44 protein-coding genes and 1 tRNA gene are annotated in these 43,273 nt (G+C 64.4%); 13 read left to right on the top strand and 32 right to left on the bottom strand.

Features of this window, described 5'->3' with window-relative positions; genetic code table 11:
• Nucleotides 1-210: 210 nt before the first annotated feature.
• The 3 genes from RT460_RS14730 to RT460_RS14720 are packed head-to-tail and all read right to left on the bottom strand — an operon-like array spanning nt 211 to nt 2,205.
• A complete protein-coding gene (locus RT460_RS14730) occupies nt 211-1,161 on the bottom strand; it encodes an aspartate carbamoyltransferase catalytic subunit (RefSeq protein WP_313319685.1) in 951 nt (316 codons plus the stop codon).
• A 17-nt stretch (nt 1,162-1,178) separates the two neighbouring features.
• Complete coding sequence (gene ruvX, locus RT460_RS14725; protein WP_313319683.1) at nt 1,179-1,646, bottom strand: Holliday junction resolvase RuvX; 468 nt, start codon at nt 1,644-1,646, stop codon at nt 1,179-1,181.
• A complete protein-coding gene (locus tag RT460_RS14720; RefSeq protein ID WP_313319681.1) occupies nt 1,639-2,205 on the bottom strand; it encodes a YqgE/AlgH family protein in 567 nt (188 codons plus the stop codon). Before RT460_RS14720 ends, ruvX begins: the two co-directional genes overlap by 8 nt.
• 75 nt (nt 2,206-2,280) lie before the next feature.
• Here RT460_RS14720 and RT460_RS14715 point away from each other — a divergent pair, with 75 nt between their 5' ends.
• Nucleotides 2,281-2,817 (top strand): DNA-3-methyladenine glycosylase I, encoded by a 537-nt coding sequence (locus RT460_RS14715; RefSeq protein ID WP_313319679.1) that lies wholly within the window; start codon nt 2,281-2,283, stop codon nt 2,815-2,817.
• A gap of 519 nt (nt 2,818-3,336) precedes the next feature.
• Here the strand turns inward: RT460_RS14715 and RT460_RS14710 are convergent.
• Nucleotides 3,337-4,467 (bottom strand): PilT/PilU family type 4a pilus ATPase, encoded by a 1,131-nt coding sequence (locus RT460_RS14710; RefSeq protein ID WP_313319677.1) that lies wholly within the window; start codon nt 4,465-4,467, stop codon nt 3,337-3,339.
• Between the two features lie 124 nt (nt 4,468-4,591).
• Nucleotides 4,592-5,629 (bottom strand): type IV pilus twitching motility protein PilT, encoded by a 1,038-nt coding sequence (locus tag RT460_RS14705; protein WP_293715678.1) that lies wholly within the window; start codon nt 5,627-5,629, stop codon nt 4,592-4,594.
• Between the two features lie 96 nt (nt 5,630-5,725).
• Here RT460_RS14705 and RT460_RS14700 point away from each other — a divergent pair, with 96 nt between their 5' ends.
• The 5 genes from RT460_RS14700 (at nt 5,726) to RT460_RS14680 (ending at nt 9,877) form a co-directional block, all read left to right on the top strand.
• Nucleotides 5,726-6,388 carry a YggS family pyridoxal phosphate-dependent enzyme gene (locus tag RT460_RS14700; RefSeq protein ID WP_313319690.1) on the top strand — a complete coding sequence of 221 codons (663 nt, stop codon included), beginning with the start codon at nt 5,726-5,728 and terminating at the stop codon, nt 6,386-6,388.
• A gap of 20 nt (nt 6,389-6,408) precedes the next feature.
• Entirely contained in the window at nt 6,409-7,254 is an 846-nt protein-coding gene (gene proC / locus RT460_RS14695) for a pyrroline-5-carboxylate reductase (RefSeq protein WP_313319676.1), read from the top strand.
• Nucleotides 7,255-7,284: 30 nt separating this feature from the next.
• Nucleotides 7,285-7,743 carry a DUF4426 domain-containing protein gene (locus RT460_RS14690; protein WP_313319675.1) on the top strand — a complete coding sequence of 153 codons (459 nt, stop codon included), beginning with the start codon at nt 7,285-7,287 and terminating at the stop codon, nt 7,741-7,743.
• 270 nt (nt 7,744-8,013) lie between these two features.
• Nucleotides 8,014-9,390, top strand: coding sequence for an ATP-binding cassette domain-containing protein (locus RT460_RS14685; RefSeq protein WP_313319673.1), 1,377 nt, complete (start codon nt 8,014-8,016; stop codon nt 9,388-9,390).
• Between the two features lie 79 nt (nt 9,391-9,469).
• Nucleotides 9,470-9,877, top strand: a complete 408-nt coding sequence (locus RT460_RS14680) for a hypothetical protein (RefSeq protein ID WP_313319671.1) — start codon at nt 9,470-9,472, stop codon at nt 9,875-9,877.
• A 227-nt stretch (nt 9,878-10,104) separates the two neighbouring features.
• On the opposite strand, the gene RT460_RS14675 is transcribed toward RT460_RS14680, so the two are convergent.
• From RT460_RS14675 to RT460_RS14655, 5 genes are all read right to left on the bottom strand, one after another.
• Nucleotides 10,105-12,069 carry an alpha/beta fold hydrolase gene (locus RT460_RS14675; RefSeq protein WP_313319669.1) on the bottom strand — a complete coding sequence of 655 codons (1,965 nt, stop codon included), beginning with the start codon at nt 12,067-12,069 and terminating at the stop codon, nt 10,105-10,107.
• A complete protein-coding gene (locus RT460_RS14670; protein ID WP_313319688.1) occupies nt 12,066-13,046 on the bottom strand; it encodes a DUF4105 domain-containing protein in 981 nt (326 codons plus the stop codon). Before RT460_RS14670 ends, RT460_RS14675 begins: the two co-directional genes overlap by 4 nt.
• Nucleotides 13,047-13,493: 447 nt before the next feature.
• On the bottom strand, nt 13,494-14,060 hold the full coding sequence (locus RT460_RS14665) for a nuclear transport factor 2 family protein (RefSeq protein WP_313319667.1): 567 nt from the start codon (nt 14,058-14,060) through the stop codon (nt 13,494-13,496).
• Nucleotides 14,061-15,506 (bottom strand): UdgX family uracil-DNA binding protein, encoded by a 1,446-nt coding sequence (locus tag RT460_RS14660; protein ID WP_313319665.1) that lies wholly within the window; start codon nt 15,504-15,506, stop codon nt 14,061-14,063.
• Nucleotides 15,507-15,508: 2 nt separating this feature from the next.
• Nucleotides 15,509-16,789: a putative DNA modification/repair radical SAM protein gene (locus RT460_RS14655; protein ID WP_313319663.1), complete on the bottom strand. Its 1,281-nt coding sequence runs from the start codon at nt 16,787-16,789 to the stop codon at nt 15,509-15,511.
• Between the two features lie 174 nt (nt 16,790-16,963).
• On the opposite strand from RT460_RS14655, the gene RT460_RS14650 reads away from it, so the two are divergent.
• Together RT460_RS14650 and RT460_RS14645 are read left to right on the top strand one after the other, a co-directional pair.
• Complete coding sequence (locus RT460_RS14650; protein WP_313319661.1) at nt 16,964-17,458, top strand: pyridoxamine 5'-phosphate oxidase family protein; 495 nt, start codon at nt 16,964-16,966, stop codon at nt 17,456-17,458.
• Nucleotides 17,459-17,745: 287 nt separating this feature from the next.
• Nucleotides 17,746-17,991, top strand: a complete 246-nt coding sequence (locus RT460_RS14645) for a hypothetical protein (protein WP_313319659.1) — start codon at nt 17,746-17,748, stop codon at nt 17,989-17,991.
• 346 nt (nt 17,992-18,337) lie between these two features.
• On the opposite strand, the gene RT460_RS14640 is transcribed toward RT460_RS14645, so the two are convergent.
• The 16 genes from RT460_RS14640 to RT460_RS14565 all read right to left on the bottom strand — a co-directional run bounded on the left by RT460_RS14640 (nt 18,338) and on the right by RT460_RS14565 (nt 31,294).
• Nucleotides 18,338-18,982 (bottom strand): hypothetical protein, encoded by a 645-nt coding sequence (locus RT460_RS14640; RefSeq protein WP_313319657.1) that lies wholly within the window; start codon nt 18,980-18,982, stop codon nt 18,338-18,340.
• Nucleotides 18,983-19,283: 301 nt separating this feature from the next.
• Complete coding sequence (locus RT460_RS14635) at nt 19,284-19,859, bottom strand: hypothetical protein (protein ID WP_313319655.1); 576 nt, start codon at nt 19,857-19,859, stop codon at nt 19,284-19,286.
• Nucleotides 19,783-20,355 carry a type II toxin-antitoxin system antitoxin SocA domain-containing protein gene (locus RT460_RS14630; RefSeq protein ID WP_313319653.1) on the bottom strand — a complete coding sequence of 191 codons (573 nt, stop codon included), beginning with the start codon at nt 20,353-20,355 and terminating at the stop codon, nt 19,783-19,785. Before RT460_RS14630 ends, RT460_RS14635 begins: the two co-directional genes overlap by 77 nt.
• A 400-nt stretch (nt 20,356-20,755) precedes the next feature.
• Nucleotides 20,756-20,830, bottom strand: a tRNA-Val gene (locus RT460_RS14625).
• A 62-nt stretch (nt 20,831-20,892) separates the two neighbouring features.
• Nucleotides 20,893-21,246 carry a PilZ domain-containing protein gene (locus RT460_RS14620; protein WP_313319651.1) on the bottom strand — a complete coding sequence of 118 codons (354 nt, stop codon included), beginning with the start codon at nt 21,244-21,246 and terminating at the stop codon, nt 20,893-20,895.
• Nucleotides 21,243-22,202, bottom strand: a complete 960-nt coding sequence (locus tag RT460_RS14615) for a DNA polymerase III subunit delta' (RefSeq protein WP_313319649.1) — start codon at nt 22,200-22,202, stop codon at nt 21,243-21,245. The genes RT460_RS14620 and RT460_RS14615 overlap by 4 nt, the downstream gene beginning before the upstream one ends.
• Nucleotides 22,199-22,864 (bottom strand): dTMP kinase, encoded by a 666-nt coding sequence (tmk, locus tag RT460_RS14610; protein WP_313319648.1) that lies wholly within the window; start codon nt 22,862-22,864, stop codon nt 22,199-22,201. Before tmk ends, RT460_RS14615 begins: the two co-directional genes overlap by 4 nt.
• Nucleotides 22,861-23,919: an endolytic transglycosylase MltG gene (mltG, locus tag RT460_RS14605; protein WP_313319647.1), complete on the bottom strand. Its 1,059-nt coding sequence runs from the start codon at nt 23,917-23,919 to the stop codon at nt 22,861-22,863. Before mltG ends, tmk begins: the two co-directional genes overlap by 4 nt.
• Before the next feature lie 69 nt (nt 23,920-23,988).
• Nucleotides 23,989-25,344, bottom strand: a complete 1,356-nt coding sequence (locus RT460_RS14600) for an aminodeoxychorismate synthase component I (RefSeq protein WP_313319646.1) — start codon at nt 25,342-25,344, stop codon at nt 23,989-23,991.
• Nucleotides 25,345-25,550: 206 nt separating this feature from the next.
• A complete protein-coding gene (gene fabF, locus RT460_RS14595; RefSeq protein ID WP_313319645.1) occupies nt 25,551-26,813 on the bottom strand; it encodes a beta-ketoacyl-ACP synthase II in 1,263 nt (420 codons plus the stop codon).
• 123 nt (nt 26,814-26,936) lie between these two features.
• Complete coding sequence (gene acpP / locus RT460_RS14590; RefSeq protein WP_054659808.1) at nt 26,937-27,176, bottom strand: acyl carrier protein; 240 nt, start codon at nt 27,174-27,176, stop codon at nt 26,937-26,939.
• 150 nt (nt 27,177-27,326) lie between these two features.
• Nucleotides 27,327-28,070: a 3-oxoacyl-ACP reductase FabG gene (gene fabG, locus RT460_RS14585; protein WP_313319644.1), complete on the bottom strand. Its 744-nt coding sequence runs from the start codon at nt 28,068-28,070 to the stop codon at nt 27,327-27,329.
• A gap of 84 nt (nt 28,071-28,154) precedes the next feature.
• Complete coding sequence (fabD, locus tag RT460_RS14580) at nt 28,155-29,099, bottom strand: ACP S-malonyltransferase (RefSeq protein ID WP_313319643.1); 945 nt, start codon at nt 29,097-29,099, stop codon at nt 28,155-28,157.
• A 328-nt stretch (nt 29,100-29,427) separates the two neighbouring features.
• Nucleotides 29,428-30,393, bottom strand: a complete 966-nt coding sequence (locus tag RT460_RS14575) for a beta-ketoacyl-ACP synthase III (RefSeq protein ID WP_313319642.1) — start codon at nt 30,391-30,393, stop codon at nt 29,428-29,430.
• Between the two features lie 88 nt (nt 30,394-30,481).
• Complete coding sequence (gene rpmF / locus RT460_RS14570) at nt 30,482-30,679, bottom strand: 50S ribosomal protein L32 (protein ID WP_293715587.1); 198 nt, start codon at nt 30,677-30,679, stop codon at nt 30,482-30,484.
• A gap of 105 nt (nt 30,680-30,784) precedes the next feature.
• Entirely contained in the window at nt 30,785-31,294 is a 510-nt protein-coding gene (locus RT460_RS14565) for a YceD family protein (protein WP_313319641.1), read from the bottom strand.
• 115 nt (nt 31,295-31,409) lie between these two features.
• Here RT460_RS14565 and RT460_RS14560 point away from each other — a divergent pair, with 115 nt between their 5' ends.
• The gene (locus RT460_RS14560; protein ID WP_313319640.1) at nt 31,410-31,982 is read left to right on the top strand and encodes a Maf family nucleotide pyrophosphatase; all 573 of its coding nucleotides are present in this window, start codon (nt 31,410-31,412) and stop codon (nt 31,980-31,982) included.
• An 11-nt stretch (nt 31,983-31,993) separates the two neighbouring features.
• On the opposite strand, the gene RT460_RS14555 is transcribed toward RT460_RS14560, so the two are convergent.
• Both RT460_RS14555 and RT460_RS14550 read right to left on the bottom strand, forming a co-directional pair.
• Nucleotides 31,994-33,829 (bottom strand): glycosyltransferase 87 family protein, encoded by a 1,836-nt coding sequence (locus RT460_RS14555; RefSeq protein WP_313319639.1) that lies wholly within the window; start codon nt 33,827-33,829, stop codon nt 31,994-31,996.
• 216 nt (nt 33,830-34,045) lie between these two features.
• Nucleotides 34,046-35,890: a glycosyltransferase family 39 protein gene (locus tag RT460_RS14550; RefSeq protein WP_313319687.1), complete on the bottom strand. Its 1,845-nt coding sequence runs from the start codon at nt 35,888-35,890 to the stop codon at nt 34,046-34,048.
• A gap of 62 nt (nt 35,891-35,952) precedes the next feature.
• Here RT460_RS14550 and RT460_RS14545 point away from each other — a divergent pair, with 62 nt between their 5' ends.
• The 4 genes from RT460_RS14545 to RT460_RS14530 are packed head-to-tail and all read left to right on the top strand — an operon-like array spanning nt 35,953 to nt 40,310.
• Nucleotides 35,953-36,879, top strand: a complete 927-nt coding sequence (locus RT460_RS14545) for a MoxR family ATPase (RefSeq protein ID WP_313319638.1) — start codon at nt 35,953-35,955, stop codon at nt 36,877-36,879.
• A 4-nt stretch (nt 36,880-36,883) separates the two neighbouring features.
• Complete coding sequence (locus RT460_RS14540; RefSeq protein WP_313319637.1) at nt 36,884-37,834, top strand: DUF58 domain-containing protein; 951 nt, start codon at nt 36,884-36,886, stop codon at nt 37,832-37,834.
• Nucleotides 37,831-39,789, top strand: a complete 1,959-nt coding sequence (locus RT460_RS14535) for a DUF3488 and transglutaminase-like domain-containing protein (protein WP_313319636.1) — start codon at nt 37,831-37,833, stop codon at nt 39,787-39,789. The genes RT460_RS14540 and RT460_RS14535 overlap by 4 nt, the downstream gene beginning before the upstream one ends.
• Nucleotides 39,786-40,310 carry a Slp family lipoprotein gene (locus tag RT460_RS14530; protein ID WP_313319635.1) on the top strand — a complete coding sequence of 175 codons (525 nt, stop codon included), beginning with the start codon at nt 39,786-39,788 and terminating at the stop codon, nt 40,308-40,310. The genes RT460_RS14535 and RT460_RS14530 overlap by 4 nt, the downstream gene beginning before the upstream one ends.
• Before the next feature lie 70 nt (nt 40,311-40,380).
• On the opposite strand, the gene RT460_RS14525 is transcribed toward RT460_RS14530, so the two are convergent.
• From RT460_RS14525 to RT460_RS14510, 4 genes are all read right to left on the bottom strand, one after another.
• Nucleotides 40,381-40,728: a histidine triad nucleotide-binding protein gene (locus RT460_RS14525; RefSeq protein WP_313319634.1), complete on the bottom strand. Its 348-nt coding sequence runs from the start codon at nt 40,726-40,728 to the stop codon at nt 40,381-40,383.
• A 50-nt stretch (nt 40,729-40,778) separates the two neighbouring features.
• Entirely contained in the window at nt 40,779-41,378 is a 600-nt protein-coding gene (gene recR, locus RT460_RS14520; RefSeq protein ID WP_313319633.1) for a recombination mediator RecR, read from the bottom strand.
• Between the two features lie 91 nt (nt 41,379-41,469).
• Nucleotides 41,470-41,790, bottom strand: a complete 321-nt coding sequence (locus RT460_RS14515) for a YbaB/EbfC family nucleoid-associated protein (protein ID WP_313319632.1) — start codon at nt 41,788-41,790, stop codon at nt 41,470-41,472.
• Nucleotides 41,791-41,795: 5 nt separating this feature from the next.
• Nucleotides 41,796-43,273 (bottom strand): DNA polymerase III subunit gamma/tau C-terminal domain-containing protein (locus RT460_RS14510; RefSeq protein ID WP_313319631.1); only part of this gene is annotated, 1,478 nt, incomplete at its 5' end.

The raw sequence follows: 43,273 nt of genomic DNA, 5'->3' as shown, positions 1-43,273 counted from the left end.
CGCGCACTATCGGCTCCGGGCGGTCCTTGCCGAGCATGGCTCGGCACTACAGGCAGACCGTTGTAGCCCGGGCAAGCGCAGCGCACCCGGGGCTTGTCTCGGGTGCGCGCACTATCGGCTCCGGGCGGTCCTTGCCGAGCATGGCTCGGCACTACAGGCACACCGTTGTAGCCCGGGTAAGCGAAGCGCACCCGGGGCCTTGGACACTGCTCAGCCCAGCAGGGTTTCCAGCACCGCCATGCGCACGGCAACGCCGTTGGCGACCTGGCGCAGCACCCAGGACTGCGGGCCATCGGCTACTTCGTCGGTGACTTCCACGCCGCGGTTGATCGGGCCCGGGTGCAGCACGGCCGCATCCTTGGCAGCACGTTTCAGACGCTCGCTGGTGAGGCCGTAATCGGCGTGATACTGCTCCAGCGACGGCACCAGCCCTTCTTCCATGCGCTCGCGCTGCAAGCGCAGCATCATCAGCGCATCGGCGCCTTCCAGCATGGCGTCGAAATCCTCGCCAACCACGCAGCCCTTGATGATGTCGTCGTCGGGCAGCAGTGACTGCGGGCCGCAGACGCGGATTTCGCCCACGCCCAGCGTGCGCATCGCCAGCAGGTCGGTGCGGGCGACACGCGAATGCTTCACGTCGCCAACGATCACCACCTTCAGCTTGGAAAAGTCCGGGCCCTTGGCCTGGCGCAGGGTCAGCATGTCCAGCAGGCCTTGGGTGGGGTGCGCGCTGCGGCCATCACCCGCGTTGATGAGCGCTGTGCCCTCGCCGGCCACAGCGGCCAGCTCGGCGACCGCACCATCGTCCGGGTGGCGGATCACAAAACCACGCACGCCCATCGCTTCCAGGTTCTTCAGCGTGTCGCAGGCGGTCTCGCCCTTGCGGGTGGATGAAGTGGAAGCATCGAAATTCAACACATCCGCGCCCAGCCGCTGCGCGGCCAACTGGAACGAGCTACGGGTGCGGGTGGAGGGTTCGAAGAACAAGGTGCACACCGCCGTACCGGCCAGCACGCCGCGCTTGTTGCTGATGCGGCCGACGGCGGCATCACGGATCTGCCCAGCACGGTCCAACAACTGCAGCAGACTCTCACGGGGCAACCCATCCAGGGTCAGCAGGTGGCGCAGGCGTCCTTGGTCATCGAGTTGCGAAGCAGTCATGGCGAGGTCTTCGGGAGTCAGGAAATGGGGGTGGCTTCGTGCGGTGCGGACAACCAACGCTCGATGATGACCGCAGCGGCCACGGCATCGAGATTGGCGGCATCACGACGGCGCTTGCGGCCTTCGGCGCGTTCCACGGCAAAGCGCTGTGCCGCTTCCACCGAGCTGGAGCGCTCGTCGACCAGCAACACCGGCACCTTGTAGCGCTGCTGCAACTGCCTGGCAAAGGCATGCGCGCGCTTGCGGTTGGGCTGGTCGTCGCCTTCCAGGGTGAGCGGATCGCCGACGATCATGCCTTGCGGGCGCCATTCCTTGTGCAGGCGGTCCAGCGCATTCCAGTCAGGGCCATTGCCGTGGACATCGACCACCGCGATGGCGCGTGCGCCGACACCCAGCGAACTGCCAATGGCAACGCCGATCCGGCGCGAGCCAACGTCGAAGCCGAGCACGGTGCTGTCGGTGGAAAGCGTTGCCGGTTCAGGCATGACCGCTGTACCCGGTAAGGCGGAACAGATCCACACCAATGCGCGAGGCCGCCAGCTGCCAGCGTTCATCCAATGGCGTACTGAACAGGACGGCGGCATCGGCGGGTACGGTCAGCCAGCTGTTCTCGGCCAGTTCCTGTTCCATCTGCCCCGCCCCCCAGCCGGCGCAGCCCAGCGTGACCAGGGCATTGCGCGGACCTTCGCCACGCGCCATCGCCTCAAGGATGTCGCGCGAGGTAGTCAGGAACAGGCCTTCCGCCACCTTCAGGCTGGAATCCCAGCCGCGGGCATCGTCATGGATCACGAAGCCACGTTCGGTATGCACGGGGCCACCGTTGAGCACCGGCACCGCGCGCAGGTCGGCATCATCGGTAGCGATGTCCATCTGTGCGAACACATCGCCCAGGGTGAAATCGGAAGCCTGGTTGACCACCACGCCCATTGCGCCGTTGTCATCGTGCTGGCAGATCAGCGCGACGCTGCGCGCGAACAAGGGGTCGACCAGCGATGGCAGGGCCACCAGCAGGTGATTGGCAAGAGGTGGCGACAGCGCAGACATGTCGCCATTCTAACGGCTGCGGCCGTTCACGGCTTGCCCGGTGATAATCGTCCTACTTCCCACTCGGCGGCCACCATGTCCAGCTACTGTGATTTCGCACCGGGCCACCCGGTACATGCGCACTACCACGCCAATGAATATGGGTTTCCGCAACGCGAGGAACACGAGCTGTTCGAACGCCTGCTGCTGGAGATCAACCAGGCCGGGCTGAGCTGGGAAACCATCCTGCGCAAGCGCGAGGGGTTCCGCGCCGCCTACAGCGGTTTCGACGTGGACGCGGTGGCCGCCTACGGCGATGCAGATATTGCGCGACTCATGGCCGACGCCGCCATCATCCGCAACCGGCTCAAGGTATTGGCCGCCATTCACAACGCGCAGGTGATCCAGGGCCTGCGCGCCTCGCACGGTGGGTTCGCGCAATGGCTGGATGCGCATCACCCATTATCCAAGGCCGACTGGGTAAAGCTGTTCAAGAAGACCTTTCGCTTCACCGGCGGCGAGATCACCGGCGAGTTTTTGATGAGCCTGGGTTATCTGCCGGGAGCGCACCGGGAGGATTGCCCGGTGATGGTGCGAATTGCGGCGATTGGGCCCGCGTGGATGGCGCGGTAGGGATTCCGGGTTTCGGGAAAGTCCTGGATCCGGCGCAGCTGCCTATCTGGCCAGGTACTTGGCGGTCCTGCTGCCTGAGTAAGCGGAGCACATCCGGGATGCAGGGACTTTGCAGATCTTTCAGGCCCTCCAGCCAGAAGCTGTGCGGGCGCGCGCCAACTTGTTGAGAGCCAGGGCCAGGGCCAAAACCAAAGCCAAAGCCAAAGCACCCCTCCCCGGCCCTCCCCTTCGCTGCGCGAAAGGGAGGGGGAAGAGCGGCTTCTGCTTGGGATTCCAATTGAGCTTGGGCTTGGGCTTGGGCTTGAGCTTGAGCTTGGGCTTGGGCTTGGGCTTGGGCTTGAGCGTGTGCTTGCGCAGGCTCTGCTTTTGCTCTGCTCTGGCCCCTCCCTTTCGCGCAGCGAAGGGGAGGGTTCGGGTGGGGTGCTGTTGATCTTGTTCCCGCCTTTCCCCAACCCTCACCTCCAACAAAAAAGCCGCCCCATCAAGGAGCGGCTCTTCAAACCTGCACGTTCGCCAGAATCAGCGGACCTCGGCAATCTCCACACCGTCCAAACCCTGCGACAAGGTGCGTGCATCGCCGCCCTGCGACAGCTTGATGCGCAGTCGCACTTCATTCTGCGAGTCGGCGTAACGCAGTGCGTCGTCGTAGCTGATCTCGCCAGCCTGGTACAGCTCGAACAGGCTCTGGTCGAAGGTCTTCATGCCCAGCTGCACCGAGTCCTTCATCACTTCCTTGAGCTTGTGCACTTCGCCGTCGCGGATGTAGTCCTGCACCAGCGGCGTGCCCAACAGGATTTCCATCGCCACGCGGCGGCTCTTGCCATCCGGGGTCGGTACCAGCTGCTGTGCAACCACGCCCTTCAGGTTCAACGACAAGTCCATCAGCAACTGGTTGCGACGGTCTTCCGGGAAGAAGTTGATGATGCGGTCCATCGCCTGGTTGGCGTTGTTGGCATGCAGCGTTGCCAGCACCAGGTGACCGGTCTCGGCGAAGGCGACGGCATGATCCATGCCTTCGCGGGTACGGATTTCGCCGATCATGATCACGTCCGGCGCCTGGCGCAGGGTGTTCTTCAGCGCCGCTTCCCAGCTGTCGGTATCGATGCCGACTTCACGCTGGGTGACGATGCAGCCTTCGTGCTTGTGCACGAATTCGATCGGGTCTTCGATCGTGATGATGTGGCCGGTGGAGTTCTGGTTGCGGTAGCCGATCATCGCTGCCAGCGAGGTCGACTTACCGGTACCGGTCGCACCGACAAACAGGATGATGCCGCGCTTGGTCATGGCCAGCGTCTTGATCACCGGCGGCAGGCTCAGCTCTTCAACGGTGGGAATGCGCGTCTCGATACGACGCAGCACCATGCCCACCTGGTTGCGCTGGTAGAAGCAGCTGACGCGGAACCGGCCCACGCCGGCCACGCCGATGGCGAAGTTGCATTCGTGGGTCTTTTCAAACTCTTCGCGCTGCGATGGCGTCATCACGTTGAGCACCATGTCGCGGCTTTGCTGCGCGGTCAGCGGGGTCTGCGTGATCGGCGCGATCTTGCCGTTGACCTTCATCGACGGCGCCATGCCGGCGGTGATGAACAGGTCCGACGCCTTCTGGTGCGCCATCAGTTTGAGGAACGAGGTGAAGTCGATAGTGCTCATGGGTGGCTCCCTTGGGGAGACGGGATGCGGCATCCGAGATTGGGGATTCCTCCCACTTCTCGGCCCCTGCATCCCGGCCCCTGCAAATGTCTAATCCCGAATTTCCAATCCCGAATGCCGGCACTTACTCGAACAGACGCTTGTCCTTGGCGTATTCCTTGGCCTGGTTGCGGGTGATCAGGCTGCGCTTGACCAGATCCTGCAGGTTCTGGTCCAGCGTCTGCATGCCCACCTGCTGACCGGTCTGGATGGACGAGTACATCTGCGCCACCTTGTCTTCGCGGATCAGGTTGCGGATGGCTGGCGTGGCCACCATGATCTCGTGCGATGCGATACGGCCACCGCCCACCTTCTTCAGCAGCGCCTGCGAGATGACCGCACGCAGCGACTCGGACAACATCGAGCGCACCATCGGCTTTTCGCCGGCCGGGAACACGTCGATGATACGGTCGATGGTCTTGGCCGCCGAGCTGGTATGCAGGGTGCCGAACACCAGGTGACCGGTTTCCGCCGCGGTCAGCGCCAGGCGGATGGTTTCCAGGTCACGCAATTCGCCGACCAGGATGATGTCCGGGTCTTCACGCAGTGCCGAGCGCAGTGCTTCGTTGAAGCCGTGCGTGTCACGGTGCACTTCGCGCTGGTTGATCAGGCACTTCTGCGAAGTGTGCACGAATTCGATCGGATCCTCGACGGTGAGGATGTGGCCGTATTCGTTCTTGTTGATGTGGTCGATCATCGCCGCCAGCGTGGTCGACTTGCCCGAGCCGGTCGGGCCGGTCACCAGGATCAGACCCTGCGGCTGCTCGATCAGCTGGCGGAAGATCGGTGGGCAGCCCAGGTCTTCGAGCGTCAGCACTTCCGAGGGAATGGTACGGAACACCGCACCGGCGCCGCGGTTCTGGTTGAACGCGTTGACACGGAAGCGTGCCAGCGAGGGAATCTCGAACGAGAAGTCGACCTCGAGGAACTCTTCGTAATCACGACGCTGCTTGTCCGACATGATGTCGTACACCAGCGCATGCACCTGCTTGTGGTCCAGCGCTGGAATGTTGATGCGGCGCACGTCGCCGTCCACACGGATCATCGGCGGCAAGCCGGCCGACAGGTGGAGGTCCGAGGCCTTGTTCTTGACCGAAAAGGCCAAAAGTTCTGCGATATCCATACGTCGCTGTGTCCCCTGCGTTGCGAGTATCTGGAAGGTGTTTCCCCTGCCGGGCAGTATAGCCTTCCCGTGTAGGAGGTAGATATTTTGCAAACCGTGCCTTTGGCCACACTCCAGCAGCAGATCGACGCCGCCGCCGACCCCGGCCGGGCGGTACGCCTGCTGGCCGTCTCCAAGCTGCAGCCGGCCAGTGCGGTGGCCGCCCTGGCCGCCCAGGGCCAACGCGCGTTTGGCGAGAATTACGTGCAGGAAGCCGCCGCCAAGGCCGCCGAGCTGGCCCCGCTGGGCCTGGAATGGCACCTGATCGGCCACCTGCAGTCGAACAAGGCCGATGTGGCCGCGCGCAGCTTCGACTGGGTGCAGACCGTGGACCGGGCCAAGCTGGTGGACGCCCTGGCCCGCCATCGCCCGGCCGAGCGCGGGCCGCTCAACGTGCTGATCCAGGTCAACATCGACGATGAGGACAGCAAGCACGGCTGCCAGCCCGGGGAGGTTCCGGCACTGGTCCAGGCCATCAGCGTGCAGCCCTTGCTGCGCCTGCGCGGGCTGATGGCCATCCCGGCCCCCTTCCCCGAGCCCACGCGGCGCATGGCCGCCTTTGCTCGGATGAAGGCCTTGTACGACACGCTGGCGGCCGAGCACCCGCAGGTCGATACACTCTCCATGGGCATGAGCGCAGATTTTGCCGAGGCTATTGCCGCCGGCTCCACCATGGTCCGTGTCGGCAGCGCCCTGTTCGGGCAACGCCCCACCCCCTGATCGCGATCGAGGCTTGAACAATGAGCACCACCCCGCACACCGAACTTCCCGATACCGACATCGCCTTCATCGGCGGCGGCAACATGGCCCGCAGCCTGATCGCCGGGCTGGTGCGGCGCGGCATGCCCGCCGCGCGCCTGCACGTGGCCGAGCCGGTGGCAGCATTGCGCGAGGCACTGCAGCAGGACTTCGCGGTCAACACTTACGATCAGGCTGCGCAGGCCGCCAGCAAGGCCGGGCTGTGGCTGATGGCGGTCAAGCCGCAGGTGATGCGCGAGGTCTGCGCCAGTCTGGCCAATGCCGCGGCCGCACAGCAGCCGGTGGTGGTGTCCATTGCCGCCGGCATCACCGCCGGTCAGCTGGAGCGCTGGCTGGGTGGCAACCAGGCCGTGGTCCGTGCCATGCCCAATACCCCCGCCCTGCTCGGCGCCGGTGTCACCGGCCTGTTCGCCAACGCCCGCGTCACCCCGGCGCAGCGCGCGCAGGCCGACCAGGTGCTGAGCAGCGCCGGCCGCACGGTCTGGATCGACGATGAGGCGCAGATGGATGCCGTCACTGCGGTCTCCGGCAGCGGCCCTGCCTATGTGTTCCTGCTGGCCGAAGCGATGGAAGCCGCCGCCCTGGCCCAGGGCTTGCCGGCCGACGCTGCGCGCACGCTTGTACTGGACACCGTGCTGGGTGCCGCGCGCATGCTGACCGAAGCCGGTGAAGCCCCGGCTGAGCTGCGGCGGCGGGTGACCTCGCCCAACGGCACCACCCAGGCCGCGATTGAAACCTTCCAGGCCGGTGGCCTGGAAGCGCTCACCGCGCGTGCCATCGATGCTGCAGCCCGCCGCGGTGGCGAACTGTCCGCCGCCAACGACTGATCCCACCCGCCAACGCTCCAGGAGCCCGACATGCCCCGTCTGCAGATGCTGTTGCCCGTTGCCCTGATCGCGTTGGCGGGCTGCACCGCGCAGGAAGCCCCGCGCAAGGCCGAGCTGGTGCAGGCCCAGCCGGGCTATACCGACCTGGGCGGGCTGCGGGTGCACTACAACCTGCTGCCCACCCTGGCGATGAACGACGCCGTCGCGCGCAGCTACGGCGTTGAACGACAACCGGACCGCGCACTGCTGGTGGTGGCACTGCGGCAACTGGCCGCAGGCGACGAGCTGCCATCCACCGGCACCGTGCAGGCCAGTGCCACCGACCTGTCCGGCAAACGTCAGACCGTGCAGCTAAGGCCTGTGCAAACCGGCGCCTACACCGATCTGATCGGCGAACTGGATGCGCATGCGCGTGATCAGCTGCGGATAGAACTGCAGGTGGCCAGCGCAACCGGCGCTGGCAATGTGCAATTCAAGCGGAATTTCTGAATCACCACCAAACCTGGAAACCCGATTTATCGCGTGGTTGGCGGCCCTTATCGACCGCACTCAAACGCCTGAGCGGGTGCTTGATTCCTGTTGCAAATCAATCCGCTAAGCAGCTGCTGGGATGAATTGGCACACTTCCTGCCTATTCATGAAGACGGCCATGCGCCCTTCCAAAGTCAAATTGACAGGAAAACAACGCAAACCATACTGGCGCCCTTTCAGCGTTTGCGTCCGCGTCCAAACGATGCGGTCCGTATCCGGAAAGGCCTCATGACCTCCCCTGCTCCCTCCGTAATACCTCCATTGCTGCAGCTGCAAGGCTGGGGCATGCGTCGTGGTCGCCGTACCGTATTGGCCAGCGTGGATCTGGCGCTCGACGGCGCGGGTTGCGTGGTACTGATGGGGCCGGCAGGCACCGGCAAATCCAGCCTGCTGCAGGCCATGTCTGGCCAACACAGCGCCCATGGCGAGCACTGGGGCCAGCTGCTTTATCAGGGTCAGCCGCTCGAAGCGGCGCAGCTTCCGCCTGCATTGGTGCAGCAACAGCCCCGTGACCTGGGTTTCAGCGTGCTGGAAAACCTCAGTGCGGCGCTGCGCCAACATCACGCCAGCAGCCAAGCCGTACAACGTCAGCAGATCGAGCAGCGCCTGCACGCACTGGGCGCCCATGCGCTGCTGGAGAAACTGCAGCAACGGGTGATCGACCTGCCGCGTGCATTGGCCCGACAACTGGCCATCGTGCGCGCCGCCTTCAGTGGCAGCCCGCTGTTGTTGATCGATGAGCCCACCAGTGAGCTTGAGGCGGACGATGCCGAACAGGTGTTGCAGCTGATCCAGCGCCTGGCGCAGGACCACGCCTGTCTGGTCATCCTCCATCACCAGGGGCAGGCCCGCCGCATCGCCAAGCGCGTGGTGCTGCTGGCCGGTGGCCAGGTGCAGGTGGATGCAGCGGTTGAGGACTTCTTCGCCAACCGCGACCAGCACCCGGTGCTGGCGCAGTTCCTGCGTACCGGCAGTTGCCACGTGCCGGCGCCCGATGCGCGCGCTGAAGAACTCGCCGAAGGCGTGCTTGCTCCCACGCAGGCGCCACCGCCGAACGAACCGCTGGTTGCCGAAACCGCCGTTGCCCGCCCGATGCCGGCACCGGTAAGCCTGGCCGCCACGCCCGCGCGGCGCGGCCCCAATGGCTTCCATTGGCTGGTACCCGGCAAGCTGGCCGGCTGCCCGATGCCCGGCGTCGTGTTCGCTGCCGACCATGATCTGGCCCTGCTACGCGGCATGGGGGTCACCGTGCTGGTCAACCTGACCGAGCGCGAGACACCGGCTGAACTGCTGGCACCGCACGGCCTGCGCAGCTACCACCTGGGCATTGTCGACCGTGGTGCGCCACCGCTGCTGTGGGCCAAGCTGCTGCTGGCCAAGATCGAAGTGATGTTGCGCGAAGGCGAAGTGGTCGCCGTGCACTGCCTCGCCGGGCTGGGCCGCACCGGCATGGTGCTGGCGGCCTGGCTGGTACGCGAAGGGCTCACCGCTGACGAAGCACTGCGTCGCCTGCGCACCATCGAGCCAGGCTTCGTGCAATCCAAAGAGCAGGAAGACCTGCTGCACGCGCTGGAAGAAAACCTGCTTATCCGCGCCTGCGATTGACCCCATCCAATCCCCGATGCCAGGCCGCAGCGCGGCCTGCTCGTCGTTGACTATTCCCCTCCCCCCAAGGAACCCCCTTATGTCACTGGACAGCACCCTGCAGCAATCCGTCGCCTCCATTCCCGAATGCGTGGCCGCCGGCTACGTCGATATCAGCTCCGGCATGCTGCTGGCCGTACGCACCGTGGATTCGCACCCACGCGAAGTGCTGGACCTGGTGGCCGCTGCCACCGCCGATCTGTACCAGGGCCCGAACATCCGCAGCATCGAGCAGATGTTCCGCCGCGCACGCGGTCTGGAAGAACAGGAAGGCGCGCACTACTTCCAGGAAATCATCGTCAACAGTGAAAACCTGATCCACATCTTCATGCGCGGCAAGCGCTACCCGGACTATGTGATGGTGTTCGTCTGCCGCCGCACCGCCAACCTGGGCATGGCGCTGACCAAGTCGCGCCTGGCCATGCCCGGCATCGAAGCGGAAATCTGAAACAACGAAGGCCACCGCAAGGTGGCCTTCCTGTTTCACCTGTAGTGCCGAGCCATGCTCGGCAGAGGCTCTACCCGCCCCACCTGTAGTGCCGAGCCATGCTCGGCAGAGGCTCTACCAGCCCCACCTGTAGTGCCAAGCCATGCTCGGCAGGGACGTTATCGGCAAGGCCTCTGCCGAGCATGGCTCGGCACTACATCGGCCCATCAGTGCGCTGGCCTTGCCGCTCAGTGCTTGGCTTCCACGCCTTCCACTTCATGCAGGTCCTGGCGCAGGATGCGCCGCACTTCCAGCACTGCCTCCGGCGTTTCCTGCACGCTGTGGCCGGACACGATCACCTTCTCCGACAACGCCCCCTCCAGGTGTGCGCTCCAATACGGCACCAGCCCATCATCCGATTCCGGCGTCGGCACTTCCGCTTTGCGTTTGGCGATGATGGAGTGGTATTTCAGGCCCGGCACGATCGGCAGGCCCGACGATGCCTTGATGAATGGATCGCTGGCTTTCAGGTTGTCGATGCTGTTGGTTACCACCGGTTCCTTGGGCTTCTTGCCATCGGTTTCACCAGGATCCTGCAGCGCCATGAATGCATCACCGAACGCGCCAAGAATGGTCAACGGCAAACGTACCAGCCGGCCAATCAAGCGGCCCAACCGATTGCCCGCCGCGTCAGTGCCCTTGTGCGGCGCAGCCAGGAAGATGGCCCGCTCCACATTCGGCTGCGGGGTGAAATGCAGCACCGGGCCAAGCTTGGCTTCTACGCGTGCCAACCGCTCGCCCTGCAGGTTGTAGCGCTGGCGGATGTTGTTCCACAGCACCTCGCCCGAGTCACTGAGCATCAGCCGCGCGATCACCCCGCCCATGCTGTGCCCAATGAACACCATGTCATGCGATGCCGCCGCGGTACCGTTGGGGTCGAAGTGGCGCAAGGTGCCATTGAATGCCTTGCTGACGGTGTAGCGGTTCAAGGCAATCGGTGCATTGGTCGGGTAATAGACCGACCACACCTGGTAGTGCTCGCGCATCTCCGGGTCGCCCATGATTTCGTTGGCAAGGTTCACCCAGGCTTCCGGGCTGCTGGCCAGGCCATGCAGCATGAAGATGATGCGGCGGTTGGGGTCATACGGTTGCATCAGGTAGATGTGTGGCTCGCGAATGCCCTCGCCCCGCCCGAACAGAGTGCGCAACGATTCGGTCGCAAAGCCCGACTGCGCCAGCCACAAGCCGTATGCCGCGGTGAAGTTGGCCGCCAGCGGCACTTCCTGCCCGCGCAGGTTGATGCTGCTGGTCTGGTCGGGGGAATACGCCTCCAGGCGGATATCCCGGGTGGCCAGCACCTGTTCCAGCGTGTCGCCGCTGAAGTGCAGCAAGGAGGTGGCATTGATTGCCGGCATCTCGCTATAGACCGGCAGATCAGGCGTGCCCTCTTCCAGCTCCACCGCCTGTGCCAGCACCGGCGCATCCATCACTACCACCAGCTCGGCACCGAAACCATCGCGTCGATAAGAGCTGCGCAGGCCGGCAAAACTTACTGAAGACGCGGCCACCAATTGCTTGGGAATGCCCTCCAGCTTGAGCTGGTCGAACTGGGTGCTGATGGTCCAGCGATCCACCTGCACCGGACGGGTGATGTCGGCCCCTTCCTTGGCGCGCTCCAGCGTGCGCTGGAAGACCACCGAAGAAGCCTGCTCGGCAGCGTAGTTGTAGTAATCGCGCACCTGGGTAAGCCGATCTTCCAACGCGCGCTGTGCCGGGCTGCGACCGCTGAAGAACAGGTAGGCATAGGAATAGCGCGCTGTTTCCAGCCAGGCATCCAGGGCCGCCGTCGACAGTTGCACCGGCTCGTTGCCCTTGGGCTTGGGGGTGGCCGCCAAGGCTTCCTGCATCCACAGCTCAGCCAAGGTGGACAGGCGTTGCTCGGACTGCAGGCCCTCGGTGGTGGTCACGGTCTGGCGGCAGGCCGGCAGGTCCTTGCTGCAGTCGCTTTCCGTCAGGCCAATTACCGACAGCGCTTCCTGCGACAAGGCACTGAGCTTGCCGGTGCTGAGCACGTCGCCACGCTTCTGCATGACGTAGTCGGTGTTGCTCACCGCCTTCATCTTGACCATCGCGCAGCCGCTGGAAAGCAACAGCGCCATCACCGCAATCACCGGCAGCAGCCGGCGCGTCCATGTCTGCGGATCGGATTTCATCGGGGGATTCCTTGCGGGGAAATACCGGGCACGCCTGCGCGTATCCGGGCGGAGAAGTCACTTACGTCACCGGCCTCGCGGGCACGCAGGGTGATGCGCCCGGCCTGCTGCAGCTCTGCCATCGGCACGCCCGGGGTGAGGCCACCCACATCCTGCGCGTACTCGGCCAGATAGCCGGACGCCAGCAGCCGGTAGTCCAACGGCAGCTTGGGCTGGATGCGTCGCATCAGCTCGAACACCACCGTGGTGCAGTTGCTGGTGAGCGTATTGTAGAAACGCGGCGCCCGTTCCAGCTGCTGCGCGCGGTCGACATAGAAATGCAGCAGCTCACGCATCTTGGCCGGGCTCAGCCCCTGCAGCCGGTACAGATAGACATCCTCGCCACGCGCATTGCTGCGCGTCAGCACGATGTCGCGCTCATCCGCGGCCACCAGCACCGACTCGAACTTGCGGAAGAAGCCACCGAGCGCCGAGAACGACTCGCCCTGCTCCTTGCGGATCTCCAGCGAGAACACCAGCTGGCGGCCATCGGCAAAGCCGAACGACACCAACGTGTGGGCAATGGCCGGCCCCATCCAGTAGGACAGGATCATGTCCACCGACTGCACCTGCGACAGATCGTATTCGCGTGGTTCCCAGCGCACGTCGTAGTCGGTCTCGCTACGCCAATGGAAGTTGCGCACGTTGTCGATGATCAGCCGGTCGCCTTCGATGCGCGCATGCAGCGGCTGCGCAACGTCATCGGCCCAGACCCGGTCCTGCTGCGGCCGGATCGTGGCCCACCAGATCAGCATCACGCAGAACAGGCCGGCAAACACCGCCAGCGAATGCCAGCGCCGCACCGGCCCAAAGCCCGCGCGCACCGCCCAGATGCTGGGCACGCACCACACCAGGATCGCCACGACCTTGGCCACCACGTTGCCCGGGAACTGGTACCACAGCGCGAACCCGCCCCAGATACCTATGCCAAGGCACAGCAATGCCAACAGGACCCGACCGACGCCACGCAGCACGCTGAGCAGGCGTCGCTTCCCTTCATTGACCACTTCACTCTCCTGAATTACCACACGGCCCGGCCGCCAACGGCCACCGGCACCCTCTCAAAATGAATGGGTCGCCAGCGACCCGCGGCAAAGATAGCCTGCCGGACGTGGAAAGCGGAGTGAAACGGGAAAAAACCTCGCCGGGAAGCCCCCGTGTTTACCCACTGGTGGGCCGCGCATGCCTTCACCGCGCGAACCACCGTAGCCCGGGTAAGCGCAGCGCACCCGGGGCGGTTGGCGGATGATTTGAAAAACCCACCGTTCCGTCTTCCCGGGTGCGCTGCGCTTACCCGGCTACAGCACTACGGGCGTGGGAAGATTGGCTGCCGCCCTGGCACGCCGGCAACCAGGGCGCCAGATCAAGCCCGCACGCATCAGCAGCTAGGCTGGTTTGCCTTGCTGCTCGGGTGTCTCGGTATGCGCTGCGGCCAACCACTTGCCGTCGCGCTTGACCCAGGTGGTGCTGTCGAAACAGGTCATCTCCTGCGGCTTGCCTTTCATTTCGAAACGCTGCCTGACCTTGTAAGTGGCAACCGCCACATTGTCGGCGGGGAAGATCACCTGCGCGTCGGAGAATGAAAAGCCGGTGATACGGGCATCGCCCTGCTCGGCCATCTTCATGTACTCGGCTGGACCAAAATGGTGGATTCCGTACATTGCGACCATCGCGGCCCTCTCTGGAAGCATCGCTGCGGCCTTGGCCGGCTGCTGATCCAGCATCGACTGCCAGAAGTCGGTTTCCAGTTGCATGATCTCGGCACTGGTGGTCATGGCACCCTCCGCACAGAAAACCAGCCTCAAAGCTCGCACATGCCCTGTTGGCCGCGCGTGGAGTTTGCCGGTCTTTTCCGCTAACCCGGTGCCGAGCCGCGCGTTCAGCCAGCGCCGGGGCCGTGACTGCGCTGAATCCGTCATACCTGCCTGCGACAAACGCGGAACAGCCGACATTCATACCCCTGATGCATGCAGGGAATCGGCACGTTCGCGCACCGCCTGCAGGTCCGTGAGCAGCAGTTGGTAAGCCTGTTCGCGTCGGGAGCCTTCGGCTTGCCGCAGCACCCACGCCGGATGCACGCTGATCCTCGTGCTCACACCGGTCTCTGTGCTGAGCCATTGCCCGCGCAGCGTTGAGAACGCCATCTTCTTTCCAAGCAGCGCGCCGGTAGCGGTGGCGCCCAGGCAAACGATCAACGACGGCGACTGCAGCGCCAACTCACGCTGCAACCAATGCTGGCATGCCTCCACGTGCAACTGCGCAGGCGTCTTGTGCAGCCTGAGCTTGCCTTGTCGTACAAAGCGGAAATGCTTCACCGCATTGGTCAGGTATATCGCCGAACGCTCAATGCCTGCGTCGGCGAGTGCCCGCTCCAACAACCGCCCAGCCGGGCCGACGAAGGGGCGGCCGACAATATCTTCCTCGTCGCCCGGCTGCTCGCCGATCACCATGATGCGCGCCCTGTCGGGGCCGTCGCCAACCACGGCTTGGCTTGCCTCGCTCCACAACGGACATGCACGACAGTCCTGCACGGCGCGGTTGAGCGCCGCCATTGCGTTGCTGTCCGTGGCCGGTGTTGCGGCAACCCGCGGTTGCGGAATTTTCCGTCGCGGCGCCTGCGGTGCACGCTCGGCCATCTCGCGTACCCGCGCGCCCGCGTTCTGCACCAGCCCGGGCAACAGGCGCGCCTCGGGCAGGTTCTTCCAGTACTTGGCCGGCATTTCCTGCTGCATCATCCGCGTGTTCAATCGCGCCGGATTGAAGATGCTTGCGTAGTAGGCAGCCCAGAGTTCCTCCTGGGCATCGTCGGCCGGCGCGTCCGCCTTCTGCGCTCCCCCGCCGAAATGCAGCGCCTCGCCATCCCAGCGTGCGCTGCGATACGGCGTGAGCACATGCCAGCGCATCCCGGCGAACCGACGCGCGAAAAAAGGGGCAACCCGATCGACGATGAAATGGTCCGGTTCAAACCAGGCAACAAAATCGTCTTCATCGACACCTGCTTGCCGGAAGCGGACAAAGGCTTTCATCTTGTGCGTATCGCGGCGCACCTCCTGCGCCAGCGCCGTGGCCTGCAGCACCTGCGCATCGGCGGGGTTGCCCAGCAGCTCGCGTTCGCCGCCCAGCAAGCGCCACAGCAATTGATAGAGCAGCGCGAAACGCGCCTCGCTGCGATGGCAGAGCACCACCTGCGCCAACTCGACAAATGCCTTGGTGACGCGCGGCGGTGCCTTGACCTCGGCCGCGCCCAGCACCGATGGTGCGGCAAACAAGGAAGCATCGGCGCCGCCTGACCAGTCCAACGCAGCGGGCGGCACCTGCGCCTGCCAGGCATGGCGCGCCAACTGGCGCCATGCATCGAAGTCCCACGCAGGCATCACGGTAGCCGACCAACGCTGCATGACTAGTCGAACAGGCCCGCCTGCTTGGGCGGCGGCGCCAGACGCGCGCGCAACGCACCGGGATCGTCCAGCTCACGGCCGGGCTGGTGATCGGCGACCTCCACAAACGGCAGTATCTTGGTCAGCGGCGCTCGCAGCCGCGCCAGATCCTGCACGCGCAGCTTGTTGAACCGCCGCGCCATCAACACACGCTTGACGTTGCGCACGCCCAAGCCGGGCACACGCAGCAGCATGGCCTTGGGTGCCGTATTGAGATTCACCGGGAAGGCCTGCGGGTTGCGCAGCGCCCAGGACATCTTCGGGTCGATATCCAGGTCAAGCATGCCGCCACCATCGGTACCACCGATTTCCTCCACCTTGAACTCGTAGAAGCGCAGCAACCAGTCCGCCTGATATAGACGGTGCTCACGCACCAGCGGCGGTGGCTGCAAGGGCAGCCTGGACGAGGCATCCGGGATGGGACTGAACGCGGAGTAGTAGACACGCTTGAGATGGAAATTGCCGTACAGATTGTCAGCCGTGGACAGGATGGCGCGGTCATCAGCGCCATCGGCGCCGACGATCATCTGCGTGCTCTGCCCAGCGGGCGCAAAGCGCGGCGAGCTGGCTTTCCGGCGCCGGGGCGCGCCCGCTGCGATCACGCTCGTAAGCTTCTTCGCCTCCTTGGCGGCCTGCTTGCCTTCCTCGATGCGCCAGCGCAACTGCCCCATCGATGAGCGGATCTGCGGCAGGCTCTTTTCCGGGGCCAGCGAGGACAAGCCACGCTCGGTGGGCAATTCCACATTGATCGACAAGCGGTCGGCATGCCGTCCCGCCGCCGCAATCAATTCCGGCGATGCATCCGGCAAGGTCTTCAGGTGAATGTAGCCGGCAAACTGGTGGTCCTCGCGCAGGCAACGCGCGACTTCGACCAGTTGCTCCATCGTGTAGTCGCTGTTGCGGATGATGCCGCTGGAAAGGAACAGGCCTTCAATGTAGTTGCGCTTGTAGAAATCCAGCGTCAACTGCACCACTTCCTCCACACTGAAGCGCGCCCGCTGCACATTGCTGGACACCCGGTTCACGCAGTAAACGCAGTCGTAGATGCAGAAGTTGGTCAGCAGTATCTTCAGCAGCGACACGCAGCGGCCATCGGGCGTATAGCTGTGACAGATGCCCATGCCTTCGGTACTGCCAACCCCTTTGCTGCCGACCGAGTTGCGCTTGCCTGCACCACTGGACGCGCACGACGCATCGTATTTGGCAGCGTCGGCCAGCACCGAGAGTTTTTTGAGCGTATCCACGCCGCAATCCTCTCAAAGGCGCGTCTCATGTATTGAGAACGAACCGTTACCCCAAACTTCACAACGCTAAACGCACGTCAAGACGACAGCCGCACGTCGTCGCCGCATAAACAGGATTTCTCGCCATTTATACGTGGCCACTCCCAGGCTGGCAGCACCCACCGGAGACCGCTCATGAACGCACCAAGCCAGGCTGAACAACAGGACAAACTGGTCAAGCTCATCAAGAAGTTCGGCACCGCCATGCTGACCACGCGCAGTAGCGATGGCCTGCGTTCGCGGCCAATGACACCACTGGGTGACGACTTCGATGGTGGCTTCTGGTTTGCGACCGAGATCGACAACGCCGCGGTCAAGGATATCCAGGCCAATCCCGAGGTGAATGTGGGTTTCATGCACGAGGGTGACAACCACTTCATTTCGGTCGCCGGGCGCGGCAGCGTCAGCCAGGATCGCGCCCAGCTGGCCCGGCTGTGGTCCGCCCCCATGGACGCCTTCTTCAAGGGCGGCAAGGACGACCCGCGCGTCTGTCTGATCCGCATCGACGCCCAGCACGCCGACTATTGGGACGGCCCGGGCAACCTACTGACCAAACTGGTGTTTTTCGCGACGGTAGCGACCACCGGCAACCATGAAGCACTCAGCGAGACCGGCTCGGTAAATCTCTGAGCCAACGGCGTGCGGCAACCATGATGTGGTTGCCGCACGCAGCGCAGAGCATGCGCCCCGCAATCAAGCTGTAGTCACCGTAGCCCGCGAAAGCGCACCGCCCCCTCGCGACGGGTGAGCGCTCTGAAAGATCACCGGCCCCCAATCTGCCGAGTGCGCTGGGCCTATCCTGACGACGCCACTGCGTAAAGGCCGCGGATCACACCCTGCGAAACCCGGTGTTCCGTCACACAGCCGCGTTGAAAAAAGCTTATGGTGCAGGAGCGCCCTTTGCGCTGGATGTAACGATGAAACACGAAGACGCACGAGCGGATTTGGATGAATTCGCTGCAGAGATGATGGAGTCGTCCCAGGCATGGACCCACACAAAGCGGCTGGACACGCTGCGCTCCTTGGAGATCCTTTCAAAGAAGGCCCTGCGCGCGATCGCCGGCCTTCCGAACGAAGCCGAGCAACGCAACGACATAGCAGCGCTGCAGGACGGGATAAAGCGCATGCTGGCGGCTACCGAGCGGCGCGAGGCGGTCGAATAGCAGTTTCGGTTTTGATGCAATTGCTGCCAGATTGTTTATCGACCAGCGCGCGCCGAAACTTCCAAGCCAGGCTATTGAAGTAAAACTACCCTGCTTCGGCTTCTTACAGACGGGGCTTGGAAATCTGACTCCAGTAATTCGACTCTGACCCCTGTTTCAGTAATTCGACTCTGACCCCTGTTTCAGACCCCTGCTTCACGCCCATCTTCTGCACCCAGATGTGACGCGCCCCGCCGAGTAAATGCTACCTAGCCGCAGGTCTCAATGAGTAATGAAAATCGACCGGAAACGATGCGAACATCACCTAGATATACAGTTATTCGAGAGCCTTCGCTGTCTTCGCTGGTCAGTCGTTAGGGTCGTTCTCGGGTTTAAGAATGGTCGCAAACCTCTCCACCTGATACACATCGGCCATAAATCTGTTACCGCCAGAAATTCGCGCAGTATCAATTAGCAGCACGTAGCGCCCCCTCAGCTCATCAATACTCGCTAGCCCAAAATTTTCGATTATCGCGGGATGGATAGAGCTTGGCAGGAACAGCCTGAGGGAATCCAAATTGTAAGCAGGGGGACTGTTAATCCACAGGCCGCGCCCATTCCAATCATCCAACGTATGCACAAGGCCCCAAAATCCACGCAGATGACCAACGTGTTCTTCCCTGCTTGCATCCCTAACGCGCGAGAAGAACGTGTGTACAGGAACCAGCTCTCCACTCGGGAGGCGCATGTTCACGGAAGACGTTTTGAAGGTAGGCCAGTTGACCAATTGACGAAGCAAGTTCGTTGCTCCACGTTGAATGGTCGAACCAAATGCCGGACCGGTTCTGGCATACCGGTGGCCCCCTTGGCCTGGCGTCCTTACGCGAGCGGTTGAATCATCAGGTTCAGTGGCATCTTCAGCACCATCGATGGCCAAGACAATAACATTTTCATTCGCCTCCCACCGAGCAACCTCTTCATCACCTGGCTCTGGCCAAGGCGAATCAGACAACACCGCCTCGGGACAGCCAGAGACATGTCTTGCTGCAAAACACGCGGCATTTCCATTCGTGCTTCTCCGGCGAAAATGCGCCGGACCATGACATGTTCTACATACGAGCTGCCCCCGTAGCAAATCTCGTTCGGAGGGTTGCAACAGCTCGACCTGAGCCGCACCGAGATCACTTCCGTCTATCGTAAGCAATGCAAACTGCACCCCCCACCTCCTTGACGTCTAGATCCGATCCTTCAGGTCCCGTAGAGACACAGCGCCAACTGAAAGGAAGGTCGCTCACCCACGACCATTGCATGTCTTACGGCTTAATCGACGCCGCTACGGCTTTGAAGATGTCTGCCAATGCTTTCACGAGTTCAACAGACGGAGTCTTCACCGCCGCTCCCGATTCCTCCTGGCCCCCACCTCCAATCATCTTGACCATCGCCAAGCTAAGAGAAAGTGGTATAGCCGCGAGCAGCACAAGAGACACACCTAGGAACACCAGCACATGCCACTGCCAGCTCTCGTTGGCCGCCTTGATGGCATCGACCAGATACGTCCCAAAAAATAGCTTGCAGAAAGCAGCAAGAAGCAGTGCGAAGAAGGCCGCAACCACGAGCCCAACAAATGCAAACGCCCACCACCGCTTACTTCTATTTGCGGCTACGTTCTTCTCGAGCTCCCTTTTCATTCCATCGGGAGTTAAATCTGGATCGATTTTCCCCGGGTCGCCGTTCGCCGGTGCGGGGGGCTTTACAGCCCCTTCATCCTTAGCTGAATCAGTGATAGTACTGGCTTCCGCCGAACCACCTTCTTCAGCAATTGGCGTCGACGGCTTTGCGCTCGCTCTTGAATCGCCGCTCTTGGGCTTGGTCCCGCGTCCTTGATTCATAGTGCCCTTCCTTATGCGCGCGAATCTTCTTCTGGTAGAACTTCTGAATGTCCGCATCGGGGATGACAGCATTCTTCCGAGCATGCCCTCCCTCGTCGTTCCAAACCTTCCACCATGGCGATCCCTTCATATGCGTCATTTCAGAGAGTTTAATTCCTCCGAAATGGCTGTACCCCTCCCAAACACTATCGAGCAAGCTCACCACCTTCGGGTCCTCAACCGTTGAGGGCCCCGCCCATGGGAAGAAAGAAGTGCTCAAACGATCGGTCACTGCTGAGCTCCCATAGTGCTTGATCGAACGGTACAGACTCTTGATCACTGGACCGTACTGCCAAGCCTCGACAGGTTCGTTGATTAGTGGCTCACCACGGAACCCGAGATGCCAGCCATGCGCGATATACACCAGCTTGAGGAGTTGCATAGGCGTAACCGCCCGCACCTCACGCGACGCTTTGTCGATGAAATAGTTGGCAATGGTGGCTGGCGAATACGTCATGTCAGTCACTCCAGGGGAGGTAGTCAGGAGGCCACAGGCCATGTTCTGCAGACTCGGCAACGCAAGCATTTGCTAAGCGCTATGCGAAGCAATTGTACATCCGCCCCGGCAGGGGCGCTATACCACATCTTGCGATTAAGTCAACGGACCAACCACAAGGGATGAGAGGGAGGTTGGGGTACTTTGAAGCAAACACCAGCCCCGCGCTTACGACCAGCTGGCGCGCCTGAAATCACCGCCCACCGAACGAAGTGGACGATCCCCACTTCAAAATGCCCCCTTCCGGATGCTTCTGTGCACTGCACGCCTTTGTAAGGCAGCGAGCTCATCGCTTCGCTGTTACCGTGCACTTACGAAAAAACCGGCTTTCGCCGGTTCTTCTGCAACACTTTGATTTATATGGTGGGCGGTACAGGGATCGAACCTGTGACCCTTGCCGTGTGAAGGCAATGCTCTACCGCTGAGCTAACCGCCCGTGTTGCGAGCCGCTCATTATAGGGGGCTGGGCGAACACGTCAACAATTTTCTTCACACGCACTACATCGTGTGGGTTGGCTTGTCCGAGCTGCTGGTGCCGGCCAACAAGGTCTCGATCTTGTTGCGCACGGCTTCGCCGTCAACGCCGTCAGCCAGCTGTACGCCGATGCCGGCCTGGCGGTTGCCCTGTGCGCCGAGCGGGGTCACCCACACGACTTTGCCGGCCACCGGCAGGCGCTCGCTGGAGTCCGGCAGGGTCAGCAGCAGGAATACCTCGTCGCCGAGGAAGTAACGCTTGGGTGTGGGCACGAAGACGCCACCGTTCTTCACGAACGGCATGTAGGCGCTGTACAGCGCCGCCTTGTCCTTGACCGCCAGCGAAAGGATGCCCTGGCGGGCGTTCATCGCACTCATCGAATAGTCCCCTTGGGTTGCACCTGGTTGGCCGCGCCCCAGGCCAGCAGCAGTTCCACCACGGCCAGATCGGCACGGACGGTGGTACGCAGCAGGTCCCGGGTACGGTTGGCGGCATCGAACCAGGCGGCCAGCTTGTTCAATCGTGCAGGATCGGTCAAGCCGTCTGCGGCTTTCTGCAGGGCCAGGTCCGCTGCGTGGCGCAGGCGCAGGTCGGCATGCTCGTCACCGGTCCAGCGCTGGGCGAGTTCCACGCTGCCGATCTTGCCGGCCAGCAACTGGCCCAGCTCGCTGGCAACCTGCCGGCGCAGGGCCATGCCCTCGCCCTGCAGCCAGCGGTCGGCCAGCGCGGGATGGCCGCGTGCGGCGTCCAGCGCCTCGCGGGCCACGCCTTCGGTATAGCCACGGGCCTGCAGCCAGGCCAGTGCTTCTTCGCGCGGTGGCAGGCGGAACTCCAACCGCTGGCAGCGGCTGCGGATGGTCTGCGGCAGGCGCGCGGGGTCAGCGCTGAGCAGCCACAGGTAGCGGCCCGGCGAGGGCTCCTCCAGCGTCTTGAGCAAGGCGTTGCAGGCTGAGCGATTGATCGCATCGGCCGGGTCCACGATCACTACCTGGGCCACGCCGTACTGCGGGGTAAGCGCCAGCTTCTGCGATATGTCACGGATCTGCTCGATCACGATCTCGGTGCGCAGCTTGTCGCCGGTCTTATTCGGAATGAACGACACCAGCTGCAGGTCCGGGTGGCTGCCGGCGGCAATCAGCTGGGCATTGCGCTGACGTGCGGCGGTATCGGCGCCGCTGTCCAGCACGTGCGCGGCCAGCGCCAGGGCGACGGCGCGCTTGCCCATGCCGGCCGGCCCACACAACAGCAGGCCATGGCCAAGGCGACCACCGTCCAGCGCCGCCACGGTCTGGTCAAAGGCGCGTTGCTGCCAAGGGGCGAAGGCCTCACTCATGCATCTGCTTCCTGTTCCAGCCATTCGGCAACGGCGCGGCGTACCTGTGCGGCAACGCCGGCCTGGTCCTGGCCGGCATCGATCAGGCGGAATCGCTGGGTGTCTTGTTGGGCACGCAGGCGGAACTGCTCGCGCACACGCTGGAAGAAGTCGTCCTGCTCGCTCTCGATGCGGTCCGGCCAGAGGTCGCGACCATTGGCGCGGGCGCGGCCGACGGCAACGTCCACGTCCAGCAGCAGGGTCAGGCCGGGCTGCAGGCCGACAGCGCGCTTTTCCAGCTCGGCGATCCATTGCAGGTCCAGGCCACGACCAGCGCCCTGGTAGGCGTAACTGGAATCGGTGAAGCGGTCGCTGATCACATAGGCGCCACGCTGCAAGGCGGGGCGGATCACCTGCCGCACATGCTGCGCGCGCGCCGCGAATACCAACAACAGCTCGGCTTCGGCCGACAACGGCTCGCCTGCGATTTCTTCGTCGGGCTTCAACACCAGGCCGCGGATGCGCTCGGCCAGCGGCGTACCGCCCGGCTCGCGGGTCAGCACCACCTCATGGCCACGCTCGCGCAGCAGGTCGCGGATGGCATTGATGGCGGTGGTCTTGCCTGCACCCTCGCCGCCTTCAAGGCTGACGAAATGCGGGTGCCGCAACAACGCTTGGTTCATTGTTCTACTGCCTCTTTCTTCTTGTCGCGCAGCCGCTGCAGGTATTGCGCGACGGCACTGTTGTGCTCGGTGTAGCTGGCCGAGAAAACATGCGCGCCGCTGCCATCGCCGACGGCGACGAAGTACAGCGCGTCCCCCGGCGCCGGCTTGGCGGCCGCGTGCAATGCATCGCGGCCAGGCATGGCGATCGGCGTCGGTGTCAGCCCGGCGCGGGTATAGGTGTTGTACGGCGTGTCGGTGGTCAGGTGCACCTTGCGGATGTTGCCGTCGTAGGCGCTGCCGATGCCGTAGATCACGGTCGGGTCGGTCTGCAGCCGCATCCCCATCTTCAGGCGGCGGGCGAATACGCCGGCGATCTGCGGCCGCTCGCTGGCCAGGCCGGTCTCCTTCTCGATGATGGAAGCCAGGATGAGCAGCTCGTAGGGCGACTTCAGCGGCAAGTCGGCGCTGCGCTCGTCCCAGGCAGCGGCCAGTTCCTTCTCCATGGCGGCATGGGCGCGCTTGAGTACGTCGACATCGCTGTCGCCGCGCTGATAGACGTAAGTCTCCGGCAGGAAGCGGCCTTCCGGGTGCTGGTCCGGGAAACCCAGCGCCGCCATCAGCTCGGTGTCGCTCATGTCGCTGGTCTTGTGCTCCAGCGGCTGGGCGCGCGCTACGGCGGCGCGCAGCTGGCGGATATTCCAACCCTCGACGATGGTGACCCGGTGCTGCAGCACTTTGCCTTGGCGCATGTTCTGCAACAGCTGGCGCGGGGTCAGTGCCGGGTCCAGCGCGTACTCGCCGACCTTCAGCTTGCCGGCGGCATCCAGCTGCCGTGCCAGCAGCTGCCATTGCACGTCCTCACCTTCGTCGACACCGGCCTGGCGCAGCTTGCGCAGCACGCTGTTGAACGAGTCGCCCGAGGCAATGCTCATGCTCTCGGCGGACGGCGTCAGCGGCGCATCGGCGAAGCTGCCCTGTCGCTGCCACAACCAGGCCGCACCTGCGCCAGCCAGGGCAAGCAGCAACAGCATCACCGCCAGCACCCACAGACATCCGCGCTTGGCACCCGCCATGGTCACCCCGTCTTCAAAGAACCGGTGCGCAGGATACCGCGCTGGCGGTAAACACCGCCAAAAACCGGTTCACTGTTGGGGTTCCAGCGCCCGCAACAGGCCGCGCGCCTTGGCCCGGGTCTCGTCCAGTTCCTTGTCCGGGTCCGAATCAACCACGATGCCGGCGCCGGTACGGAAACTGGCCACCGCGCCCTGCACCTCGGCGGTGCGGATGAGGATGTTCAGGTCCATGTCGCCGTCGCGGTTCAGCCAGCCGAAGGCGCCGGTGTAGGCGCCACGTGCGGTCTGTTCCAGCTCGGCGATGATCTCCATGCAGCGCACCTTGGGGCAGCCGGTGATGGTGCCGCCGGGGAAGGTGGCCGCGATCACCTCGCCCGGAGTCACATCCGCGCGTAGCCGCGCGCGCACGTTGCTGACGATGTGATGGACGTGGGCATAGCTTTCCACGGTCATCAGTTCATCGACCTCGACGCTACCGGGCGCGGCAATGCGGCCCAGGTCATTGCGCTCCAGATCGATCAGCATCACGTGCTCGGCGCGTTCCTTGGGATGGCCGACCAGCTCCTGGATGCGTGCGGCATCATCGTCGCCTTCGAAGCGCGGACGGGTGCCGGCGATCGGGCGGGTCTGCACCACATCACCGCTGACGGAAACCAGCCGCTCCGGCGAGGAGCTGACCACGGCGCGCCCGGCGGCGGTGAACAGGCCGGCGAACGGCGCGGGGTTGGCCGTGCGCAGCCGCGCGTAGAGCGCTTCCGCTGCCAGCGGCGCATCGAACTGTGCCTGCCAGCGGCGCGACAGGTTCACCTGGAACACGTCGCCGGCATGCAGGTAATCGATGACCTTGTGCACGCCGTCGGTGAAGCATTCGCCGACGTCTTCGTTGATGGCGCTTGGGCCATGCCACCGCGGCAAGGGTGGCAGTTGCTCGGTTTCTGTCTGATCGTGCTGGAGCTGGCTGAGCAGGTCGGCAGCGGCGTCTTCGGCGATGGCGATGCTGCGGCCGCTGTCGCGTTCACGTAGTACCGCTGCCGGGCAGCGCAATGCGACGGCGGCAGGCAGGCCATCCGTGCGCTGCGGCAGCTGCAGGATCGGTTCGATCTGTTGGGCCAGCTCGTAATCGAGCAGCAAGGCCCAACCGCCGCGGAACGGGATGTCCGCCTCCATGGGGCTGCGCGGCTGCTGCAGGGCCTGCCAATCGCGGTCAAGTGCGGCGAGGAACGTCCCTTCAACCGGTACGCCATCTTCGCGCTGCACGCTGCCATCGGCATTGAGCAGGAGCTGTCCACCGTCGGCGATCAACAGCATGTCCCACTGGCCTTGCTTGCCGGCGGCAGTGGATTCAAGCAGGACCGGATAGCGATGCGGTGCGAGCCGATGCAGCGCCAGCAGGTCGATATCGGCGTGCAGGGGGAGGATGTGCATCGTGGGCCCGGAGAAGTCTGGGGGAGCGCGCCTTTCTCCCGTCGGGAGAAGGTGCCCCGAAGAGCCTGCCCCCGCGAAGGCGGGGGGCGGATGAGGGTGCGGTTGGCTGATAGGAGCTGGAGGCCAGTTGGCTGTTCGCCGATGCTGGTTCCGCCCTACCCTCACCCCAACCCCTCTCCCGCCGGGAGAGGGGCTTTGAGCAACACTTAGATCCGCTTGAACACCAGCGTGCCGTTGGTGCCGCCGAAGCCGAAGCCGTTCGACATCACCACGTCCACGTCAGCCTTGCGGGCCACGTTCGGCACGTAGTCCAGGTCGCAGCCTTCGCTGGGGTTTTCCAGATTGATCGTCGGCGGGATGATGCCGGTGTTCAGCGCCATCACCGAGAAGATCGCTTCCACGCCGCCCGCTGCACCCAGCAGGTGGCCGGTCATCGACTTGGTCGAGCTGACCAGCATCTTGTAGGCATGCGCACCGAAGGCGGTCTTCATCGCCATGGTCTCGCCCAGGTCGCCCAGCGGCGTGGAGGTGCCATGTGCGTTGAGGTAGCCCACCTGCTCCGGAGTGACGCCAGCGTCCTTCATTGCCGCGACCATGCAGCGGGCGGCGCCTTCGCCGTTCTCGCTCGGTGCGGTCATGTGGTACGCGTCGGAGCTTGCGCCGAAACCGGCCAGCTCGCAGTAGATCTTGGCGCCGCGCGCCTTGGCGTGTTCGTACTCTTCCAGGATCAGGATGCCGGCACCGTCGCCCAGCACGAAGCCGTCACGGCCCTGGTCCCACGGACGCGAGGCCTTGGTCGGCTCGTCGTTGCGGGTGGACATGGCCTTCATCGCGCAGAAGCCGCCCAGCGCGGTCGGCGAGGAACCACGCTCGGCGCCACCGGCGACCATCACGTCGGCATCGCCGTACTGGATCATGCGCATCGCCGTACCGATGGAATGGTTGGACGTGGCGCAGGCCGACACCGCCGAGAACGACGGACCCTTCAGCCCGGCGATGATGCTCAGCTGGCCCGGCAGCATGTTGATGATGGTCTTGGGCACGTAGAAGGGCGAGATCTTCTTGCCCTCGTGGAACTCGATGGTCTGCTCTTCGATGCCGAGCAGGCCACCGATGCCGGCACCGACGATGGCGCCGATGCGCTCAGCGTTGGCGTCGGTGATTTCCAGGCCCGAGTCGTGCAGCGCCATGAAGGCGGCACCCAGGCCGTAATGGATGAACGGGTCCATCTTCTTGGCATCCTTGCCGCTGACCCGGTACTTGCCGAACAAGGGATTGTCGGCGGTGATGTCGAAGTCCTTGACCTCACCTGCAATTTTGGTGGTGAAACGTTCCAGATAGTTATCTGCAACATTCGTCAACGGGCCAATGCCCGAGCGGCCATTGATGATGCCTTCCCAGCTGCTGGCCAGATCATTGCCCAGCGGCGACACCATGCCCATGCCGGTAACGACGACGCGACGACTCATTGCGGATTCTCCTGGCCCCGATCACGGGGGGATTGCAGCTTAAAAGCACAGGGCCGCATCAGCGGCCCCATGGATTTGCAACGCGGCGGACGCAAACGCCTGCCGCGCCTTGTCAGGCCTGGATCAGGCCTTGACGTGCGCCTTGACGTAGTCGATGGCAGCCTGGACGGTGCCGATCTTCTCAGCCTCTTCGTCCGGGATTTCGCACTCGAACTCTTCTTCCAGCGCCATCACCAGCTCGACGGTGTCCAGCGAGTCTGCACCCAGGTCATCGACGAACGATGCGCTGGTGGTGACTTCTTCTTCCTTGACGCCAAGCTGCTCAACAACAATCTTCTTGACGCGTTCTTCGATGGTGCTCATTGGATATCGCTCCAGATGGAGTAGTGGTTCAAAAGACGCCAGCCCCCAAGGCTGGCCGTGGGATAGTGTAGTGGAAACCGTCGCGGCAATGTTTTTCAACAAAAAAACCAAAACGATCAACCACTTGGGTGCGGTCCATGCACCACACGCTTACGGCATGTAGAGGCCACCGTTCACGTGGAGGGTTTCGCCGGTGATGTAACTGGCCGACGGACCGGCCAGGAAACCCACCGCCTTGGCGATGTCTGCCGGCTCGCCGAGGCGGCCCAGCGCGACCTGGCCGAGCATCGCCGCCTTGGCGTCCTCGGGCAGATCCTTGGTCATATCGGTGTCGATGAAGCCCGGTGCGACCACGTTGACGGTCACGCCGCGGCTGCCAATTTCCTTGGCCAGCGACTTGGAGAACGCAATGATGCCGGCCTTGGCCGCCGCGTAGTTGGCCTGCCCGGCATTGCCGGTAACGCCGATCACCGATGCGATGTTGATGATGCGGCCCTTGCGTGCCTTCATCATGCCGCGCATCACCGCCTTGGAGGTGCGGTAGACGCTAGTCAGGTTGGTGTCGAGGATGGCCTGCCAGTCCTCGTCCTTCATGCGCATCAGCAGATTGTCGCGGGTGATGCCGGCATTGTTGACCAGGATGGTGATGGCACCGAATTCCTTGCTGACCGCATCGATCAGCGCGTCCACCGCGCCCGGCTCGGTCACGTTCAGGGCACGGCCGTGGCCACCCTGTGCGGCCAGGCGCGCACCGATGGCGGCGGCGCCGTTCTCGGTGGTGGCAGTGCCGATGACGGTCGCACCCTGCGCGGCCAGTTCGTCGGCGATCGCCGCACCGATGCCCCGGCTGGCGCCGGTGACAAGCGCGATTTCACCCTGCAATGGCTTGCTCATTCGTATTCCTCGTTCGGTCGGTGCCGCCTCGGGCGGCAGCCGGTCAGGGCCGATTACGGGCTAGGCCCGCAGCCGGCCCGGTGATCAGTTGGCCCACTCTTCCAGCGCACCGGCGAACTCCGCCGGGGTGGCAAGCGCGCGGCCATCAATGCTCTTGTCGATGCGCTTGATCAGGCCGGTCAGCACCTTGCCCGGGCCGCACTCGGCGACACGGGTGACGCCCTGCGCAGCCAGCGCCTGCACGCAGCCGGTCCACTGCACCGGCAGATACAGCTGCTGTACCAGCGCCTGGCGGATCGCATCCACGCCGTCATGAACCTTGCCATCGACGTTCTGCACCACCGGCAGCGACGGCGCAGACCAGCTCAGGCCGGCCATCACTTCGGCCAGACGGTTGGCGGCTTCGCGCATCAAGGGGGTATGCGAGGGCACGCTGACGGCCAGCTTCACCGCCTTGCGCACGCCCTTTTCAGCAAGCAATGCCAGCGCGCGATCCACCGCTGCGGCATCGCCACCGATCACGATCTGGCCGGGCGAGTTGTAGTTGGCCGGCACCACCACCTGGCTGCCTGCGGCTTCGGCACAGACGGCCTCGACCACCGCATCCTCGGCACCCAGCACCGCCGCCATTGCACCAACACCGGCCGGGGCCGCGTCCTGCATCAGCTGGCCGCGCAGGCGCACCAGGTGCGCACCGTCGTGCAGCGACAGCGCGCCAGCTGCAACCAGCGCGGTGTACTCGCCCAGGCTATGCCCGGCCAGCACGGCCGGCTTGGCGCCACCCTGTGCATTCCACAGGCGCCATACGGCGATGCTGGCGGCCAACAGGGCCGGCTGGGTGAACTCGGTGCGGTTGAGCTGCTCTTCCGGGCCACCCTGCGACAGCGCCCACAGATCAACCCCGGCGCCTTCGGAGGCTTCGGTAAAGGTTTCACGGATATGGGGGTGCAATTCAGCCAGTTCAGCCAGCATCCCAATGGATTGCGAGCCTTGGCCGGGGAACACGAAAGCAAGTCGGGAATCAGTCACGCGGTCTTCTGCTGCTTCATTCGAAGCGGGGAATAATAAGCGCGAAAGCGCCCACCCGTCTGTACTGACGCGTATGCAGGGGCGTGGAACGCTGTAGAGCCGAGCCATGCTCGGCAAGACGCTTTACCGCAGGGAGCCCTGTAGTGCCGAGCCATGCTCGGCAAGCCGGCATTACCGCAGGGAGCGCTGTAGTGCCGAGCCATGCTCGGCAAAGGGCTTTACCGGGAACGCCCCTGCCGAGCATGGCTCGGCACTACATTGGATGGCTGCGCGGAAACAGAAAGGGCAGCCGTTGGCTGCCCTTTCTGCATCTGAATCAGGGAGATCCTTAGTAGCGCAGCAGCGCCGAACCCCAGGTAAAACCACCACCAAAGGCCTCCAGCAACAGCAGTTGACCACGCTCGACGCGGCCAGAACGGATCGCTGCATCCAGCGCCAGCGGCACCGAGCCGGCCGAGGTGTTGCCATGCTTGTCCACGGTGACGACGACACGATCCATCGGCATGTCCAGGCGCCGGGCCGTGGCTTCGATGATGCGCAGATTGGCCTGATGCGGGATCAACCAGTCCAGGTCGGCCTTGTCCAGGCCGTTGGCCTGCAGGGTTTCATCAACCACCGAGTCCAGCGCCTTGACGGCGTACTTGAACACGTCGTTGCCCTTCATGTTGATCTTGCCCGGCTTGTCGAAGCCGACCGACACGCCGATCGGATCCCACAGCAGCTCCTTCTTGCTGCCATCGGCATGCAGGTGGGTGCTGAGGATGCCGGTGTCTTCGTCGGCCTTGAGCACGACGGCGCCCGCGCCATCGCCGAACAGCACGCAGGTGGTGCGATCAGTCCAGTCGACGATACGGGTCAGGGTTTCCGCGCCGATCACCAGCACATGCTTGGCGTCACCGCAGCGGATGAATTTGTCAGCCACACTCAGGGCATACAGGAAGCCCGAGCATGCTGCATTGACGTCGAACGCCGCCGAGCCGGTCGCGCCAAGGCGCGCCTGGATCAAGCAGGCGGTGGACGGGAAAATAAGATCCGGCGTGGTGGTACCCACGACGATCATGTCCAGCTGCGATGCCTCGATGCCTGCAGCTTCCAGCGCGCGCAATGCGGCGTTGTAGCCCAGGTCACCGGTGGTTTCGCCTTCGGCAGCGATATGTCGTTCACGGATACCCGTGCGCGACTCAATCCACTCGTCGGTCGTGTCGACGATCTTGGTCAGATCATCGTTGGTCAACACCTTCTCGGGCAAATAACTACCAGTGCCCGCGATCCGCGAGTAGATCCGCTTGCTCATGCTGTTTCCTGTTGCGCGAAGCCGCCCGAAGGCGGCCCCTGAAGAATCGGTGAAACGGCCACCCCGCAGGCGGGATGGCCGTCACGAATCAATCTTCTTCGACGACCGAGTTCGACTTGGTCGTGATCACCTTCTTGCCGCGGTAGAAACCGTCAGCGGTGATGTGGTGACGCAGATGCACTTCACCGGTGGTCGGATCGGTGGACAGCTGCTTTGCGCTCAGGGCGTCGTGGGCACGACGCTGGCCGCGGCGGGACGGGGTAACACGGGATTTCTGCACAGCCATGGGATTGCTCCAAACTCGGTTTCGTTTGCTTCGTCGTTTAATTGCACAGGACGCCAGCGTCCAGCACTACTCGCTTTCGCCGCAGCCGCCGACGATTACCGGCCGCTATTGTTTCTTCAGCGCCGCCAATGCCGCGAACGGATTGGCCTTGCTCAATTCTTCTTCGGTTGCGGAGAAGTCACGTTCGACTGCCTCGCTCCCCGGCGCCAATGCAACCACCGGCACCGCCAACACCAACTCGTCTTCCACCAGGTCCAGCGGCCGCAGGTTGCCGTCTTCCGGCACCAGCAGCGCTTCGTATTCCTCTGGAAGCGCAGATTCTTCGTCTTCGTCCTTGATCAAGCCCAAGCGCTGCTTGATCGACACCGGCAGCAGGAAACGCTGCATGGTGCGCTGACAGATCAAGGGCAACTCGGTATCGATGGTCAGATCGACATAAGCCACCTGCAATACGCTGTCACGATCGAATTCCAGTGCATAGGTGCACTGCCCTTCGCTATCGGCAAGCAGACCCTGCAAGCGGGTCAATTCGGACAAAGGCGCCTGGCCGTCAAAGCGCCTACGCGCTATGACCATCCGCCAAGCATCCAGCAATTCGGGCACGTTCGCGGACATAAGCTGCAGAATGTTAAGGAGAACCCCGGCCGCTGTCAAACCCGCCAGCGGCGAAACGTTGCCAGACAGGCGCCACGGCAGCAGACTGCCCGGCCCGGGACGCCTATTTTTACACATGACCGCACTGATTCTCGCCTCCACCTCCCGATATCGGGCGCAATTGCTGTCCCGGCTCGGGTTGCCGTTCAGTTCCATCGCACCCTTGGTGGATGAAAGCCCCCTGCCCGCCGAGGCGCCCGCCGCCTTGGCGCACCGCCTGGCGATGGCCAAGGCCCAGGCCGTGGCCGTACAGGCCCCGGGTAGCTGGGTCATCGGCTCGGACCAGGTAGCTGAATTGGACGGTCAGCCCCTGGGCAAACCGGGCAGCCGCGATGCCGCCTGTGCGCAGCTGGCCGCAATGTCAGGCAAACCGGTGCTGTTCCATACCGCGCTATGCCTGGCCAATGGCCAACAGCTGCTGCAGGCCAACGACATCACCCGGGTCCACTTCCGCTCCCTGCAGGCTGGGGAGATCGCCCGCTACATCGACGCCGAGCAGCCACTGGATTGCGCCGGCAGCTTCAAATGCGAAGGCCTGGGCATCAGCCTGTTCGACGCCATCGAGAACAGTGACCCCACCGCCCTTATCGGCTTGCCGCTGATCCAGCTGTCCAAGCTGCTGCGGCAGGCCGGCTTCCGCCTCCCCTGACAACCGCCGGCTCAGCGCAGCGGCTGCAGCCGGCACCATTGGTAGGGGAACTGTCCCTTGCCAATGCTGGAATCCAGCGTGACGCAGGAATCCGGCACCAGCGCCAAGCCATAAGCCGCAAGGCGCGACTGTGCTGCTGCCCGCTCCGCGGCCTCGGCTTCCACCGCCGTCGTCGGCACGGCCTTGCGTGACACCAGCACGCAGCGCCCTTGTTGCTGCTCCACGTTGGCGCGCAGCCCCTTCACCTTGCGCGCCAGCCAACTCAACGTTGCGCAGCCCGGCTCCGTATCCAACCCAAGCGTCGCCACCTTTGCATTCAAGGATGCGAAGCGCGCAGCCAACCGATCAGAGTTGCCTGGCAACATGGCGAAGTGGTGCGGCCGCTCAGCCAGCATCGTCGCCAACACCGCGCGATAGCCATCTGCTTCGGGGAAATTGGACGCCACCGACGCATAACGCGCCTCTCCAGGCAGCAATGGCACGCGCCAGGCCTGCGGCTCCCCGCCCACCAGCAGGACCACGCTCTGCGCAGGCGCAGGCATGGCCGGCGACTGCACGCCAAACGCGCGCGAAGCCCAGGATTCATGGCCCCAATCGCCCCGCCCCGCCAGCGATACCAGCACACACAGCGCTACCAGCCAGGCCGCCGCACGCACGCCGCGCGGCGAAGACCACAGGCGGACACAGGCGCACCACAGCAGCAACGGCGCCAGCAGTTCCAACGCCGACAGATAGCGATGGATGCTGAAGACCAGCTGCCAAAGGACGTAGGACACCAGCACGAAGACGGTAACCGCACGCAACGCAGGACCACCCACAGCGGCCTGCGCCGGCGACCGGCGCAGTGCCGCCCGCCCCAGCAGGGCAAGCCCGGCCACAAACAGCAACGGCCACACCAATTGCACCAGTGAAATTTCGCTGACCCGCTTCGGGTCCGCAGTGAACAGCAAGGGCCACAGCAGATGCTCCTTCAAGCCCTGCGGCAGCCAACGGGTATCGGCCACTGCCCCTTGCAGTGCCAATGGCGACTGGAACCAGGCATTGAACTGCGGCAGCAGGGGGTTGTCGTGGACCTGCCACAGCTGCCAATACCACCAGCCGGCTGCAAGCACGGCAACCAGCAGCGCCGCACCCGCCACCACCACCAGCGCCAACACGCGCTGCGGCCAGCGCCCGCCCGCGGACAGAACCGCCGCTGCCACACCAACCGCATAGATCGCATTGGTCAGTTTCAGCGCGACCGCAAAACCCAGCAACGCACCGGCAACTATCCAACTGCGCCAGTGATTCGCACCGTCCTCAGCGGCCTGCGCACGCAGCACCACCCACAGGCTTCCCAACACGAACAGCGCCGTGCTGTTGTCGGCCATGGTGTTGCCAAACTCGGACAACACCGAGGCCATGCCCAAACCTGCCAGGCCCAGCAGCGGCGCCAGCCAGGTCCGGTCCGGCCGGCCCTTGAGCACCAGCCACGCAATACCTGCAACCGGAACGAACAAAAGACCGTGCAACGCACCCATCAGGAACCCGGCCAGCGGCGCCGGCAACTTCATCAGCAACAGGTACTGGGCGACATCAAGCAGGGGACTGAAATAGGACTGCATCTGCGCCGCAGCCAGATCCAGCTGCAAGCGCCCGTGCAGGGCGGCATAGCCGTTGTAGAGGTGGTAGTTGCGCAGATCCCAGTTGGAGTCCTGGCCAAGCCACAGCGACAGGCAACCACCGAGTACCGCGACCAGCAGCGCCGCTGCCACCCTGTTGGCCTGCGAGCTGAAGGCAAAACGGCGCCTCGCACCTTCCTTGCAACGTGCCAGCACGCCTGACCCGGCAATCTTCCCCTGATTCATTCACCGCTCTCCATGCTGCAACCCTTGTTGACCACGTGCGCTACGCCCGGGAGGTGCCAAAAAGCCACGTCCCGACAACCAGCACTTGCCCCGCCAAAATTCCCGCGCAACCCGCGCTGTCGCCGCCACATGACAGCACGCACACCGCCACTGCCACGGCGGGGTGCGCCATTGTTACTGCTCACCTACGGTCTGCGCGCTTGGCGCTGACCGGATTCAGCGCTCGACGACGAAGGGCTGCTCCGCCCAGGTTTCCACGCTGCCATCGTTCCCGTGCAGGCGCAGGCCCAGCCAATGTTTGCCCGGCGCGAGCCCGCGGGTATCCACCTGCGCATCAAACCCAACCTTGGGATGTTGCGGATCATTGGTCTGCGGCCAGGAGGGCCTGATGTCGAAGCTTCGACCATAGACGGCATCACCCACACTGCGCCCATCCACCAGCAGCTCAACGCGCGACAGGCCAACACCATCCTTGAAAGCCCAGCCGTTCACCTGCAGCGTCTCACCCACCTTGTCGCCGGACGACGGTCCATCCACCCAGGCCATGGCCGGGGCAACACACGGCCCTTGCTGCTTCTGCGCCGGAAGGCGGAACAGCAGGAAGCGCTGGAACCCATGATCCAGCGACACCACGCGCGGCGGCGGCAACGGACCGACCAGCTCGCAGACCTTGTGGTAGCGCGCGAGCAGATCCTTGTAACGGACATCACCGGGCGCCAGTACCAGCAACTGCGGCTTGTTGCGGCTGCCGTCGCTGATCAGCCCCCAAAGCGCAAGCTGCGCCGTGCGCCCATGGCGATCGTTGAGCTGGTGCGGCAACACCCGGATCGATGCGTCATCCAGCCGGAACCCCAACTCGGCGCCAACCTTGAAGCTGCCCGCCAATACCTCGGTGTCCTCGGGCATCTGCGCCAACTCGTCCCTGACCGCATCGGCCAACGGCTGCCAACCGGCAAAGTTGCGGGGGTAATACTTGCTGCCCGCCATCTGTTCGCGCAGCGAGGGCGTGGCAGCCATCAGGTAATAGCCGAATGCGCACGCCAGGCCCACGGAAGCCACCACCCATACTGATCGGCGCCAGAACCGCGACCAGTGGTTCAGGGCCAAGGGCACCGACACCAACAAGGCCAGGTAACCTGGCAGCGGCCAATGAAAGCTGATCCGCTCCACATCGGTGAAGAAGCCGAACAGGAAAATCAGCAGCGTCGAGGTAGCGCCAACCAGTGCGAAGTACCGCAGCTGCACGTGATGAAAGCCGCGCACACGGTGCCGCAGGCCGGCGTAAGCCACACCGATCATTGCCACGAACAGCAGCGGCGTCACCATCATCGGCTGGATCAGCAGGAACAGCAGACCCTCGCCCTGGAACTCCCAGGGGTGCCGCTCGATCAACTGGAACTTCAGGCCTGCGTCCTGGTTGCCAAGGTTCCATGCCAGCAGCGGCAACCAGGCCACGATGCCGACGGTCAGGGCAATCCAGACCCTGGGATCGCGCAGCATGCGCCGCCCCTCGGGCAGCAGCAGCAAGGCAATGAACCCGACGACAATCACACCGATGAAGCGGTAATGACTCAGGGCCCCGATCAGCAGGCCCACGGCCAACATCAGTGCGCTGCCCGCATCGACATTGCGCAACAACCGCGCACCGGCATCCAGGCAGAGCAGCGCGGCAATGGCCATGGGCACATCCGGTACCGCCAGGATGCCCAAGGTCGCCGACAACGGCATCAGCAGTGCCAGCGCGCCAGCCTGCCAACCCACGCGCGACCCAAACCAACGGGTGGCAATGGCCGCCACCATCCACGGTAGGATCGCCCCCAGTACCAGGAACGGCAGGCGCACGCCCAGGCGATGGTTGCCAAGTATTTCCACCCCAAGCCGCGTCAACCAGGCGGTGAGCCCGGGCAGATCGGAGTACGCCGCGGCCAGGTGCTGGCCTTCCTGCCAATAGAATGCTTCGTCCACAAACAGCGGCAATTGCGCTGCAATCAGCGCCTTGGCCGCCGTCACCAGCGTCCAAAGCACCAAAAACGTGATGTATGCGCGCTGCTCGCCCCTGATTGCCACTTACACTCCTTTCAATCCTGATAACGAGATATCTGATGACGGTAACGCCAAGCGGAATGCTAACCGAAGTGACGTTGCAGTCCTTGGGCAGAGCCCAGAATCAGGTAAATACTCTTGTCCTGGGCAAGTCCCAGGAAGTCAGGCTGGCGTTCGTCGCCTTGCTGTCCGGCGGGCATCTTCTTATCGAGGACCTGCCGGGGCTGGGCAAAACCACGCTGGCCCACGCGATGGCCTCCAGCCTCGGCCTGCAGTTCCAGCGCATCCAGTTCACCTCGGACCTGCTGCCGGCCGACGTCCTGGGCGTCTCGGTCTACGAGGCCGGCAGCCGCAGCTTCCAGTTCCATCCGGGGCCGGTGTTCTGCAACCTGCTGCTTGCCGATGAGATCAACCGCGCGCCACCGCGCACGCAGAGCGCCCTGCTTGAGGCGATGGCCGAACAGCAAGTGACGCTCGACGGGGTGACCCACGCACTGCCGGAGCCGTTCTTCGTCATCGCCACGCAGAACCCGGTGGACCTGTCCGGCACATTCCCCCTGCCCGACTCCCAGTTGGACCGCTTCCTGCTGCGCTTGACCCTGGGCTACCCCAATCCGGAAGCCGAGCGCGCCCTGCTCGGCGGCACCGACCGCCGCGCCCTGATCGCGCAGGCTGCGCCCTGCCTGTCCGATCAGGATGTATGCCAGCTACGCGACGCTGTCACCCAAGTCCACGCCAGCGATGCACTGATCGATTACGTGCAAGCCCTGCTCACCCGCAGCCGCCAACACCCCGGCGTGCGCGTCGGCCTGTCGCCACGCGCGGGCATCGCGCTGCTGCGCGCAGCCAAGGCACACGCACTGTTGCTGGGCCGTCACCATGTGGTGCCTGAGGACGTGCAGGCCTTGTTCATCGCCGTGGCGGGGCACCGATTGGTGGCCGAAGCCGAATCCTCTTCCGGCCCCGAACTGGCCCGCGCCATCCTGCATACCGTGCCGGTGGACTGAGCCCATGCGCTTGCGCCAACGCTGGCGATCGCTGGAGCTGCTGGCCCGGCCCCGTCAGCCCGAAGCCCTGCCGGTCCAGCTGGACCGGCGCCGCATCTACGTGCTGCCTACCCGCTTCGGCCTGTTCTTTGCCGGCTTGCTGGCAGTGATGTTGCTGGGTGCCTTGAACTACAACAACAACCCGGCGTTGTTGCTGGCGCTGCTGTTGGCGGCGACAGCCCTGGCCAGTGCCGTACATGCACACCTGCAGCTTTCCGGCCTGCAGCTGCAGGCGCTGTCGGCCGAACCCGTGGCAGCCGGGCATCCGATCCGCTTACGCCTTGCGTTGGCCCGTGGCGATGGCCGAGTCCGGCGCGGCCTGCACCTGCGGTGCGAGGACAGCCAGACGCGGGCATCGCTGGAACACGATGCCCAGGTCGAAACCGATTTACTGTTGCCCACCCACCTCCGTGGCTGGCTGCCCTTGCCACGCATCCGCATCGACACCACCCAACCGCTCGGTCTGGTGCGGGCGTGGGCCTGGTTCTGGCCAGACACCTCGTTGCTGGTCTACCCGGCACCGGAAGCCAATGCGCCGCCCTTGCCGGATGCCGGCAGCGCCAGCAACCGTACCCGCGTGCACCCACAGGGTGAGGAACTGCAGCAGCTGCGCCCGTACCGACAGGGTGATGCACGCCGCAGCATCGCCTGGAAGCATTCGGCGCGGCGCGACGAGCTGCTCGTGCGCGAATACGAGCGTCCGCAAGGCGCCGAGTTGCTATTGGACTGGCGAGAGCTGCACGGGCTGCCACACGAACGGCGCATCGCCCGGCTTGCACGCTGGGTGGACTACGCCGAGCGCGAGGGGCGGCGCTATCAGCTGCGCCTGCCCGGGCAGCCGCCACTTGGCCCGTCCGCCGGCGACCTCCATCGCCACCAGTGCCTGCGCGCATTGGCCTTGATGCCTGCCGCATGAACGCAGCCGACACCGCACTCCCCCGCCGCGACACCCGCATCTGGTCGTTGTTGGCGGCCGCGCTGGCACTGTTGCCGCTGCTGCTGCAACTGCCCGGCATGCTTGCCTTGACCATCGGCGCGCTGGCCGTGCTCGTCACCGCCTGGTCGCAACACCGTACCCTGCCGGGACCGATCAAGTTGCTGCTGATCGCCGGCATGTTCGTCGCCATCTATTGGCAGATGGGGGCTGGACTGGGGCGTGACAGCGGCTGCGCCCTGCTCGCGGCCATGCTGGCGATCAAGCCAACGGAACTGCGCAGCTTCCGCGACGCACGCAGCCTGCTGGGCTTTGCCTTGTTCGCGCCGTTCGCTGCGTTCCTGCTGGATCAGGGGCCGGCCAGCTGGGCACTGTCCCTGACCGCCGTGGTTGCCGCACTGCTGGCACTGCAGCGCATCAGCGACGACCAGGCCGGCGTGGCAGCGCCACCGCTGCGCCAGCAACTGCGCGCGGTGGGACGGCTGTTGGTGCTGGCACTGCCCTTGGCGATGGCAGGGTTCTGGCTGTTGCCGCGCTTGCCCACCCCGCTCTGGGGCACGCCCGAGCGCTCGCTCAGCCGCCCGGGCTTGTCCGACACCATGGAGCCAGGCGGCTGGGGCGAGTTGATGGCCGATGACAGCCCCGCGCTGCGGGTGCAGTTCTTCGGGCCGGTCCCTGCACCGGACCAGCGCTATTGGCGCGGCCCGGTGTTGACCCGCTTCGATGGTCGCAGTTGGTCGCGCATCGGCAACCGCCGACAAAGCGCTCCTGCCGGTTTCACTGCAGGTCCGCAACGTTGGGACTACCAAATCGAATACGAGGCCACGGATCACCGCGACCTGGTGGCACTGGACCTGCCCCTGTCCGCACCGCCGGCCGCCCACCTGGACAGCGATTACAGCCTGAGCAGCGAGCGCCCGCTCAACGGGCTCAGCATCTGGCGCCTGCAATCCGCTGCACCCCGCCAGTTCCAGAGCCAGCTCTCGCCGACGCAACGCCAGCAAGCACTGCAACTCCCGAAAGGCTTCAACCCGCGCACCCTGCAGTTGGCCCAGCAATGGCGCACGCAGGCCGGCAACGACGATGCCGCCATCGTCCAGCGCAGCCTGGAATGGATCCATCGCGAGTTCGCCTACACCCTGGTCACGCCCCTGCCCGGCCGGCACAGCGTGGATGAGTTCCTGTTCGATCAGAAGGCCGGCTACTGCGAGCACTTCAGCGGCGCCTTCGTGGTGCTGATGCGTGCCGCCGGCATTCCCGCGCGCGTGGTCACCGGCTATGCCGGCGGGGTGCGCAACCCCTATGGCGACTATTGGGTGGTGCGGCGCATGGATGCACACGCCTGGGCGGAAGCCTGGTTGCCCGGCCGTGGCTGGGTCCGCGTTGACCCCACCGCCGCCGTCGCGCCCGAGCGCATCTACGACACCCTGGAAGATCGCCTGGGCACCAACACCGGCAACGCTGGCCTGGACCTGGCCGGGCGCTGGACCGGGCTGTTGCAGTATGGCGACTACCTGCGCCGCGGCTGGAACAACGCGGTGCTGTCATTCGACGCACAACGCCAGTCGCGACTGTTGCGCGCCTTCGGCGTTGCCAAGCTGAGCCCCTCCCAACTGGTGGCCCTGTTTGCCACCTTTGCCATTGCCACGGTGGGGCTGATGGCCTGGCTGCTGGCCCGGGGCGAACGTCAACGCGATCCCTTGCTGCGCGCCTGGCACCGCGTGGGGCAGCGCTACGCCCGCCTTGGCCTGGCCCGCGAACCGGCCGAAACCGCTCTCAATTGGGCCCACAGGGTGGAACTTCAGCTGCCTGACTGCCGTCTATCAGCACTCAGCCAGCGTTTCAGTGACGCGAGATACGCTGGCGGCCTGACGGATGACGATTCATTATTGGCAGACCTGCGCAGGCATCGTCCGAAACCCGGAGCACGACCATGAACACCCGCATCCTCTTCATCGCTGCCGCCAGCCTCGCGCTGGCCGCCTGTGCCACGGCCCCCAAGCCCCTGCAAGGCCAGTTCAACCCGGTTTCGCCGCGCGACGCGGTTGCCCAGAAGCAGACCGGCGCGCCGGTGCGCTGGGGCGGTCGCATCATTGAAACCGTGCCGGGCCAGGGCGAAACCTGCTTCCAGATGATCGCCCGCCCGCTCAATGGCAGTGGCCGCCCGAGCACCACCTCGTCCGATGCCAGCGACGGCCGCTTCCTGGCCTGCCGCGCCGGCTTCTACGATCCGGCCGTGTTCGAACCGGGCCGCGACGTGACCTTCATCGGCCGCATCGATGGTTACCAGACCACCAAGATCGGCGAGTACGACTACCCGCTGCCCAAGGTCAACGCCGACGTGGTGTACCTGTGGCCGGTGCAGCGTGAAGTTGAAGTAGTGCCGGCCTACCCCTACGGCCCGTGGGGCCCGGGTTGGGGCCCGCGCTGGGGCTGGGGCTACCGCGGTTGGTGGTAAGCCCGGCCAGAACAGAAAACAGAACGCCGCCCAAGGGCGGCGTTTTTGTTCCCGGCGTGCCGGGAATGTTTCAGGCGCCGAAATGGCCCAGCGCTGCACCTGCCAGCAGGTGCAGGTGGATATGGAACACGGTCTGGCCCGCGTCCTCACGGCAGTTCATCACGATGCGGTAGCCGTTCTCGGCAAAGCCTTCCTGGCGCGCATAAGCGGCCGCCGCCAAGGCCAGCTTGCCGATCAGGTGTGCCTGCGCCGGCTGCAGATCGTCCAAGGTGGGGATGACTTCGTTCTTCGGGATGAAAAGCACATGCACCGGCGCCTGCGGTGCGATGTCCTTGAAGCCCAGTACTTCATCGTCTTCATAGACGATGCTGGCGGGAATTTCGCGACGGATGATCTTGCCGAAAATCGTATCGGTCATGTGGGGGCTCGCTGCGGTGAACAAGCTACAGCTTAGCGCTCCGTTGGCGTTTATTCGCCTACTTCGCTGCGGCTACCAAACGCATGCGACAAGGTGCCACGATCAACGTATTCCAACTCGCCGCCCAACGGCAGCCCCTGCGCCAACCGGCTGGGACGGACCTTGTTGCGACGGGCCAGCTGCGCCAGGTAATGCGCGGTGGCTTCGCCCTCCACCGTGGAATTGGTGGCAATGATCAATTCGGTGACTTCGCCCTGCCCCAGCCGCGCTTCCAGCTGGTCCAGGCCAAGCTCGCGCGGCCCAATGCCGTCCAGCGGCGACAAGCGCCCCTGCAGCACGTAGTACACACCGCGATAGCTGGTGGCATGCTCGATCGCCAAACGGTCGGCCGGTGATTCGATCACGCACAGCATCTGCCGCTCGCGGCTGCTGCTGGCGCAGATCGGGCACAACTCGGTCTCGCTGAAATCACGGCACTGCGCGCAATGGCCGATCTTCTCAATGGCCTGGGCCAATACCTCGGACAGCCGCTGGCCACCGTCACGCGCACGCTCAAGCACGTGGTAGGCCATGCGCTGCGCGGTCTTCTGGCCGACGCCCGGCAACACCCGGAAGGCTTCGATCAGTTGTTCCAGCAGCGGCAGGCTCATTGCATCGGTTCCAGGTCAAAACAAGCGCGCGAAGCCCGAAGGCTTCGCGGCGCAGGATGTGGGTGCACCGGGCGACGCCGGCGCAGCACCATCAGAACGGCAGCTTCATGCCCGGGGGCAGCTTCATGCCGGCCGTGGCAGCGCCCATGCGGCTCTGCGATTCGGCATCGATCTTGTTGGAGGCATCGTTGAAGGCTGCTGCGATCAGGTCTTCAGCCATTTCCGGATCGGCCAGCACCGACGGATCGATGCGTACCTTGCGGCACTCCTTGGTACCGGTCAGCGTGACGCTGACCATGCCGCCACCGGCGCTGCCGGTGACTTCCAGCTTGCCGAGTTCTTCCTGGGCCTTCTGCAGGTTTTCCTGCATCTTCTGGGCCTGTTGCATCATCTGGGCGATATTGCCGCGCATGGTTCTTACTCTTTGAAAGGACGGATGGAATCGGCCACGACCCGTGCACCCTGCTGCAGCAGCTGCTGCACCTGGGGGTCGGCCATGAAAACAGCTTCGGCCGCTTGCTGCTGCTCACCGCGCTGACGATCAGCGCGCTCGTGCAACGTCTCGGCCTGGACGTTGCCGGTTTCAATGACGATCCGGGGCGTGCTGCCCAGCGCCTGTGACAACGCCTGCGCCAATGCCTGCAAGGCGCGCTCGGACTGCAGGTATTCAAAGCCCGGCAACAAGGCCAGGCGCAGCACGCCCTGCTGGTAACTGACAAACGCCGCGTTGGCGGCAAGCTCACGCGATGGACCGGTCAGGCCGCTGTCGGCGACCAGATCCAGCCACTGCTCGGCATCAGCCAGCGCTCGACCACCCGGCGACGGTGCCGCCGGTTCGATGGCGATACCACTGGGACGCACGGGCGGCTGCGGCGCAGGCGCAGGCCTTGCGATTTCGGCAGGCGCGTCCTGCATTTCAGGCGACGCCATTTCCGCCGCCATCGCTTCATCACGCGCATTGGCTTGAGCGGCTTCAACAGCCCAGGGCGGCAGATCATCAGCACTGGCTTCAGGCTTGCTGGCTTGCAACGGCGCCGGGGGCGGCAGGGGCTCGGGAGCGCGAGGCGCGGACGGCGTCGGTACCGCCACGGGCGCGATCGGCGCCACTGCAGCGGGCGGTAAAGTTTGCTCAACGGGCCGGGCAGCTGGCGCCGCCGATGCGGCGGCAGCAGGCGTCGAAGCTGACGCAGTACTGACACCTGCGCCAGTCCCGGCCGCCGGTGCAGCACCTTCCGGCACCGCAGGCACGGCGCCGGCCGGGCGGAAGGCCAGCATGCGCAGCACCGTCATTTCAAAGCCGGCACGCGGACTGGGCGCCAGGTGCAGATCGCGGCGCCCACCCAGGGCCATCTGGTACCAGAGCTGCACCACTTCCGGGCGCAGGCGCTGGGCAAAGGCCACCGCATCGACACCCTCGCCCGGAACCGCCGTGCTAGGCACCAACTGCTGCACCTGGATGCGGTGCAGGCCTTCGGCCAACGCATCCAGCACGCCGCTCCAATCCGGCGAAAAGTCGGCCAGCGTGGCCACCACCTGCAACAGGCGTGCACCCTCGCCATCGGCCAGCGCGTCCAGCATGGCCGCAACCTGGGTACGGTCGACCGTACCCAACATCGCGCGCACCACGTCATCGCGCAGCGCGCCGCCGGCATAGGCAATGGACTGGTCCAGCAGCGACAAGCCGTCACGCAGCGAACCATCGGCCGCACGCGCCAGCTGCACGAGCGCGCTGTCGTCGAACTCGATCTGCTCGGCGGTCATGATCCGGGCCATCTGCCCGTGGATCTGCTCCTCGTCCAAGCGCTTGAGGTTGAACTGCAGGCAGCGGCTGAGCACGGTGACCGGCAGCTTCTGCGGGTCGGTGGTGGCCAGAAGGAACTTCACGTGCTCCGGCG

The sequence above is a fragment of the Stenotrophomonas sp. genome (assembly GCF_032061965.1).
Lineage (GTDB): Bacteria > Pseudomonadota > Gammaproteobacteria > Xanthomonadales > Xanthomonadaceae > Stenotrophomonas.
The sequence above is the reverse complement of the archived record's forward strand: the minus strand, read 5'-3'. Positions and strand labels throughout refer to the sequence as shown.

Excerpts from the sequence above, each read along its gene's own strand:
- RT460_RS14730 (WP_313319685.1), bottom strand. The coding sequence starts at position 1,161 with ATGACTGCTTCGCAACTCGATGACCAAGGACGCCTGCGCCACCTGCTG.
- ruvX (WP_313319683.1), bottom strand. The coding sequence starts at position 1,646 with ATGCCTGAACCGGCAACGCTTTCCACCGACAGCACCGTGCTCGGCTTC.
- RT460_RS14720 (WP_313319681.1), bottom strand. The coding sequence starts at position 2,205 with ATGTCTGCGCTGTCGCCACCTCTTGCCAATCACCTGCTGGTGGCCCTG.
- RT460_RS14715 (WP_313319679.1), top strand. The coding sequence starts at position 2,281 with ATGTCCAGCTACTGTGATTTCGCACCGGGCCACCCGGTACATGCGCAC.
- RT460_RS14710 (WP_313319677.1), bottom strand. The coding sequence starts at position 4,467 with ATGAGCACTATCGACTTCACCTCGTTCCTCAAACTGATGGCGCACCAG.
- RT460_RS14705 (WP_293715678.1), bottom strand. The coding sequence starts at position 5,629 with ATGGATATCGCAGAACTTTTGGCCTTTTCGGTCAAGAACAAGGCCTCG.
- proC (WP_313319676.1), top strand. The coding sequence starts at position 6,409 with ATGAGCACCACCCCGCACACCGAACTTCCCGATACCGACATCGCCTTC.
- RT460_RS14690 (WP_313319675.1), top strand. The coding sequence starts at position 7,285 with ATGCCCCGTCTGCAGATGCTGTTGCCCGTTGCCCTGATCGCGTTGGCG.
- RT460_RS14685 (WP_313319673.1), top strand. The coding sequence starts at position 8,014 with ATGACCTCCCCTGCTCCCTCCGTAATACCTCCATTGCTGCAGCTGCAA.
- RT460_RS14680 (WP_313319671.1), top strand. The coding sequence starts at position 9,470 with ATGTCACTGGACAGCACCCTGCAGCAATCCGTCGCCTCCATTCCCGAA.
- RT460_RS14675 (WP_313319669.1), bottom strand. The coding sequence starts at position 12,069 with ATGAAATCCGATCCGCAGACATGGACGCGCCGGCTGCTGCCGGTGATT.
- RT460_RS14665 (WP_313319667.1), bottom strand. The coding sequence starts at position 14,060 with ATGTCGGCTGTTCCGCGTTTGTCGCAGGCAGGTATGACGGATTCAGCG.
- RT460_RS14660 (WP_313319665.1), bottom strand. The coding sequence starts at position 15,506 with ATGCAGCGTTGGTCGGCTACCGTGATGCCTGCGTGGGACTTCGATGCA.
- RT460_RS14650 (WP_313319661.1), top strand. The coding sequence starts at position 16,964 with ATGAACGCACCAAGCCAGGCTGAACAACAGGACAAACTGGTCAAGCTC.
- RT460_RS14645 (WP_313319659.1), top strand. The coding sequence starts at position 17,746 with ATGAAACACGAAGACGCACGAGCGGATTTGGATGAATTCGCTGCAGAG.
- RT460_RS14635 (WP_313319655.1), bottom strand. The coding sequence starts at position 19,859 with ATGAATCAAGGACGCGGGACCAAGCCCAAGAGCGGCGATTCAAGAGCG.
- RT460_RS14630 (WP_313319653.1), bottom strand. The coding sequence starts at position 20,355 with ATGACGTATTCGCCAGCCACCATTGCCAACTATTTCATCGACAAAGCG.
- RT460_RS14620 (WP_313319651.1), bottom strand. The coding sequence starts at position 21,246 with ATGAGTGCGATGAACGCCCGCCAGGGCATCCTTTCGCTGGCGGTCAAG.
- RT460_RS14615 (WP_313319649.1), bottom strand. The coding sequence starts at position 22,202 with ATGAGTGAGGCCTTCGCCCCTTGGCAGCAACGCGCCTTTGACCAGACC.
- tmk (WP_313319648.1), bottom strand. The coding sequence starts at position 22,864 with ATGAACCAAGCGTTGTTGCGGCACCCGCATTTCGTCAGCCTTGAAGGC.
- mltG (WP_313319647.1), bottom strand. The coding sequence starts at position 23,919 with ATGGCGGGTGCCAAGCGCGGATGTCTGTGGGTGCTGGCGGTGATGCTG.
- RT460_RS14600 (WP_313319646.1), bottom strand. The coding sequence starts at position 25,344 with ATGCACATCCTCCCCCTGCACGCCGATATCGACCTGCTGGCGCTGCAT.
- fabF (WP_313319645.1), bottom strand. The coding sequence starts at position 26,813 with ATGAGTCGTCGCGTCGTCGTTACCGGCATGGGCATGGTGTCGCCGCTG.
- acpP (WP_054659808.1), bottom strand. The coding sequence starts at position 27,176 with ATGAGCACCATCGAAGAACGCGTCAAGAAGATTGTTGTTGAGCAGCTT.
- fabG (WP_313319644.1), bottom strand. The coding sequence starts at position 28,070 with ATGAGCAAGCCATTGCAGGGTGAAATCGCGCTTGTCACCGGCGCCAGC.
- RT460_RS14575 (WP_313319642.1), bottom strand. The coding sequence starts at position 30,393 with ATGAGCAAGCGGATCTACTCGCGGATCGCGGGCACTGGTAGTTATTTG.
- rpmF (WP_293715587.1), bottom strand. The coding sequence starts at position 30,679 with ATGGCTGTGCAGAAATCCCGTGTTACCCCGTCCCGCCGCGGCCAGCGT.
- RT460_RS14565 (WP_313319641.1), bottom strand. The coding sequence starts at position 31,294 with ATGTCCGCGAACGTGCCCGAATTGCTGGATGCTTGGCGGATGGTCATA.
- RT460_RS14560 (WP_313319640.1), top strand. The coding sequence starts at position 31,410 with ATGACCGCACTGATTCTCGCCTCCACCTCCCGATATCGGGCGCAATTG.
- RT460_RS14555 (WP_313319639.1), bottom strand. The coding sequence starts at position 33,829 with ATGAATCAGGGGAAGATTGCCGGGTCAGGCGTGCTGGCACGTTGCAAG.
- RT460_RS14545 (WP_313319638.1), top strand. The coding sequence starts at position 35,953 with ATGCTAACCGAAGTGACGTTGCAGTCCTTGGGCAGAGCCCAGAATCAG.
- RT460_RS14540 (WP_313319637.1), top strand. The coding sequence starts at position 36,884 with ATGCGCTTGCGCCAACGCTGGCGATCGCTGGAGCTGCTGGCCCGGCCC.
- RT460_RS14535 (WP_313319636.1), top strand. The coding sequence starts at position 37,831 with ATGAACGCAGCCGACACCGCACTCCCCCGCCGCGACACCCGCATCTGG.
- RT460_RS14530 (WP_313319635.1), top strand. The coding sequence starts at position 39,786 with ATGAACACCCGCATCCTCTTCATCGCTGCCGCCAGCCTCGCGCTGGCC.
- RT460_RS14525 (WP_313319634.1), bottom strand. The coding sequence starts at position 40,728 with ATGACCGATACGATTTTCGGCAAGATCATCCGTCGCGAAATTCCCGCC.
- recR (WP_313319633.1), bottom strand. The coding sequence starts at position 41,378 with ATGAGCCTGCCGCTGCTGGAACAACTGATCGAAGCCTTCCGGGTGTTG.
- RT460_RS14515 (WP_313319632.1), bottom strand. The coding sequence starts at position 41,790 with ATGCGCGGCAATATCGCCCAGATGATGCAACAGGCCCAGAAGATGCAG.